The organism is Streptomyces sp. NPDC051214 (genome assembly GCF_040682375.1).
Classification (GTDB): Bacteria; Actinomycetota; Actinomycetes; order Streptomycetales; family Streptomycetaceae; genus Streptomyces.
Map to the genome: position 1 here is coordinate 1 of NZ_JBFBAT010000028.1, position 54,095 is coordinate 54,095.

Sequence of the window (54,095 nt, forward strand, 5' to 3'; positions counted from 1 at the left end):
GGTCACGTCACGACGAGAGCCCGGCCGGGTCACCCCGGCCGGGCTCTCGTCGTGACGTGACCCGTCGCGAGGCTACTGGAATTATTTTGACTACAGCGTCTTGAGCCGGGAGACCGCCTCGGCGAGGACGTCGTCCTTCTTGCAGAACGCGAAGCGCACGAACGGAGCGCCCGCCTCGCGGTGGTCGTAGAAGACCGCGTTCGGGATGGCGACCACGCCGACGCGCTCGGGCAGGGCCCGGCAGAAGGCGAAGCCGTCGGACTCGCCCAGGCGGCGGATGTCGGTCGTGACGAAGTACGTGCCCGCCGGGCGGTAGACGTCGAAGCCCGCGGCCGTCAGGCCCTCGCTCAGCAGGTCCCGTTTGGCGCGCATGCCTTCGGCGAAGGACGTGAAGTACGCGTCGGGCAGGGCGAGGGCCTCCGCGATCGCGTACTGGAAGGGGCCCGCCGACACATAGGTGAGGAACTGCTTCGCCGAGCGGACCGCCGTCACGAGCTCCGGCGATGAAGTGATCCAGCCGACCTTCCAGCCGGTGTACGAGAACGTCTTGCCGGCCGAGCCGATGCTGACCGTCCGCTCGCGCATGCCGGGGAAGGAGGCGAGGGGGATGTGCTCCGTGCCCTCGCCGTCGTCGAAGACCAGGTGTTCGTACACCTCGTCGGTGACCACGAGCAGATCGCGCTCGACCGCGAGCCGTGCGATCTCGGCGAGCTCCGAGCGGGTCAGGACCGTGCCGGTCGGGTTGTGCGGGGTGTTCAGGAGCAGCAGCCGCGTGTGGGGCGTGATCGCATCCCGCAGCTCGTCCAGGTCGAGGCGGAAGCGTCCCTCGGCGGCGTCCGGGCGCAGCGTCACGGGGACCCGCTTGCCGCCGGCCAGGGCGATCGACGCCGCGTACGAGTCGTAGTACGGCTCCAGGGCGATGACCTCGTCGCCGGGCTCGACCAGGGCGAGCAGGGACGCGGCGATCGCCTCGGTGGCGCCCGCCGTGACCAGGACCTCGCGGTCGGGGTCGTACGCGAGGCCATACCTGCGCTGCTGGTGCGCGACGATCGCCGCGCGGAGCTCGGGGACGCCGGGGCCCGGCGGGTACTGGTTGCCGCGGCCGTCGCGCAGGGCGCGGACGGCGGCCTCGCGGATCTCCTCGGGGCCGTCCGTGTCGGGGAAACCCTGGCCGAGGTTGATGGCCCCCGTTTTCACCGCCAGCGCGGACATCTCGGCGAAGATCGTCGTGCCGAACTCGGCGAGGCGGCGGCTGAGCAGCGGGCGCCCGCTTCCGGATGTGGAGGTCATGGCCGCCATCCTGCGCCGAACCTCTGGAGTTCCTCAACTCTGCTTTGGGCCGGGTTACGCGAGGGCATTCCCCTTTCACGCAAGAACAACATGCAGGAGCAGTACAGAAAAGACAGAAAAGGCGGACCCACGGGGGGCCTGCTACGGGGGAACGAAAGGGGCGTGAAGGTCATGGTCTTGGTCTTCGTGGTGGTCGCGGTGGTCCTGGTCATCGCACTCGCGGTGTACGCGAGCCGGGGGAGCGCAAGCGGTTCGCACTCCGGGGCGGCCGGTGCCGGCGGTGCCGGTGGTGGCTGGTGGGCCGGGGGCGGTGACAGTGGCGGCGGTAGTTCCTGTGGCGGCGGTTCGTCCTGCGGCAGCAGCTCTTCGTGCGGCGGCGGTGGCGGCGGTTGCGGCGGTGGCGGAGGCAGCTGACACGGGGCAGCTGGTCCGTCCATCTGTTGAAGTGCCCGGTGGGAGACAACTCCTGCCGGGCACTTCGTCGTTGACCCATTGAACAGTTGAACTGTGCAGCCCCCGCGGGGGTGGAAACCCTCCGAAGTTGGGTAAAAGCGCTGTGGCAGGGCAGCAGTCCATGATTCCCTCTTAACCGTCAGCACCGCCCTCGAACGGACGACTTGGACACCAGGAACGTTCTCGTGGGCACGAGCCGGCATACCGACCACCCGTTCTCCGACCGGGTGCGCCGGCACCCCCTCCATTGCGTGTTAGCGGAGCCGACCCATGCTCACGACCCTGAAGACTGTCTATACCGACACGTGCGCCGCGGACCTCGCCTGGACCCTTGGGCGCGAGCCGCTGCCCGCACTGGCCACACTCGAACTGGAGCTTGCCGACGCGAGAATGGAGCTGAGGCTCCTCGGGGCCTCGCACCAGGTGCTCCTCGAAGAGGAAGAGGGCACCTGCTCCGAGACCGTCGCCTGCATCCCCGGCAGCAGTACGCCGCTTCCGCTCGGTGTCTCCAAGCGCCTCGGCGCGTGGGAGTACGAATTCGCGGCGCGCGTCGAGACCCTCTCGCGCGGCCAGTTCGCGGGCCGCGCACAGGAGTTACTCGCTCTGGTGGCCGAGCATCCGCACGGCCTCGCTGGGGTCTTCCCCGGCAGTCCGCACGCGTTCACGGCCATGCTGGCGCAGCGGCACGAAGGCGCGGTGCAATGGCGCACCTGGCACGCCTACCCGCAGGACGGGCAACTCGTGGCGACCCGCACCCGCGTGGGTGTGCGCATGCCGGCCGTGCTCTGACGGTCGCGCCCCATATACACCTCTGACGCCGAGATGCACCCTTGTGGGTGACCAGGTGTACGAGTCCGGTGACGTAGCGTTCCCAAGATGATCGAGCCGTCAACGGATTTACCGGTGACGCCCAGGACGGGACGGTTCTTCGTTCTGCTGGGCGTCTTCGTCTGCGCGGCCTGCGGTCTGGTGTACGAACTCGAACTCGTCGCCCTCGCCTCGTACTTGATCGGTGACTCGGTCACCCAGGCGTCGGTGGTCCTCTCGGTGATGGTCTTCGCCATGGGCATCGGCTCGCTGCTCGCCAAGCGTCTGCGGTGCCGGGCCGCCGCCGGGTTCGGCCTGGTCGAGGCGGCGCTCGCGCTGGTCGGCGGACTGAGCGCGATGGCGTTGTACGCGGCGTTCGCCTGGACCGGCGATCAGGGCGAGGTCTGGGCGGGCGGCTCGCGCTATCTGCTCGTCGCGTTCTCGCTCGCCATCGGTCTGCTCATCGGCGCCGAAGTGCCGCTGCTCATGGTGCTCATGCAGCGGATCAGGCGGCAGGACCCCAGCGGCGCCGTGTCCGACCTCTTCGCCGCGGACTACGTGGGCGCGCTGGTGGGCGGACTCGCCTTCCCCTTCCTCATGCTCCCCCTGCTCGGCCAGCTGACCGGCGCGCTGATCACCGGCGCGGTCAACGTGATCGCGGGGACCGCGCTCGTGTTCGGCCTGTTCCGGCGCGACCTGAGCTTGCGCGGCCGCTGGGTCCTCCTCGCCGCGAACGTCACCGTCCTCGGCGTGCTCGCCTCCGCCGCCGTCCTCGCCGGCGACTTCGAGGCGGCGGCCCGCCGGGCGGTCTACGGCAAGGACGTCCGGGTCGCGGTGCAGACCGACGTCCAGGAAGTCGTCCTGACCGGCGGCAGGCACGATTCTTTAGACCTTTACCTCGACGGGCGCCTGCGGGTCAGCGGCCGGGACGAGCACCGCTACCACCGGGCGCTCGTCGGCCCCGCGATGACCGGACGCCACGCGCGCGTGCTGGTCCTCGGCGGCGGCGACGGCCTCGCGGCGCGCGAGGTGCTGCGCCATCCCGGGGTGCGGCGGGTGGACGTCGTCGAACTCGATCCGGGGGTCGTGCGGCTGGCGCGCCGCGACCCGGCGCTGGCCGAGCTGAACGAACACGTCTACCGCGACCGCCGGGTGCGGGTGGTGTACGCCGACGCCTTCCGCTGGCTGCGCTCACCCCCTCGTACGTACGACGTGGTGATCTCCGATCTGCCCGACCCCGGCATCACCGCGAGCGCCAAGTTCTACTCCCAGGAGTTCTACGGCCTGGCGTGGCGGGCCCTGGCCGACGGCGGGCGGCTCGCCGTGCACGCGGGGCCGATGGCCGACCGGCCCCACGTCTTCTGGACGGTGGAGGCCACGCTGCGGGCGGCGGGTCTGCGCACCGCGCCGTATCGCGTGGACGGCAGGATCTCCGGGTTCGCGGCAGGCCCCGAACGGGAACCGGCCGGCGCGTCCGCGCCCCGCGACTGGGGCTTCGTCCTCGCGGCCCGGTCCCGCCCGGTCCTCGCGCCGCCCGGGACGGCGGCGCTGCTGCGGGTGAGCGTGGAGTCCGCCGAACGGACGCGGATGCGGGGGTTGACCCCCTCCACATTGGTGCACCCGCGGTACGCGAACTGACGAACTGACGTACATGTTCTCGGCCACGTGGGTAGGCTCGACTGCCATGGAGCATGAGGTGTTCGTTCCGGTTACCGCCGACCGTCTTCAGCAGGTACTGAACGACCCCGAGCAGGTCGCCGGGGCGGTGCCCGGACTGCAGCGCGACGCCGAGGAGTCCGCGTCGCCGCTCTCCGGCCGGCTCAAGGTGCGGGTCGGCGGGCACGCGATCACGTACCGGGGTGCGGCGCGGGTCGCTCCGCGCGGCGACGGTTCCTTCGCGATCGAGGGCGAGGGCGTGGAGGTGCGGGGCGGCGGCACGGTGAAGCTCTCGCTGACGGTGCGGCTCGAATCGGCCGAGGAGGGCGACGCCGGGACCCGGCTGGTCTTCGCCGGGACGGGCGCGGGGGAGGGGCGCGTCACGGAGGCTTCTCCCCAGGCTGTGGAGGGGGCCGTACGAAGGCTCCTGGAGAGGTTCGCGGAAGGGCTCGGGCGGGCGGCCGAGCCGGAGCCCGCGGCGCCTGAACCCGAGCCCGTCGAGGTGGCCTCCGTCTTCGAGACGGATGTGCCGCCGTCGTCGTTCGACGCGGAGGACGAGGACGACGTCGAGGAGATTCTGGTGCCGCCCGCGGAGGCGGCGCATGCGCGGCGGACGATGATCGGGCGCAGTGCGGAGGAGGTCGACCACGCGCCGCCCCGGGGGCGGTACGCCCCCGCTCCGGCGGCCGAGTCGCTGTCGTCCAGCGCCACGTTGCGCTGGGCCGCGCCTGCCGCCGCGGTGGTGCTGGCCTCGGCGATTGTCGCGGGGCGAGTGCTTCGGCGTAGGCGCTGATTCTTTATCCCCAACCCCGCCCCTTCCCAAAAACTCGCTCGGCGCGAGGGCCCTCCTCAATCGCCGGAGGGGCTGAAAGATTCAGCCCCTCCGGCGATTGAGGAGCGGGGTCGGGGAGAGATCTCTGGCCGTAGGGTCGATCCCGTGAGTAGCGAACGAGACGTGACACTGGCCGCGGGTGACGCGGAAGTTATCGTGCAGCCGGGCAACGGCTGCCGAGTGGGGAGCCTCAAGCTCGACGGCAGGGAACTGCTGAGGCAAGGGGCGCGCTACGGGTGCTTCCCCATGGCCCCCTGGGCCGGCCGCATCCGCGAGGGGAAATTCCGCAACGGCGGCACGACCCACCAGATGCCCCTCAACTCCCCGCCCCACGCCATCCACGGTTTCGCGCGGGACGCCGCATGGCGCACGGCCCGCACGGGCAAGAGCGAGGCCGTGTTCACGTACGACCTGACCGACCCCTGGCCCTACGAAGGCCGCGTCACGCAGATCGTCGCCCTCACCGAGGACTCCCTCACCCTCACCCTCGGCATCGAGACGTACGGCGACTCCTTCCCCGCGCAGGTGGGCTGGCATCCGTGGTTCAACCGCAGCCTCGGGGGAGAGGGCGAGGACGTGCAGATCGACTTCGCCCCCTCCTGGCAGGAGGAGCGCGGTGACGACCACCTCCCCACCGGCCACCGCGTCGCCCCCACCTCCGGCCCCTGGGACGACTGCTTCGGGATGCCCGACGGCGTCGACGTCACCCTCACCTGGCCCGAGCAGATCGAGCTCAAGGTGCAGAGCCGCGAGCAGTGGGTCGTCGTCTACGACGAGCAGGAAGCCGCCGTGTGCGTCGAGCCGCAGACCGGCCCGCCCAACGGGCTCAACACCCAGCCCCGCCTCGTCACCCCCATCGAGCCCCTCGAGGCGTCGACGACCTGGACCTGGACGCGGCTTTAAGCTGACAGGCATGACTGACGACGTACGTGGCGCGCTGCTGCAGCAGATCAAGGACAAGGCCGTGGTGCACGGCAAGGTGACCCTCTCCTCGGGTCTCGAGGCCGACTACTACATCGACCTGCGCCGCATCACCCTCGACGGCGAGGCCGCGCCCCTGGTCGGCCAGGTGCTTCTCGACCTCACCGCCGACCTGGACTTCGACGCCGTGGGCGGCCTCACCATGGGCGCCGACCCCGTCGCGGGCGCGATGCTGCACGCCTCCGCGGCACGCGGCAAGCGCCTCGACGCCTTCGTCGTGCGCAAGGCCGCCAAGGCGCACGGCATGCAGAGGAGGGTGGAAGGGCCCGACATCAAGGGCCGCCGCGTGCTCGTCGTCGAGGACACCTCCACCACCGGCGGCTCCCCGCTCACCGCCGTCGAGGCCGTGCGCGAGGCGGGTGCCGAGGTCGTGGGCGTCGCGACCATCGTGGACCGCGCCACCGGCGCCGGCGAGAAGATCACCGACGGCGCCGGGGTGCCGTACCTCTTCGCGTACTCCAAGGACGATCTCGGCCTCAGTGACTGAGGACCCACGTTCGGCCTGAGCCGACCGGCGGATCTGGAAAGATGGGGGCGACGATGACGTCGCCCCCTAGGTCAGGGCCAAGCACACACCCGCACATCACAAGGAGCGGACACATGCCCATCGCAACCCCCGAGGTCTACGCCGAGATGCTGGACCGGGCGAAGGCAGGCAAGTTCGCCTACCCGGCCATCAACGTGACCTCCTCGCAGACGCTGCACGCCGCACTGCGTGGTTTCGCGGAGGCCGAGAGCGACGGCATCATCCAGATCTCCACCGGTGGTGCGGAGTTCCTGGGCGGCCAGCACAACAAGGACATGGTGACGGGCGCCGTGGCCCTCGCCGAGTTCGCGCACATCGTCGCCGCGAAGTACGACATCACCGTCGCGCTGCACACCGACCACTGCCCCAAGGACAAGCTGGACACCTACGTCCGCCCGCTGCTCGACATCTCCGCGGAGCGCGTCAAGGCCGGCCGTAACCCGCTCTTCCAGTCGCACATGTGGGACGGCTCCGCCGAGACCCTCGCCGACAACCTGGCCATCGGCCAGGAGCTGCTCGCGAAGGCCGCCGCCGCGAAGATCATCCTCGAGGTGGAGATCACCCCGACCGGTGGCGAGGAGGACGGCGTCACGCACGAGATCAACGACGAGCTGTACACGACGGTCGACGACGCGCTGCGTACGGCGGAGGCCCTCGGCCTCGGCGAGAAGGGCCGCTACCTGCTCGCCGCGTCCTTCGGCAACGTCCACGGCGTCTACAAGCCGGGCAACGTCGTCCTGCGCCCGGAGCTCCTCAAGGACCTCCAGGAGGGCGTCGCCGCCAAGCACGGCAAGCCGGCCGGTGCGCAGCCGTTCGACTTCGTCTTCCACGGCGGCTCCGGCTCCACCGCCGAGGAGATCGCGACCGCCCTGGAGAACGGCGTCGTGAAGATGAACCTCGACACGGACACGCAGTACGCCTTCACGCGTCCCGTCGTGGACCACATGTTCAAGAACTACGACGGCGTCCTGAAGGTCGACGGCGAGGTCGGCTCGAAGAAGACGTACGACCCCCGCACCTGGGGCAAGGCTGCCGAGGCGGGCATGGCCAAGCGCGTCACCGAGGCGTGCGCGAACCTGCGCTCCACGGGCACGAAGCTGAAGTAGCCGCATCGGCTCCGCTCCGTACGGGCCCGGCACCCTTCCCTGGGTGCCGGGCCCGTCCGTGTATGGAGCAGACTGGAACCCATGGCCATTCACAAGGATCTGCTCGGGGGACCGCCCCCGACCCACCTGCCCGACGACCCGGAGCCGCGCGAGCTGCTCGCGAACGGGGCGGCGCCCGCGGACGTCGCGGCGAAGTACCCCACCTCCTCCCTCGCCTGGGCGCAGCTCGCCGACGAGGCGTTCGAGCGGGGCAGCGTCGTCGAGTCGTACGCGTACGCCCGCACCGGCTACCACCGCGGCCTGGACTCGCTGCGCCGCAGCGGCTGGAAGGGCCACGGCCCGGTGCCGTGGGAGCACGAGCCGAACCGCGGCTTCCTGCGGGCCCTGCACGGCCTCGCGCGCGCCGCGCAGTCGATCGGCGAGCAGGAGGAGTACGAGCGCTGCGCCGGCTTCCTGCGGGACTCCTCGCAGACGGCGGCGGACACCCTGGGCTAGCCCCCGCACGCGCGTGACCTGCCTGGACGCCGCTGTGACCAGGCAGGTCTTGCCGTTTTGTGGGATGTTGCGGAGGATGCCGGTGGGGACCGGGGCCCCCGTGTCGGTAACGGCAGGGGCGGACCGCTACCCGGAGTACGTATCAAGGAGATCGCGATGTCCCAAGACGTGGACACCCCGAACCTCGACTTCGCAGGGACCACCCCGTACGAGGACTACGTCCAGGCGGACGTCCTCACGCACCTCCAGCACCTGCGCTCCGACGACCCCGGAGAGATGGTCTTCCTGGTCACCACCCAGGTCATGGAGCTGTGGTTCACGGTCATCGTGCACGAGTGGGAGACCGCGTCGCACGCCCTGCGCCGCGACGACATCCCCACCGCGGTGGCCGCGCTCAAGCGCAGCCTGCGCGAGCTGGAGGCGCTGAACGCCTCCTGGCGCCCGCTGGCGCAGCTCACCCCCGCCCAGTTCAACTCCTACCGTGGTGCGCTCGGCGAGGGGTCCGGATTCCAGTCCGCGATGTACCGCCGCATGGAGTTCCTGCTCGGCGACAAGTCCGCGTCGATGCTGGTGCCGCACCGGGGCGCGCCGCGCGTCCACGCGGAGCTGGAGAAGGCGCTCCAGGAGCCGAGCCTGTACGACGAGGTGCTCGCCCTGCTCGCCCGCCACGGCCACGCCGTCCCGGCCGCCGTCCTTCAGCGCGACCTGACGAAGAAGTACGAGCCGTCGCCCGAGGTCGAGAAGGTGTGGACCGACCTCTACGCGGGCGACGAGAGCCATGAACTGGCGCGCCTCGGCGAGGTGTTGACGGACGTCGCCGAGCTGGTGTGGCGCTGGCGCAACGACCACCTGGTGGCGACCCGGCGCGCGATGGGCTCCAAGACGGGCACGGGCGGCTCGGCCGGTGTCGCCTGGCTGGAGAAGCGCGCGCAGAAGAACGTGTTCCCCGAGCTGTGGACTGCGAGGAGCCATGTCTGAGGCCCGTCTCAAGGAGCAGGCGGCAAAGCGGGACGCTGACGACGAACTCCGCGCGAAGCGCGAGGAGTTCGTCCTGGACGACACCGTCTACCTGGACGGGAACTCGCTGGGCGCCCTGCCTGGACACGTGCAGGAGCGGGTCGCCGACGTCATCTCCCGGCAGTGGGGGAAGTTGCGCATCCGCTCCTGGGACGAGAGCGGCTGGTGGACCGCCCCCGAGCGCATCGGCGACCGCATAGCCCCGCTCGTGGGCGCGGCCCCCGGCCAGATCGTCGTCGGCGACTCCACGAGCGTGAACGTCTTCAAGGCGCTGGTGGCCGCCGTACGCATGGTGGGTGACCCGGGCGAGGGGCGGGACGAGATCGTCGTTGACGCGACGACCTTCCCCACGGACGGGTACATCGCCGAGTCCGCCGCACGGATGACGGGCTGCCGTCTGGTGCCGGTCGCCCCGGGCGACGTGCGCGACGCCGTCGGGCCGCGTACGGCCGTGGTCCTGCTCAACCACGCCGACTACCGCACGGGACGGCTGCACGATCTGCCGGGCCTGACGGCGGCCGTGCACGACGCGGGCGCGCTCGTGGTCTGGGACCTGTGCCACACCGCGGGCGCGCTGCCCGTCGGGCTCGACGCGCACGGCGTGGACCTCGCGGTCGGGTGCACGTACAAGTACCTGAACGGGGGGCCGGGCTCACCGGCCTACCTCTACGTACGGGCGGATCTGCAGGCCCGCTTCGACTCCCCGCTGCCCGGCTGGAACTCGCACGCCGAGCCCTTCGGGATGCGGCCGGAGTTCGAGGCGGCGGACGGTGCCCTGCGGGGGCGGGTCGGCACGCCGGACATCCTGTCGATGCTGGCGCTCGACGCGGCGCTCGACGTCTGGGACGGGGTCTCCGTCGATGCGGTGCGGGCCAAGTCCCTCGCCCTGACGGACTTCTTCGTCGAGTGCGTGCGGGCCTACGTCCCCGAGGGGCGGGTCGAGGTGCTCACCCCGGCGGTCCATGCCGAGCGGGGCAGTCAGGTCGCGCTGCGGTGTCACGACGCCGGTGACGTGATGCGGCGCCTCGTCGAGCAGGGCGTGGTGGGCGACTTCCGGGCCCCGGACGTGCTCCGGTTCGGCTTCACGCCGCTGTACGTCGGCTTCGCCGACGTGGAGCGGGCGGCGCGGGTGCTCGCGGCGACGCTGGGCGACTCCGTGAGCTGACGGCGGCAGCCGGTACCGGGCAGGGGCGGGGTAGGGGAAGATCACACGGACACCCCGCCGGGACGATCGAACGAACACCCCGCCCCAGCTCCTGGCACCCCACCCCGCAGAGAGGTTCTCGCATGCCGGACGACGCCGCCGTGGCCCGCGATGCCGCCGAGGCCGACGCCGCCTTCTCGCACCCAGCGGTGACTCCCGACACCACCGCCGCGTATGGCGAACACCCCGACCAGGTGATCGACTTCTACGAACCCCGGACCGGCGGCGACGCCCCGGCCCCGCTGGTCGTGGTGCTGCACGGCGGCGCCTGGCGGGCCCCGTACGACCGCCTGCACCTCACGCCCTTCGCGGACTTCCTGGCCCGCCGCGGTTTCGCCGTGGCCAACGTCGAGTACCGCCGCGGCAGTGCGATCCCCGCCCAGGGTGCGGGGCCCGTCGCGGGGCGCTGGCCCGAGACCTTCGACGACGTGGCCGCCGCCTTCGACGCGCTGCCGGGACTCGTACGGGAGCATCTGCCGGTGGCCGACACGCGACGCACCGTCGTCACCGGCCACTCCGCGGGCGGGCACCTCGCCCTGTGGGCCGCCTCCCGCCATGTGCTGCCCGAGGGTTCCCCGTGGCGCATCGGCCGTCCGGCCCCCTTCCGCGGTGTCGTGGCCCTCGCGCCCATCGCCGACCTGCGTGCGGCGCAGGAGCTCGGCGTCTGCTCGGACGCGTCGCTGCAACTGCTCGGCGGCGCGGCCACGTTCGAGGAGCGGCTGCCGCACGCCGACCCGGCGGCCCTGCTGCCGACCGGCATCGCCACGACCGTCGTCCAGGGCCGCATCGACCTCGTCGTGCCGCAGGCCGTCGCCGAGGCGTACGCGGACGCGGCGGCCAAGGCCGGCGAGGTCGTCGGGGTGACGCTCCTCGAAGAGGTCGGGCACTTCCCGCTGATCGACCCGGCGGCCGACGCGTGCGCGGTGGTGGCGGAGGAGATCGCACAGCTGGCGTTCTGAGGGCGCCGGATGGCGTTCTGAGGGTGACGGACTCACACGTCGACGACGAGCTCCCGCAGCCCCCGGATCACGAAGTTCGGCTTGCGTTCCGGCTCCGCGGCGAGCGTCAGGCCGGGCGCCCGGCGCAGCAACGCCCCCAGTGACGCGGCGAGTTCGATGCGGGCCAGGGGTGCGCCGATGCAGTAGTGGATGCCCGCGCTGAAGGAGATGTGCGGGTTCTCGGCGCGGGCCAGGTCCAGTTCGGCGGGGGCGGCGAACACCGCGGGGTCGTGGTTCGCGGAGCCGAAGAGGAGGGCGACCTCGCTGCCGCGCGGGATGACCGTGCCGTCGATCTCGATGTCGTCCAGGACCCACCGTTCGAAGAGCTGGAGCGGGGTGTCGTACCGCATCAGCTCCTCCACGGCGGTGGGGATCAGGCGCCCGGGGTCCGCGCGCAGGGCGGCCAGTTGGGCGGGGTTCCGGAAGAGCGCGTACCAGCCGTTGACGGTGGCGTTGACCGTCGCTTCGTGCCCCGCGTTGAGCAGCAGCACGCAGGTGGAGATCATCTCCTGCTCGCTGAGGGACTCCCCCTCGTCGTGTGCGGCGATGAGCCCCGAGATCAGGTCGTCGCTCGGCTTCTCGCGGCGCGCGGCGATGAGTTCGCGCAGGTACGCGGAGAATGCGAGGGAGGCCCTGACCGCGCGGTCCGCGGTCTCGTCGGACGGGTTCAGCTCGTACATCCCGCAGATGTCCGCCGACCAGGGCCGCAGCGGGCCCCGGTCGCTCTCCGGGATGCCGAGCATCTGCGCGATCACCGCGACGGGCAGGGGCTCGGCGACGCGGGCGGCGAGGTCTCCGCCCCCGTCGTCCACCAGATCCCGTACGAGCCGGTCGGCCAACTCCTCCACATAGGGCCTGAGTTGCTCGACCGTGCGCGGCGTGAACGCCTTCGACACCAGGCGCCGGATGCGGGTGTGGGTCGGGGCCTCCAGGTCCAGCATGCCGTTGTCGTTCAGGACGTGGAACGGCTCGTGCTCGGGCGGCGGGGCCTGCCGCCCGAACTCCTCGTGCGTGAAGCGGTGCAGATAGGTGCGCCCGAGCCGCCGGTCCCGCAGCAGCGCGGACACGTCGGCGTGGTGCGGGACGAGCCACTGGTTCGTGGGTGCGAAGTAGTGCGCGCGTCCGGCGGCCCGCAGCTGCGCGTAGGCGGGGTACGGGTCGGCGACGAACTCCGGGGACCAGGGGGCGAAGGGGTGTGCGGGCGCGTCCATGGAGGGACGGTAGTGGCGCTCAGCCCGGTGTGACCAGCCTTGCCTCGTACGCGAAGACCGCGGCCTGCGTGCGGTCCCGCAGACCCAGTTTCACCAGGATGCGGCTGACGTGCGTCTTGATGGTCGACTCGGCGACGACGAGGCGCGAGGCGATCTCGCCGTTGGACAGGCCCTGCGCGATGAGGACGAGCACCTCCGTCTCGCGCTCGGTGAGCTCGCCGTACTGCTGCGCCTGCACCGTCGCCGAGAGGCGCGGCGTCTCGCCCAGCTTGGAGAACTCCGTGATGAGGCGGCGCGTCACGGAGGGCGCGAGCAGGGCCTCACCGGCGGCCACCACTCGTACGCCGTCCGCCAGTTGGCGTGCCGATGCGTCCTTGAGCAGAAAGCCGGAGGCCCCGGCCCGCAACGCCTGGTAGACGTACTCGTCCAGGTCGAACGTGGTGAGGACGAGGACCTTCGACGTGACGTCGGCCGCGACGATCTCGCGGGTGGCCTCGATGCCGTTCAGTTCGGGCATGCGGATGTCCATCAGGACGACGTCAGGGTTGAGCTCACGGACGCGGTCGACCGCCTCGCGGCCGTTGACGGCCTCGCCCACGACCTCGAAGTCCGGCATCGCGTTGAGCAGGACCGAGAAGCCCTCGCGGACCATCATCTGGTCGTCGGCGATCAGTACGCGGATCGTCATTCCTGGCCTCCGGTGGGTTCCGGCGCGTGCGCGACCGGCAGGAAGACGGTGACCTCGTAGCCCCCGTCGGCTGTCTCCGCTGTCGTCATCTCGCCGTCCAGCATCGTGACACGCTCGCGCATGCCGGTCAGGCCGTGGCCCGCGCCGGGCGAGGGCTTGACCAGGCCGGTCGCGGGCCCGTTGACGACGCGCAGCCCGAGCCCTCCCAGCACATAACCGACCTCGACGCGGGCCGTGGCGCCGGGCGCGTGGCGCAGGGTGTTGCTCAGCGCCTCCTGGACGATGCGGTACGCGGAGAGCTCGACGCCCTGCGGGAGCTCGCGGACGGCTCCGGTGACGATCTTCTCGACGTCGAGGCCGGTCTCGCGGACGTTCGCGATGAGCCGGTCGAGGTCGGCCAGCGTGGGCTGCGGGGCGTCCGGCGCCTCGTAGTCCTCCGCGCGGACGACGCCGAGGACGCGGCGCAGTTCCGTCAGGGCGGCCACGGCGTTCTCGCGGATCGTGACGAACGCCTGCTCCAGCTCCGGGGGCGGGTTCTCGACGCGGTAGGGGGCGGCCTCCGCCTGGATGGCGACCACGGACATGTGGTGCGCGACCACGTCGTGCAGTTCGCGCGCGATGGTCGTCCGCTCCTCGAGGAGCGTGCGCCTGCCGCGCTCCATCTCGGTGACGGTCCGCTGGACGCTGACCTCGTGCTTGGCCTCGCGGCGGATGTGCACGAGGGAGGCGGCGAGGAGGGCGAGCGCGGAGAAGAAGAGCATCTCCGGGGTGTTCGAGCCGTAGCCGTGGCTGAGGAAGACCTCGGCGGCGGTGCCGTACAGCGCCGTGATCACCCACATCCACGCGGCGGTGCGGGGGCGGGTCCGCAGGGCGATGACCGTCATCACGGTGAGGTGCGCGAGGAAGACGCTCGGGGGCCACGGAGAGTCGCCCCACGGGCCGCTCAGGGCGCCGGCGAAGGGCGTGACCGCGATCAGGAGCCACCAGGCGCCGATGGGCCTGAGCAGGGTCATGAGGATGGCGGCGGCCGGGACGAGACCGGTGATCACGTAGTCGATGCCGACGGGGTCGTCCGCGTACGCGAGCATGACGGTGAAGAAGGCCGCCGCGGCGGCCGCGGCGTGCGGGGCCCAGCCCGCGTACGGGCGTATGCGGGCGGGGAGGCGCCGGGTCAGCGGGCCGTCCGTGCGCATCGCCTGCAGCGGGCGGTAGGCGAAGGCGTTCCGGAAGAGGTCCTGCCGAAGCCCTCCGAGCGCCCCCGCGGCCATACGGAACTCCGGGCTGCGGTTGCCGCTGGTGGCGGTCTTGGTCGCATCAGTCACGCTTACGAAGGTACGGGTGCCGACGCGGGGGGTCGTCCCGCCAGGGAGGGGTCCTCGGGGGTCCGTCGCAGGTACTACAACGGGCCCCGGGGCCTTGCACGCGCGTACCTTTCCCCCCACGGTCCCGGCACCCGCCGACCACCGTCACCGAACGGGGTCTCTCCCGCCCGGCACCCCGGGGTAATCGGGTGGGTGGGTGGGAAAGCTTGTTCGGTTGGCGAAGCTTGGGGTCAGGAAAGTAGGTCCCGGCGCCGGAGGGCCGTCAGGCCTGTGGCCGCCAGGGCCGCCGCCACGGCGAGGACTACGGCCACCGGACCCCAAGCCATCGGGGAGCCCGGCAGCTTCGGGAGGTGGGCGAAGGGGGAGACGTTCAGCGCCACCTGCGGAAGGTCCAGCGCGGGGCCGATCCAGCCGACCGCCAGGCACAGCCCCGCCACCCCCCACGCCCCCACCGCGGCCCGAGGGAACGCCCCCACGAGCAGCACGGCGAGTCCCCCCAGCGCCCAGACCGCCGCCACCTGCACCAGGCACGCCCCCAGGATCGGCCCGAGGTCCTTCCCGTACCCGAGGAAGAGCCCGAACCCGCCCACCAGCATCAGCAGCACCGCACCGCCGAAGGCGATCACCAGGTGGCCCCCGGCCCACCGCAGCCGCCCCACCGCGCCCGCGAGAACCGGCTCCGCCCGCTGCGAGGTCTCCTCGCCGTGCAGCCGCAGGACGCAGGCGACGACGTACAGCGAGGCGACCATCCCGAGCAGGCCGACCATCGTGGCGAGGAAGGCGTCCGTGAGGCCGGACTGGCCGCCCATCCGCTCGATGACGTCCCGGGTGTTCCGGTTGTCGCCGACGATGTCCGCCGCCCCCTCGACCATCCCGCCGAAGACGACACCGGCCAGCAGATATCCGAGCGTCCAGCCGAACACGCTGCCCCGCTGCAACCGCCACGCGAGCCCGCCCGCCGTGCCGATGCCGCCCTTCGCGGGCCCCGGCCGGGTCGGCAGGAAGCTCATGCCGACATCACGGCGCCCCGCCAGGCCGTACGCGACCGCGCCCTGCGCCACGATCGCCCCGGCGGTCAGGAGCAGCACCCACCACCGCTCACCGGCGTAGGCCCGCAGGTTCTGCGTCCAGCCGAGCGGCGAGAGCCAGGTCAGCACGGACTCCCCGCGCTCGCTCCCGGCGTCACCGGCGGCCTTCAGCAGGTAAGCGGCCCCGAGGACCCCGGACGTCAGCCCCTTGGTGAGCCGCGCGCTCTCCGTGAGCTGGGCGACGATCGCCGCCATGGTGGCGAAGAGCATGCCGGTGCCCGCGACGGCGAGCCCGAGCGCGAGGGCCCCGGCCGAGCCCTGCCCGGCCATCCCGCCCGCGACGAGCAGCCCCACGGCCGCGTTCGCGGTGAACGCGGCGAGCAGCGCCGCGGTCAACGGCGCACGCCGCCCCACCATCCCGGCGGACAGCATCTCCTGGCGGCCGGTCTCCTCCTCCTCACGCGTATGCCGGATGACGATGATCAGGCTCATCACGGCGGCGAGGATCGCGGCGTAGACCCCGATGCGCCAGGCGGACAGCGCGCCGATGGAGTCCCCGAACACTGGCGAGTACAGCGCCCGCATCGAGGAGTTGGCGTTCATCGACCGCATGGCGTCGGCCCGCTCGGCGGCGGTGGCGTACGTCTTGTCCAGGGACCCCGGCATCGCGAGGACCATCCCGGCGACGACGATGATCCAGACGGGCATCATGACGCGGTCGCGGCGCAGGGCGAGCCTCAACAGGGCCCCGGTACCCGCGAGGTGACGGGAGGCGCGGGGGCCGAACCACACAGCCTCGGTGACGGCGGTCATCGCGCGACCGCCCCCGCGTCGTCCTGGTAGTGCCGCAGGAAGAGTTCCTCCAGCGTCGGCGGCGTGGAGAGGAGCGAGCGGACCCCGGACTCGGTGAGCGAACGCAGCACGGCGTCCAGCTTGTCGGTGTCGACCTGGAGCTTGACGCGATGCCCGCCCGGGTCGCCCTGTCCGGTCACGTCGACGTCGTGGACGCCGGGCAGCCGCGCGAGCCCGTCCGGCGGACCCGAGAGCTCGGCGGTGACGCTGGTCCGGGTCAGATGGCGCAGGTCGGCGAGCGAGCCGGACTCGACGGTCCGCCCCTTCCTGATGATGCTGACGCGGTCGCAGAGCGTCTCCACCTCGCTGAGGATGTGCGAGGACAGGAGGACGGTGCGGCCCCGGTCGCGCTCCTCCTCGACGCACCCCTGGAAGACCTCCTCCATGAGCGGATCGAGCCCGGAGGTGGGCTCGTCGAGGATCAGCAGGTCGACGTCGGACGCGAAGGCGGCGACGAGGGCGACCTTCTGCCGGTTGCCCTTGGAGTACGTACGGCCCTTCTTCGTCGGGTCGAGTTCGAACCGCTCGACGAGATCCGCCCTGCGCCCCCGGTCGAGCCCGCCGCGCAGCTTCCCGTAGAGGTCGATGACCTCGCCGCCGGAGAGGTTGCGCCACAGGGTGACGTCGCCGGGCACGTACGCCACGCGCCGGTGCAGTGCGACCGCGTCGCTCCACGGGTCCTTGCCGAGGAGCTGCGCGGCGCCGGAGTCGGCGCGGAGCAGGCCGAGGAGGACGCGGATGGCCGTGGACTTCCCGGCGCCGTTGGGGCCGAGGAAACCGTGCACCTCACCGGCCTCGACATCGAGGTCGAGACCGTCGAGGGCGTGGGTCCGGCCGAACGACTTGTGCAGCCCGGAGACGGTGATTGCCTTCGTCATGTTTCAGAACGTACGCTTCTTTCACAAATTTGTGAAGTTAAGGAAGCGTATAAACTCGGCCACGGAGGACCGCACGACCGCACAGGGGAGATGATCAGCACATGCCCAAGGAGTCAGCGCCGCTGCCGAGCGACCGTGCCGGCGACAGCGACCGCGACAGCGACCGTGACGGCGAGCTCGTCGGCCGCTTCGTCGAACAGTTCGCCGCGCAGCTGGTCGAGGCGGGAATGCCGAGGATGCCCGCCAGGATCTTCGCGGCGCTCCTCGCCGCGGACTCGGGCGCGCTGACGTCGGCGGAGCTCGGCGAGCGGCTCCAGGTGAGCCCCGCGGCCGTCTCGGGGGCGGTCCGCTACCTCACGCAGCAGCACATGGTGTCCCGGGAGCGCGAGCCCGGATCGCGCCGGGACATCTTCCGGGTGCACAGCAACCAGTGGTACGAGGCGCTGGCCAACCGTGACGGCATCCTCAAGCGCTGGGAGAACGCCCTGAGCGAGGGTGTCGCCAGCCTGGGAGCCGACACCCCGGCGGGCCGCCGCCTGGCCGAGACGCTCGCCTTCTTCGAGTTCGTCGAGCACGAGCTGGCGGAGATGCTGGAACGCTGGCGGGTGCACCGGGAGAGCTTGTTCGGCAAGTAGGCCGGCGCCCGTCGCGCGGCCCTCAGCGAGGCAGCGTCAGGCCCCAGGCACTGGCCCGCACCGACCACGTACGCGTGCGCACCGGACCGCCCACCACCGCGTCCGCCCGGTAGCGGAAATCCGCCCCCGACACCGTCACCGTCCGGGCCCGCACCCGCAGCGGCGACGCCTCGGCGCCCACCGACGAGGGGCGCACCTCCACCTCCGCGAAACCGTCGTCGGCGGGGTTCACCGCGACCCGCTCGACCGGCTGGTCCAGGTCCACCACGACGACCCCGTCGGCCTCCACCCGCAGCCGCGCCGGAGCGGGCCCCGGCGCCGAAGCGACCCGCGAGGGCCGCGCGGCGAGCGTGCGCACGAAGGACTGGCAGGTCCGCAGCCACGGGTGGCCGTCCATCGGTATGCCCCCGGTGGCCGAGGCGGCGACCGGGGGGATGCGCAGCTCCCCGAGGACCACGCCGTCCCGGTCGTCGACGAGCAGATCCAGCCGCCGCTCGGCCCCTTCGAGCACCGCCCGAGCCGCCGCGACCGCTCCGGCGGGCACTCCGAGCGCCCGCGCGAGCGTCTGCGTGGCACCCACGGGAACTACGGAGAGTGCGCATCGCGCGAGCTCCCGCTCCCGGTGCAGAACCTCCACGGCCCACGCCAGAGCACGGTCGTCGCCGATCACCACAGGGCGCCGCGTACCCCGCCTGGCCAGGGCTTTCGCGAAATCCTCGGGGCTTTCGGGCAGGCAGACGCGAACGGAGGCGCCCGCGCCGAGCACGTCCTTCGCGATCCGTACCGACTCACCGTCCGTGCGCCGGGCGACCGGGTCGATGACGACTAGCAGCTGGTCGCGAGCCGACAACGTGCGCCCCTTTTCTGAGACCTCGGGTAGCATCTTTGTGCAAGAGCCCCTTGCGCTATTGCGCCAGGGGCTTCGTCTATTCCGGGGCAGCATCCAAGGCACACCCATATGGCGGCTACGGCCCCTGACCTTGGACATGCCCCGCCCGGAAGGGGTGTACGCCTGTGCCCGCACTTGTGCTGCTCGGTGCTCAGTGGGGTGACGAAGGCAAGGGAAAGGCCACCGACCTGCTCGGTGGCTCCGTGGACTATGTGGTGCGATACCAGGGCGGTAACAATGCCGGCCACACGGTCGTCGTAGGCGACCAGAAGTACGCGCTGCATCTCCTCCCTTCCGGGATTCTCTCCCCGGACTGCGTGCCTGTCATCGGCAACGGAGTCGTCGTCGACCCGTCGGTCCTGCTCTCCGAGCTGAGCGGTCTGAACGAGCGCGGCGTCGACACGTCGAAGCTGCTGATCAGCGGTAACGCGCACATCATCACGCCGTACAACGTGACCGTCGACAAGGTGACGGAACGCTTCCTCGGCAAGCGCAAGATCGGGACGACCGGCCGCGGCATCGGCCCGACGTACGCCGACAAGATCAACCGCACCGGCATCCGCGTCCAGGACCTCTACGACCAGTCGATCCTGGAGCAGAAGGTCGAGGCGGCCCTCGAGGTCAAGAACCAGCTCCTCACCAAGCTCTACAACCGCCGCGCCATCGAGGTCGGCCAGATCGTCGAGCAGCTCCTGGAGCACGGCGAGAACATCAAGCAGTACGTCGCCGACACCACGCTGATCCTCAACGACGCGCTCGACGAGGACAAGGTCGTCCTCTTCGAGGGTGGCCAGGGCACCCTCCTGGACGTGGACCACGGCACGTATCCCTTCGTCACCTCGTCGAACCCGACCGCGGGCGGCGCCTGCACGGGTACGGGCGTCGGCCCGACGAAGATCAGCCGCGTCATCGGCATCCTGAAGGCGTACACCACGCGTGTCGGCGCGGGCCCGTTCCCGACCGAGCTCTTCGACCAGGACGGCGAGGACCTGCGCCGCATCGGTGGCGAGCGCGGTGTCACCACCGGCCGTGACCGCCGCTGCGGCTGGTTCGACGCGCCGATCGCGCGGTACGCGACCCGTGTGAACGGCCTGACGGACTTCTTCCTCACGAAGCTGGACGTCCTGACGGGCTGGGAGCAGATCCCGGTCTGCGTGGCGTACGAGATCGACGGCAAGCGCGTCGAGGAACTCCCGTACAACCAGACGGACTTCCACCACGCGAAGCCCGTCTACGAGTACCTCCCCGGCTGGTCCGAAGACATCACCAAGGCCCAGACCTTCTCCGACCTGCCGAAGAACGCGCAGGGTTACGTGAAGGCCCTGGAGGAGATGTCCGGCGCCCCGATCTCCGCGATCGGCGTGGGTCCGGGCCGCACGGAGACGATCGAGATCAACTCGTTCATCTAGCGGTTCTCACCGGCGGACCGGTTCTCCCCGCACATCCGCAGTCCCACGGGCGTCTGGCACGGCAGATGCCCGTGGGTGCGGACCACGTCCTGTCCGTTCCCGCGGATCGCGTACGCGAGGAAGCTCGACGCCAGCGAGTCGGCGGGCGGGCTGCCGTAGGTGTAGGCGTACTCGATCTCGCGGTACGGGTAGCCGCTGGACTGGATGTGGTCGACGGACGGCGTGTGGCCGTCCAGGCTCACGCGGTGCACGCCCTTGAGGGCGGTCGTGTCGCGCAGCTCGCTGTAGCCGACCGCGCCCGGAGTGGCGGCGACCGTGTCGAGGACCTGTTGCGTGGAGTCGAGTTCGCAGCGGATCACCGGCGCCCGGGGGCCGATGTCCCTCGTCAGGCAGTCGCTGGAGGACTCCTGGATCTCCGGAGCACCCTTGAGGACCCGTTGCTGGAGGGTGACCCGCGTGCCGGAGCTCGACCCCCGGCTGACCAGGACCACCGGCAGGTCGGGGCCGCCCCGCAGCTCCTTCCAGTTGCGGATCTCGCCGGTGAAGAGGCGGCGTACGTCCCTGGTGGAGAGGTTCTTGACCGGCACCCTGTCGTTCAGGACGACCGCGAACAGGGAGACCGCCACCCGCGTCTCGCTCAGCTGCGTGTAGCTGCCGGGGCGCGGCCCGTCGGAGAAGGCGATCACCGGCGGTGAGCCCTCGCCTGGCTCCGTGTCCGTCGAGGCCAGCTCCCTGACGCCGCCCCGGCTCCCGTGCGCGCTCACCTCGATGTCGGAGCCCTCGCAGGCCTCCATGTACTTCGTGGCGAGCTCGGTCGCCACCGGCTCGAACGCGGTCGACCCGGTCAGGGTGAGGCCGCCCGTCTCGCAGTACGACGGCGGCGGCTCGGCGTCGGGGCGCAGGATGAGGCCGGCGAGGCCGAGGATCACCAGGCTCAGCGCGATGGCCACCCGCTGCGACAGCCTGCTGAACACGGGCGGCTTCTCGTCGGGCGCGGCACTGTGGTTCTCGTGCGTCTCGCCGCCCTGGATGCCGCCGATGACCGTGTAGCCGCTGTCCACGGGGCCGCCGGTCAGCAGGACCAGGAGCTTGTAGTACTCGCCCCGGTTGAGCGGCACGCGCGGGATGTGCAGCCTGCCGGACTCGTAGCCGAGGCCCGTGCCGGGCGCGAAGTGCTCCATCAGATGGTCCGCTTCGGGCGGCAGCGTCACCGCCACCGCGCGGATCGTGCGGTCCTCGAAGACGGCCGTCAGGCCGTGCGGCGAGCGGCCCGTGTAGTCGGCCACGTCGATCGGCAGCGAGCCGTCGTTCTCGACGCGCAGCAGCACGAGCGTCGCGTCCGACATCTCGGGGGCCTCGTCGAAGAGACCGAGGCGCGCGTTGGCGTCGCCCGTGCGGACGTTGTCGCCTATCGCCGTGTCCATCTGCTTGCGGTAGCCGATGCGCTTGCGGCGCGGTACGCGGCGTTCGAGCAGCACGGGGACGAACGCGCCGGCGATGCCGACCAGGATGGCGAGCACGGCGATGATGTTCTCGGTGCTCAACCAGTTCATGGGCGGCACGGTAGGCGGCGGTGCCGGCGCCCGGACGGCGCTTGTCCGTCCGGACGTGATCTGTTCGCCGGGGGTTCAACTGGTCACGTGGGGCGGCTGGTTCAGCCCTCCCCGTCAGCCCTCCTGGTCAGCCTTCCTTGTCATACGTGAGCCCCTTGTCCGTGCCCGTGTTCTCCCGGTGCAGCCTGCCGTTCGAGAGCAGCGTCACCGTGCTCGCCTGGCCCGGCTTGCACGAGCTCGCGGGCTGCCCGACGATCACGTCCGTCGGCCCGATGCGCAGGGTGTTGCCGCTCGCCGACTCCAACTTGCCCTGGAACACGCAGTGATACGTGCCGCCCGTGTCGGTCGGGCCGTCCGCCGTGATCGAGATGACGGTGTCGCCGACCTCGCCCTGCTGGAGGACGAGCTGACGGGAGTTGCTGCCCAGGTCGTTCTGGATGGACCCGCTCCAGGTGCCGAGGAACTTGTCCGGGATCGTGCCCTCGTCCTTGTTCTTGTCCTCGGACGCCGGGGACGTGGCCGGGTCGTCGGGCTCCGAGGAACCCTCGTCGGAGGGCGTGCCCGGCGTCGAGGGCGCGCTGTTGGACGGGGAGTCGGAGTTCGCGCCGCCCGCTTTCGTGCTGCCCTCGCCCTTCATCACCGCGTACACCGTGCCGCCCGCTCCTATGGCCACTATGACGGCGACCGCGATGAGCGCGGCGGTGGACCGGCTGCTGCGGCGCGGGGGCTCGCCCTGGGGGTGGACGAGGGGGCCGTACGGAGGTGTGGGTCCGTAGGGAGGCGTGGGGCCGTACGGGCCCTGCTGGGGGTAGCCGTAGCCGGGCGGCGGCGGTTGCTGGGGGTGCTGCTGGGGCTGAGGGTGCTGCTGCGGGTGCTGTTGGGGGTAGCCGTACGCCTGTCCCGGCGGGGGAGTGGGCGGCGGTGTCTGCCCCGTGATCATCGTGGGGAGGTGGTCCAAGGGGGTCGCCTCGCCGGGCCTGCCCGGCGGCGGCGGGGTGTCACCGGCGACGGGCCCCGGCTTGGCGCCGTTCCCTTCAGGGGAGGCGGAGGCAGCGGCCCCGGCAGCAGCCCCGGCCCCGGCTGCCGCGGCGCCCGCGCTTCCCGCGGCCAGTTCCTTCGGCGGCGCGAGCGACACCGGCGCACCGGGGCCCTTCGCCGCAGGGTCCTTCGGTGCGGAGTCCTTCGCCTCGGGGTCCTTCGCGGACGGCGTCTCCGCGCCGCCCTCGTCCGGATTCTCCGTGTCCAGCAACTGCACGGCGTGCCTGCCCAGTTGGGCCACCAGCGCGCCCGGCAGCCAGGGGTCCCGCGTCCGGCCGCCGTCGCCGAGCGTGTCCTCGGCACCCGTCCGCTCGAGGAGCTGCTGCAGGGTCGGCCGGTCTGCGGGGTTCTTGCGCAGGCAGTCGCCGACCAGCTCGGCCAGTTCCTCCGGCAGCCCCTGGAGGTCCGGTTCCTCCTGCGCGATACGGAACATCATCGCGTGTACGCCGCTGTTGGCCGTGCCGAACGGCAGCGCGCCCGAAGCCGCGTACGCGAGGACCGAGCCCAGGCAGAACACGTCGCAGGCCGGGGTGATCCGGTCGCCCCGCACCTGCTCGGGAGCCATGAAGCCGGGCGAACCGACGAGCGCGCCGGTGCGGGTCAGGCCGCCGTCGGTCACCGTCTCGAGGGCGCGGGCGATGCCGAAGTCGATGACGCGCGGTCCGTCGATGGTGACGAGCACGTTCGACGGCTTGAGGTCGCGGTGGATGAGGCCCGCCGCGTGGATGTCCTTGAGCGCGTTGGCGAGCCCGGCCGCCAGGATCTTCACGGACCGCTCGGGCAGCGGCCCGTGGTCCTGCGAGATGACGCTCTGCAGGGAGGGGCCCGCGACATATCCCGTGGCCAGCCAGGGGATCGTCGCCTCGGTGTCCGCGTCGAGCACCGGCGCCGTCCACGCGCCGCCGACCCGCCGCGCCGCAAGCACCTCCTGCCGGAAGCGGTTCCTGAACTCCTCCTGCTCGGCGAGCTCTTCGCGCACGAGCTTCACCGCGACCGTCCGCCCTCGGTCGGACCGTGCGAGATAGACGTGCCCCATGCCGCCCGCGCCGAGTCGCGCGAGCAGTCGATAGGCGCCTATTCGCTGTGGATCCCCGGACCCCAGTTTCTCCATCGCCGCGCCGACCTCCCCCGTTGGTGTGCAACAGATCGAGGATAGTGGGGCGGCAGGACATCGGGTGCGGACTGCCCGCTACGGCTCCGTAACGGGTTGTTCCGTATCCGCCGCCGTGCCCTGTGCCGTATCCGCCGCCGTATCCGCCGCATTTCCTTCCATGGCGGGAAGGACTTTCTCGCCCAGCACTTCGGAAAGCCGCTCCAATACCCGTACGGTCTCCGCGAATTCCTCCTCGCCGAGAGCCTCGGCGAGCCGCGCGGCCACGTCCGCGTGGCCGGGGCTGATCCTGCGGACGGCGGCCAGGCCCTCGTCCGTGGGGCGCAGGAGCTTGGCGCGGCGGTGGGCGGGGTTCGGCACGTACTCGGCGAGGCCGCGCCGCACGAGGAGATCGGCGATGCGCTGCACGCTCTGCCGGGTGATGCCCATCGAGCGGGCGATCCCGGCGACGGGCAGGGGCTCGCGCAGGACGGCGCCGAGCACCTGCCACCAGGCGGCGGTCAGCCCGCCCGGTCTCGCCAACTCGTCGGCCACGGAGAGGAACTGTCCGTTGAGCCTGAAGACCCCGAGGGCGGTGCGGGAGAACAGTTCCTGCTGCTCCCGCACCGCGCGGTCCGCGTCGGCGCTCACGATTCGAGCACCTCGTAGGCCGACGCGTCCGAGTCGTGGAACAGGCGGTACCAGGCGTCGAGCTTCTCGCCCTCGAAGGCCTTGAGCCGCCCGAGGATCTCGCGCGCGAAGGCCACCGGCTCGGTCGGCCCCGCCGTGGTCAGCTCGCCGTCGGTGACGGCGTCCACGTCCACGTACCGCTCGCCGCCCTTGTATCCGGTGGCCGCGAGGTAGAACGACACCGCGCTGGTGTGCGCGCGGTCGTCGAGCAGCCCCTCCCGCGCGAGACCCGCGGTGGCCCCGCAGATCGCGGCGACCGGGACGTCCGCGTCGAGGAAGGCGCGGGCCGCGCGGCCGAACGGGGCGAGGTCGTCGCCCGCGTCCCACAGGTCGGCACCCGGCAGTATCAGCAGCGCGCTGTCCTCGGGCCGCAGGTCGGCGAGGGCCACGTCGGGCTGGATGCGGACGCCGCCCGCCGTGGTGACGAGGGCCGACGCGTCAGCGGCGACGGTGCGGATCTCGTATCCGGCGCGGGCGAGGAACGCCGTGGCGAATCCGGTCTCCCAGTCGGCGAGCGTGTCGTAGACGGCGAGGTGCACGGGCTTGCGGGACATAGCTGCCTCCGTTGGCTTGGCTCCGTCGTGCTGTGATGTAAGTATGCTGTCAGCACGACAGCATACTGTCAATGGCTTGGGAAGGCGGCTTCGATCCCGGCCCCGGCTTCGGCCCCGGCTCGGCTCGTTAACCCGCGCCGGGGGCGCCCTTAACCCGCCGGTCCCTAGCGTCCTGGTCATGGACAGCGCAGAGAACCTCGGACAGATGGCCGCCCACCTCGGCCTCGACCTGGTGGCCGTGACCCTCCTGACCTTCGGGGTCTTCTATCCGCGGCACCGCAGAAGGGAGTTGGTCCCCGCCTACCTCGCCCTGAACGTCGCGCTCTTCGCCGTCGTCTCCGCCCTCGCGAGCGCCGGCGGCAACGGCGGGCTCGCGCTCGGGTTCGGGCTCTTCGGGGTGCTTTCGATCGTGCGGCTCCGCTCGGACGCGCTGCAGCACCAGGAAGTGGCGTACTACTTCATCACCCTCGTCCTGGGTCTCCTCTGCGGGCTCCCGGGCCTGGATCTCCCGGTCGCCGCCGGGCTCGCGGCCGTGCTGCTCCTGGTGATGTACGGCGCCGACCACCCCCGCCTCTTCGCCGCCGACCGGCGCGCGGTCGTCACCCTGGACGCCGTGTACCGCGAGGAGACGGCACTCCGCGCCGAGCTGGCCCGGCGCCTCGGGCAGCCGCTCGGCTGGAACGTCCGGGAGGTCGACTACGTACGGGACTTGATGGTTCTGGAAGTCCGTTTCCGGCAACCGGAACCTTCCGAGCGGGCCGGGGAGTTCGTACGTACAGCACCACGACGCCGCACGACCCGGTCCCGCACGCCTGCCGTCCCCTACCAGAAGGAGACCGTGTGAACCCCGCCGTACGCGCCATCGGACGGGCCGCGCTCGCCGCGCACCCCATCTCGCTCGACGAGGTGAACGCGCGGGCCGAACTGCTCGCCCGCTACGACCACAGCTACCTGGTGCCGGTCGAGATCTTCGACGACCTGGCGGCGCTGCTCACGGACCCGCGCCGCGCGTCGGGCCCGTTCCGGGCCCTGAGCATCGGCGGAAAGCGCTGGTTCAGCTACCACTCGACGTACTACGACACCCCCGAGCTCCTCACCTACCACCACCACCGGCAGGGCAGACGGCTGCGCTACCGCATCCGGGAGCGGGTCTACCAGGACAGCGGCGAGCGGCAGTTCGAGATCAAGCTGAAGAGCGGCCGCGGCGAGACGGTCAAGCACCGCCAGCGCCTTGAGGGCGAGGACCGCGTGCTCGACGCCGAGCGGCAGGGGTTCCTCGCGGGGGTGCTGAGCGGGTCGTACGGGATCGAGGCGCCCGGCGGGCTGACCACGGCGCTGGTCACCGAGTACCAGCGGGCGACCTTCGTGGCCGACGGCCAGCGGATCACGTGCGACGCGGGGCTCGTCGTGCGGGACGTGGCCACCGGGCGGTCGGTGGCGGCGGACTCCGGGCTCGTCCTGGTGGAGACCAAGACCCAGGGCCATCTGACGGAGGCGGACCGGGTCCTGCACCGGTACGGGGTGCGGGCGGCGGACTTCACGAAGTACTGCGGCGGGTTCGCGGCGCTGCGGCCCGAGTTGGGGGTCAACCGGTGGGCGCGGGCGGTCCGGGTCGCGTTTCCGCGGGCCGCGGGGGCGCAGCCGGGAAGGTGAGGGTCACGCGGGTGCCGCGGGTGGCGTCCGACGTGATGGCGAAGGTGCCGCCCGCGTCCTCGGCCGTGCGGCGCGCGATGTCCAGGCCGAGGCCGGTGGAGCCGCCGCCGCTGGTGCCGCGTTCGGCCGCGTACGTGGGCGGGAGGCCGGGGCCCTCGTCGGCGACGGTGAGCTCGGTGCCGCCCGCCGGGTCGGTGCGGACGGTGACGCGGAACGGGGTGCCCTGGGGGGTGTGGTCCAGGACGTTGCCGATGAGCGCGTCGATGGCGGCGGCCAGATCGTCCTCGGAAACGGGCACGGGCGCGGGCAGGGGGTGCGCGTCCTCCCCTGCCGCGATCTCGGTCGTGCGCCCCTGGTCCTCGGCCAACGGCAGCCAGAACGTGGCACGTTCGCGGGCGACGGCGGCCAGGTCCGCGTACGGGGCGTCCCGGAAGGTCCTGCGGGCCTTGCGGATCACGTCGTCGACACTGCGTTCCAGGGCGGCGACGTCCGCGGCGACGCGGTGCGCCTCCTCGGAGTCGCTCCGGGCGAGGAGGGTCTCGGCGTCCAGGCGCAGGGCGGCGACGGGGGTGCGCAGGCGGTGGGCGAGGTCGGCGGCGTTCTCGCGCTCGGCGGCGAGGAGTTCGTCGATGCGGGTGGCGAGGCGGTTCAGCTCACCCGCGACCAGGCGCAGCTCGGGCGGGCCCTCGGGAGTGGCGCGTGCGGTGAGGTCGCCCGCGGCGAGCCGGTCCGCGGTGCCGGCCAGGCGGCGGGTGGCGCCGACCAGACGGGCACCGAGCCGGTCGGCGAGGAGCAGCCCGATGAGCACGAGGCCGACCCCGATCCCGGCGAGCACGAGCCAGGACGTCATGGTGCCGGCGTACAACTGCCGCTCGGTCACCGTGACCTGCACGACGGCGGTGCCGCCGGTCGCGCCCTGGACGGGGACGAGGACCTGACGGCCGCCGGTGGAGGGCTCGTAGGTGAAGGCGCGACCGGTGCGGGCCAGGCGTACGGCGTCCGAGACGCGCCCCCGGGGGCCCGGCCCGATGACGGTCCCATCCCCAAGAACGATCGAAGTGGTCGGCAAATCCTGGGTGTTGACGCTCTCCACGGTCTGCTCGGCGGTCTCGCGCTCGTCGGGCCCCGCGAGTGCCGGCCCGAGCGCGTGCGCCACCCACTGGGCCCGAGCGGTGGCCTCGGCGGTGGTGCGGTCGGCCGCGTGGGTGCGGGTGAGGAGGGTGAGGGGCACCAGGAGAGCGGTGAGCACGAGGGCGGTGGTGGCGGCGGTGAGGAGGAGCAGGCTGCGCCGCATCAGCGGGCCCCGGGACCTTGGGCAGGGGCTCCCGCGCCGTCCGGTGGCTCCGGCGGGGTCAGCTTCACGCCGACCGTGCGGACCGTATGGAGGTAACGAGGGGCCTGAGCCGTCTCTCCAAGTTTCCTGCGGAGCCAGGAGAGGTGGACGTCGACCGTCTTGTCGGCACCGCCCAGGGGCTGTTGCCACACCTCGGCGAGGAGTTCGCGGCGGGATATCACCTGGCCGGGGCGGTGCGCGAGGTAGGCGAGGAGGTCGAACTCACGCGGGGTGAGGTCCAAGGGGCGCGCGTCCAGGGTGACTTCGCGGGCAGCCGGGTCTACGGACAACCCTCCCACCCGCAGGGGCTCCTCCGCCACGTCGGCCGCGCCGAGCCGCCGCAGGACGGCCTTGACGCGGGCGTCCAACTGGGCGGCGCCGAACGGCTTGACGATGTAGTCGTCGGCCCCGTCCTCCAGGATCGCCACCATCTCCGGTTCGTCGTCGCGCGCGGTCGCGACGATGACGGGTACGTCGCTGACGGCGCGGAGCATGCGCAGCACCTGCCCGCCGTCCACGTCCGGCAGCCCCAGGTCGAGCACGACGAGGTCGGGGCGGTGGGTGACCGCCGCGTCCAGGCCCGCCATGCCGCTGGGCGCGGTGGCGACGGCGTGCCCTTTGTCGCGCAGGGCCCGCACCAGGGCACCGCGCAGTTGGGGATCGTCCTCCACGACAAGAAGATGCGCCATACATCCACCGTAGTCAGGTGCTTTGGGTAGCCCTTAACCGGGCGTTAGGAAACTGTGCGGCACAGTGGCCGGATGAGGAAGTGGCGCAGCGCGGTGGTGACCGCGGCATGGGTGGGCGTGGGCACGGCCGCAGGGGCGCTCGGCGCCTGGCAGTTGGCCACCGCGGACGGCGGGGGCGCGGCACACAGCCGTCCCCTGGACGAGGCCGCGGTGGAAAGGGCGCTGGCGGCGACCTCGGCGTCCCCCCGGCCGACCCCGACCTCGGCCACCCCGAGCGCCCCCACGAAAACGGCCTCCGACCGGTCGACCCTGCGTTTCACGGGCGGCACGGCAACGGTCGAGTGCCGCCCCGACGGCACGGTGTACCTCGTCTCATGGAGCCCGGCGGACGGCTTCCACATCGACGACGACGTGGAACGGGGCCCGGCCGCGGTGACCCGCCTGGAGGCAGAACCGAGCGACGACGACGAAAGGGACGACTTGCCGTACGAGATCCGCTGCGGGGAGGGGGGCGAGCCGCGGGCGAGGGTGGTGGCGGATGCGGACGACTGATCCAGCCTGTTCCAGCCCGTCCGGCGTTTGAGGACGAACTCGGCGAAGCCGGTGATGGGGGTACGCAAGGCCCCCGCGCCAGAGCGGGTTTTCGGGAAGGGGCGGGGTTGGGGAGAAAGCAGTTCGACCCACCCCAGGGCCCAGGGGCCAGACACACTGTCCAGTCCCCCCGACCCCCACAAAACACACCGCCCATGTCCCATCCGCATCGTGGACATTTACCCTCGCCCCCATGACCCCTCAGCCGAACCCGAACCCCCAGGTCGGCGCCGCCGTCAAGGCAGCAGACCGCGCGCACGTGTTCCACTCCTGGTCCGCACAGGAGCTGATCGACCCCCTCGCCGTAGCCGGCGCCGAGGGCTCGTACTTCTGGGACTACGACGGCAACCGCTACCTCGACTTCACCAGCGGCCTCGTCTTCACCAACATCGGATACCAGCACCCCAAGGTCGTCGCCGCCATCCAGAAGCAGGCGGCGGAGATGACGACCTTCGCCCCCGCCTTCGCCGTGGAGGCCCGCTCCGAGGCCGCACGCCTCATCGCCGAGCGGACCCCCGGCGACCTCGACAAGATCTTCTTCACCAACGGCGGCGCCGAGGCCGTGGAGAACGCGACCCGCATGGCGCGCCTGCACACCGGCCGCCCCAAGGTCCTCTCCGCCTACCGCTCGTACCACGGCGGCACCTCCACCGCGATCAACCTCACCGGCGACCCCCGCCGCTGGGCCTCGGACAACGGCACGTCGGGCGTCGTCCACTTCTGGGCGCCGTTCCTCTACCGCAGCCCCTTCTACGCCGAGAACGAGCAGCAGGAGTGCGAGCGCGCCCTCCAGCACCTCGAGGACACCATCGCCTTCGAGGGCCCGCAGACGATCGCGGCGATCATCCTGGAGTCCGTCCCCGGGACCGCCGGCATCATGACCCCGCCGCCGGGCTACCTCAAGGGCGTACGCGAGATCTGCGATCGTCACGGCATCGTCTTCGTCCTCGACGAGGTGATGGCGGGTTTCGGCCGCACCGGCAAGTGGTTCGCCGCCGAGCACTTCGACGGCGGGATCGTGCCCGACCTGCTGACCTTCGCCAAGGGCGTGAACTCCGGTTACGTCCCGCTCGGCGGCGTCGCGATCTCCTCGGCCATCGCCGAGACGTTCGCCCGCAGGCCCTACCCGGGCGGTCTCACGTACTCCGGGCACCCCCTGGCCTGCGCCGCCGCCGTCGCGACGATCAACGTCATGGAGGACGAGGGAGTCGTCGAGAACGCGGCCCGCGTCGGGACGGAGATCATCGCGCCCGCCCTCGCGGAGCTCGCCGAGCGGCACCCGAGCGTCGGTGAGGTCCGTGGCCTCGGCATGTTCTGGGCCCTTGAGCTGGTGAAGGACAAGGAGACCCGCGAGCCGCTGGTCCCGTACAACGCCACGGGCGAGGCGAACGCCCCGATGGCCGCGTTCGGCGCCGCCGCGAAGAAGCAGGGCCTGTGGCCCTTCATCAACATGAACCGCACCCACGTGGTCCCCCCGTGCAACATCACGGACACGGAGGCCAAGGAGGGCCTCGCAGCGCTGGACGTAGCGCTGACGGAGGCGGACAAGCACACCGTGTAACCGCCTTCACGGTGAACCCTGTGTGGGGACCCGGCCGCCGGGCGACGGGAAACCGCACGCCCGGCCCCGGGAACCCCGACCGCGTAGTCTGACGTGCTCGTAAGCGAACGACGACCGCCAAGACGACTCCGCGAGGGAACCCAGATGCCCGGCACCGACGGCTCCGCCGTCATCCGCAGCACTCTGCGCCAGCAGATCGCCGACGCGCTGCGCGACGAGATCCTCGGCGGCCGTCTGGAGCCGGGGCAGGAGTTCACCGTCAAGGAGATCGCCGAGCAGTACGGCGTCTCCGCGACCCCGGTCCGCGAGGCCCTGGTGAACCTCGCCGCGCAGGGCCTCCTGGACGCCGACCAGCACCGCGGTTACCGCGTCCACGAGCACACCCTCGCCGACTACCGCGGCATGCTCGAGGCCCGCGGCCTCGTCGCCGACGGAATCTTCCGCGACCTCGCGAAGAACGGCACCCCGCTGGGCCCCAAGAGCCACAAGGAGACCACCGCCGCGCTGATCTCCGTACGCCGCCGCGGCGAGGAAGCGGCACGCGCCGCCTGCGCGGGCGACCTGAACGTCCTCATCGGCTACGACCTGCGCTTCTGGCGCGAGCTCAGCGCCCTCTTCGGCAACCCCTACCTCTCGGACTTCCTGCACCGCATCCGCGTCCAGTCCTGGGTCTGCGCCGTCACCTACCTGCGCCGCGCCGTCGAACGCGGCGACGGCGACCTGCGCGGCACCCTGTGGGCCCGGCACACCGAGCTCGTCGACGCCCTCGCGCACCGCGACCCCACGTCCGCGCACGCGATCATCGACGAGTACAACGCCCACTCACTCGCCCTCATCGAGCGGCTGGCCGCTGCATGAGCGTGGATCTGACCGTCGTCGTCCCCGCCTACAACGAGGAGCGGCGCCTGGCCCCCACGCTCGCCGCGATCCGGGCGTATCTCGACCAGGGGTACGCGGACGGCGACCGCACCCGGTGGGAGCTGATCGTCGTGGACGACGGCTCCACCGACGGCACCCTCGACATCGCGGCCGACGCCGAGGCCGCCGACCCCCGCGTCCGGCTCATCCACTCCGGCCGCAACCGCGGCAAGGGCCACGCCCTGCGCCTCGGCGTCCTCGCCTCGCGCGGCGACCGCGTCCTGATCACCGACGCCGACCTGGCCACGCCCATCGAGGAGCTGGAGTGCCTCGACAAGGCGCTCACCGACGGCCAGGCGGCCGCGATCGGCTCCCGCGCGGGAGCGGGCGCCACGATCGAGGCCCACCAGCACCGCCTGCGCGAACTCCTCGGCCGTACCGGCAACTTCCTGATACGAACGGTCGCCGTCCCCGGAGTCCGCGACACCCAGTGCGGCTTCAAGCTCTTCGACGGCGACCGTGCCCGCGAGGCCTTCGCCGCGTCCCGGCTGCGCGGCTGGGGCATAGACGTCGAGATACTGCAGTACTTCCGCCGCTCCGGATGGCCGGTCGCCGAGGTGCCGGTGCGCTGGGCGCACCAGGAGGGCTCGAAGGTCCGCCCGTTCGACTACGTGAAGGTCCTCGCCGAGCTGACCTCGCTCAAGGCCCGTACGGTCCGCCCGAAGGACCTGCTCGTGGTGGCGCTCTTCCTGGCCATGGCGGTCACCCTCTACTCGGGCCGCCTGATCGCACCCGGCTCCCGCTACCTTCCCGACTCCCTCCAGGACCAGAATCAGTGGGAGTGGTTCTTCGCGGTGACGGCGGACAACGTCCGCCACCTCCACAACCCCCTCTTCACGCACCTGCAGAACTTCCCCGACGGCGTGAACCTGATGGCCAACACGGTCATGCTCGGCCTCTCCGTCCCCTTCGCCCCCGTGACCTGGCTCTTCGGCCCGGCCGTCGCCCTCAACGCGGCGATGACGCTGGGCCTGGCCGCGACCGGCGTCGCCTGGTACTGGCTGATCCGCAAGCGTCTCGTGTGCCACCGGGGCGCGGCAGCCGTCGGCGCGGCCCTCGCGGCCTTCGCGCCACCGATGATCAGCCACGCGCACGCGCACCCGAACTTCATGGTCCTGTTCATGATCCCGCCGATCATCGACAGGGCGCTGCGGCTCTGCGAGGGCACCCGGGTCGTACGCGACGGGGTCGTCCTCGGGCTCTTCACGACGTACCAGATCTTCCTCGGCGAGGAGCCGCTGCTGCTCGCGGCGGTGGGCATGCTGCTGTTCGCCGCGGCGTACGGCGTGGTGCGCCGTGAGGTGGCGAGGGAAACGTTCCGCCCCTTGGCGCGCGGCCTCTCGGTGGCGGTGGCGGTGACCCTGCCGCTGGTCGCGTTCCCGCTCTACTGGCAGTTCTTCGGGCCGCAGAGCTACACGAGCGTGCTGCACGGCGACAACGCGGGCAACAGCCCGCTGGCGCTCATCTCCTTCGCGGAACGCTCGCTGGCGGGCAACGAGGAGACGGCGTCCGCCCTCTCGCAGAACCCGACCGAGCAGAACGCGTTCTACGGCTGGCCCCTGGCCGCGCTGGCCTTCGCGATCGTCGTACGTCTCTGGGAGCGGGCGGTGGTGAAGGCGCTGGCCTGCACGGTCCTCGCGGCGGCCTTCCTCTCCCTCGGCCCGAAGTTCCGCATCCCGCTCACGGACATCGTGCTGCCGGGCCCCTGGGCGCCCCTCGCTCACGCACCCCTCTTCGAGTCGGTCATCGAGTCGCGGGTGGCCATGGTGTGCGCCCCGGCGCTCGGCATGCTGGTGGCGCTCGCGCTGGCCGGCCTCCTCACCTCCGCGCGCCCCATGACGGCCGCGCGGTACGCGGGCGTGGCCGCGGTCGCCCTCGCGCTCCTGCCGATCGTGCCGGCGCCGCTGAAGGCGGTGGAGCGGTCGCGGCCCCCGGAGTTCATCGCCGACGGGACGTGGCGGAAGTACGTGGGCGAGGGCGAGACCCTCGTACCGATACCGCTGCCGGACCCGGCGGGCGCGGAGGCGCTGCACTGGCAGACCACCGCGGGCCTGGGCTTCAGCCTGCCCGGCGGCTACTTCAACGGGCCCTGGGGCCCGGACCGCATCGGGATCTACGGCGCCTCGCCCCGCAACACCTCCAACCTCCTGCGGGACGTCCGCTCATCGGGCCGCGCCCCGCAGATCACGGACGCGTGGCGCGGGGCGGCGCGCGAGGATCTGGCGTACTGGAAGGCGGGCGTCCTGGTCCTGGCCCCACAACCGCACGACGCCGAACTGCGGGAGACGGTGGAGGGACTCCTTGACCGACCCGGAAAGTGGGTAGACGGGGTGTGGATCTGGGATCTGCACAAGGGGAGCTAGGGGCGTCCGCCCGGACTACGCTGCCTGCACGCGAGGAACATCCGACGTCCGATATGCCGCCCGAGTATGAGCCTTTGAGCCTGACCTGAGGAGCACCCTTGGCCTGTGACCTGTGGCTGGTCCCGCTCGTCGACGTGCTGTGCCACAGCCCCGACAACCCCTTCGCGGAGGAGATCGCGACGTACGACAAGGCGCTGCACGAGGCGGGCCTGCCGCCCGTTCCCGTCTTCGCCTACATGCCGGGCCTCTCCGGGGACGTGGCCCCGGTCGCGGGCTTCGACTACGACGCGCTGCATTTCCTGCGCCGGGCCTACCTGCTCCAGGTCTGCGGCCTCGAGGTCACGCCGGTGGACGAACTGGGCGGGGACTACGAGCAGTTGCTGGAGATGTTCGACGCGACGGCCCAGCAGTCGCATCTGGTCTGGCACTACGACCACGCGGGTGCGTACGTCCCCGTCGACTTCCCCGCGCCGCTCTCGAACGACGAACTTCTCTCGGGCGGAGGTCCGTTGGGCTCGTCCCAGGCGCTGCTCCGGGAGCTGGAGTTCGTGGCCCCGTCCATCGGCATCGACGCGGCCAACCCCCCACGCCCGCCGACCCCGCCCGAGGCCCCCACGTCCCTGGAGGAACCGGCGGCCCCGGCCCCCCCGGACGCCAGCCCCTTCGCCAGGGAACGCCACGTATGGCTGGGCCTCCACGCAGCAACAACCCGAAGCCTGGCCCAGGGCTCAATGATCATCTACAGCTGACCACCACTTTTCAGCCCGTCCGGTACCTTTCAGCCCGGCCGGCGTTTGAGGCCATCTTGTACAGGGTCCAGGGAGCGCCTTGGACCCCGTACAAGCCCCCTCACCGAGGCTCCGGCGGCCGCTGCCTAGGCATGTTCGGCCGAGCCCCCGGCGGCAGGGCGGCCCGGACGGGAGGGGAGCCCGCCTCCCCCCGGGAGGCGGGAACCACCGCCTGCATGGCCAACGGCGCAGGACCCGACCGAAACTCCACCATCCAGTCCGCGGTCTCGGCCCGCACAAGCTCCGTCACATCCTCCGAGAACCGCCGAAGCACCCCGAGACACCGCTCGGCAGCCTCACTGGCGGTCCCCTCCGTGGGCCCGAGAACCTCCCGCACACTCTCCGACGCCCAGTCGAACTGCAGCACCTGAAGCCGCCGCTGCACGGCCTGCGCGGTCGCCACGTCCCGCATCCACCCGGACGTGAGCCCGAAGAACCGGTCGCACGCCACGCACGCCGCCCCCGCGAGCAACGAGACGAACCCCCAGGTGGCGACACCCTCCACCGCCCCCGCGAGATCGAGCAGCGGAAGAACCCCCGCGCCCACGGCCCCCACCGCCGCCCCCACCCGCGCGAGCCGCGCCCCGCGCCGCTTCCAGGCCCGGTCGGACAGGTACCACTCGGCGGTGTTCAGCGCCCCCCGCTCCACCCACCGGTACAGCTCGTCGAGCCGCTGGGCAGGCTCGCCCCAGTCGCCGCCAGGAAAGGCCCGCCCCGTCAGATCCCCGGTCCGCGAGCCGTCGCCACCCCCGGACACCCCACCGGAAGCACCCCCGGGAACACCTCCAGGGCCGCCTTGGTGCGCACCCGCCCCGGCACCCTGCCCCTCCTGGGGCACCCCCTCGGGCTGCATCTCCGGCTGGCTCACCCGGCACTCCCTCTTACCTCTACGAGATCCCTGACCGTCCCCTGCGGCAGTTCCGTACGGTGTTCGCACGGTGACGGTTGGTGCGCATGCGCAGCCCCAGTCCTACCGCCCAATGGGTGGCCGTGAGCCCGTTTTCACGGTATTTCCGCCCGGAAGAGGTGCTTGATCAGGTATAGGAGGACGGCCGGTCTCACTCGAAAGAGTGCTGGGGCGAGGGCACCCTCGACCACGTAGGCTCATTCCAGGTGGAAAAAGCACTGCCAGACCCACCAACAGACCTGCCGACAGACCAACCAAAACAGGAGCTGATCGTGATCCCCGGTGGTGGCCAGCCCAACATGCAGCAGCTGCTCCAGCAGGCCCAGAAGATGCAGCAGGACCTCGCGACCGCGCAGGAGGAGCTCGCGCGCACGGAGGTCGAAGGCCAGGCGGGCGGCGGCCTCGTCAAGGCGACGGTCACCGGTTCCGGTGAGCTGCGCGGCCTGGTGATCGACCCCAAGGCGGTCGACCCGGAGGACACCGAGACCCTCGCGGACCTGGTCGTCGCGGCGGTCCAGGCGGCGAACGAGAACGCGCAGACGCTCCAGCAGCAGAAGCTGGGCCCGCTGGCACAGGGCCTGGGCGGCGGAGGCATCCCGGGCCTTCCCTTCTAAGAGGGCCACGGGCCAACTACCGTACGTATCAAAGCTCCATACTCGGCAAGAGCAGGAACAGGAAAGGGAAAGGCACCCCGTGTACGAAGGCGTGGTTCAGGACCTCATCGACGAGTTGGGCAGGCTGCCCGGCGTCGGTCCCAAGAGCGCGCAGCGGATCGCCTTCCACATCCTGCAGACGGAGCCGACGGACGTACGCCGCCTCGCCCACGCCCTCCTCGAGGTGAAGGACAAGGTCCGCTTCTGTGCGACCTGCGGGAACGTCGCGCAGGAAGAGCTCTGCAACATCTGCCGCGACCCGCGCCGCGACCTCAGCGTCATCTGCGTGGTCGAGGAGCCCAAGGACGTCGTGGCGATCGAGCGTACGCGCGAGTTCCGGGGGAAGTACCACGTACTGGGCGGAGCGATCAGCCCGATCGAAGGGGTCGGCCCGGACGACCTGCGCATACGAGAACTCCTCGCGCGCCTGGCGGACGGCACGGTCACCGAGCTGATTCTGGCCACGGACCCGAACCTGGAGGGCGAGGCGACGGCGACGTACCTCGCACGGATGATCAAGCCCATGGGCCTGAAGGTCACCCGCCTGGCCAGCGGGCTCCCTGTCGGGGGAGATCTGGAATACGCGGACGAGGTCACCCTGGGCCGCGCCTTCGAGGGGAGACGACTCCTAGATGTCTAAGAAGCAGCAAGAAGAGTCCACGCATCCGGCGGAAACCCCGGCTCGGGCCGCGGTCCCGGCGCACGAGCCAGCCGTCCTGCTGCACGCCTCCGCCCAGGACCCGGACTCCTTCGCGGTGCAGATCTCGGACCAGATCGAGAGCTTCATCGTGGCGGTGACCGAGGTCGCCAAGGGCGACGAGCCGGACTCGGCCGTGCCCTTCCTCCTTCTGGAGGTCTCCCAGCTCCTCCTGGCCGGCGGCCGCCTGGGCGCGCACGAGGACATCGTCCCCGACGAGCGCTACGAACCGGACCTCGGCCCGGAGCGCGACGTGGACGACCTGCGCGAACGCCTGGCCGCCATGCTGGAGCCGGTGGACGTCTACTCCGAGGTCTTCGACCCGTACGAACCGCGCAAGGCCCCGGTGCCGGCCCGCATCTCCGACGACCTCGCGGACGTCGTCGCGGACCTCTCCCACGGCCTGGCCCACTACCGCGCGGGCCGCACGACCGAGGCCCTGTGGTGGTGGCAGTTCTCGTACTTCTCCAACTGGGGCTCCACGGCCTCGGCCACCCTCCGCGCCCTCCAGTCCCTGGTGGCCCACGTCCGCCTGAACCAGCCCCTGGAAGACCTCGACGGCCTGGACACGGACGAGGACCTGGCGGAAGAGGCCCTCGCGGAGGCGGCGGGCAAGGTCATGGCGGAGGAGATCGCCGGGCCCCTGGGCCTCAGGACGGTCAAGTAGTCCCCGGGAGGGGCCGGGCCGAGGTCATGGCCCCGCCCGCTCCCCGTGGCTCGCTGTGACCCGCCCCACTTTCCGGAGTGTCCGACTCCCCGCTGGGCATGTGCCAAGCCGAGCGGTCGAAACGTACGTCCCGAGCAGCGGGAACGTATGCCGAGGGGTGATCACCTGGTGGGCGGGACATCTCACCATGTGATATCCGCGCGGCGAATTTCGGCCGCTCGTTAGACTGAGCCGACCGCAGCAGTGCGGTGAAGACGGACTGAGCGAGGAGCGCACGTGAGCCTTGTCGTGCAGAAGTACGGAGGCTCCTCCGTAGCCGATGCCGAGGGCATCAAGCGGGTCGCCAAGAGGATTGTCGACGCCAAGAAGAACGGCCATCAGGTCGTTGTCGTGGTGTCCGCCATGGGTGACACGACGGATGAGTTGATCGATCTTGCCGGGCAGGTTTCCCCGATCCCTGCCGGGCGTGAATTCGACATGCTGCTGACCGCCGGGGAGCGGATCTCCATGGCCTTGCTGGCCATGGCGATCAAAAACCTGGGTCACGCGGCCCAGTCGTTCACGGGCAGCCAGGCCGGTGTCATCACCGACTCCGTCCACAACAAAGCGCGGATCATCGATGTCACGCCGGGCCGCATCCGGGCCTCCATCGACGAGGGCAACATCGCCATCGTCGCGGGGTTCCAGGGTGTCAGCCAGGAGGGCAAGAACATCACCACGCTGGGCCGCGGCGGGTCGGACACGACCGCTGTCGCCCTCGCCGCCGCGCTCGACGCCGAGGTCTGCGAGATCTACACGGACGTGGACGGCGTTTTCACCGCCGACCCCCGTGTGGTGAAGAAGGCCCAGAAGATCGACTGGATCTCGTTCGAGGACATGCTGGAGCTCGCGAGCTCCGGGTCCAAGGTGCTCCTCCACCGCTGCGTGGAGTACGCCCGCCGTTACAACATCCCGATTCACGTGCGCTCGTCCTTCAGCGGACTGCAGGGCACGTGGGTCAGCAACGAACCGCAAGGGGACCGCAAGGTGGAGCAGGCCATCATCTCCGGTGTCGCGCACGACACCTCGGAGGCCAAGATCACGGTCGTCGGCGTGCCGGACAAGCCGGGTGAGGCCGCCTCGATCTTCCGCGCCATCGCGGACTCCGGGGTCAACATCGACATGATCGTCCAGAACGTGTCGGCCGCTTCGACCGGACTCACGGACATCTCGTTCACCCTGCCCAAGGCAGAGGGCCGCAAGGCGATCGACGCCCTGGAGAAGACGCGGTCGGCCATCGGCTTCGACTCGCTCCGCTACGACGACCAGATCGCCAAGATCTCGCTGGTCGGCGCGGGCATGAAGACGAACCCCGGCGTCACCGCCGCCTTCTTCGAGGCGCTCAGCGACGCGGGCGTGAACATCGAGCTGATCTCGACCTCCGAGATCCGCATCTCGGTCGTGACCCGCGCCGATGACGCGAACGAGTCCGTGCGTGCCGTGCACACCGCCTTCGGCCTCGACTCCGACACGGACGAGGCCGTGGTCTATGGAGGCACCGGGCGATGACCGGAAAGCCGACGCTCGCGGTCGTCGGAGCGACCGGGGCCGTCGGCGCGGTCATGCTCCAGATCCTGTCGCAGCACGCCGACATCTGGGGCGAGATCCGACTCGTGGCCTCACCGCGCTCGGCCGGCAAGAAGCTGGCCGTGCGCGGTGAGGAGATCGAGGTCCACGCGCTCGCCGAGGAAGTCTTCGACGGTGTCGACGTGGCGATGTTCGACGTCCCCGACGAGGTCAGCGCGCAGTGGGCGCCCATCGCGGCGTCAAAGGGCGTCGTCGTCGTGGACAACTCCGCCGCCTTCCGGATGGACCCGGACGTGCCCCTTGTCGTCCCGGAGGTCAATCCGCACGCCGCGCGCGTACGCCCGCGCGGCATCGTGGCGAACCCCAACTGCACGACGCTCTCGATGATCGTGGCCATCGGCGCGCTGCACGCCGAGTTCGGCCTGCGCGAGCTGATCGTCTCCTCGTACCAGGCCGTGAGCGGCGCCGGGCGGGACGGCGTGGACACCTTGCGCCGCCAGATGAAGCTGGTGGCCGGTTCGGATCTCGGCACGAGCCCCGGTGACGTACGCCGTGCCGTCGGCGACGACACCGGGCCCTTCCCGGAGCCGGTGGCGCTGAACGTGGTGCCGTGGGCCGGGACGCTGCGGGAGGACGGCTGGTCGTCCGAGGAGATGAAGGTGCGGGACGAGTCCCGCAAGATCCTCGGCCTGCCCGACCTGAAGGTCGCCGCGACCTGCGTACGCGTGCCGGTCGTGACCACGCACTCCCTGACCGTGCACGCACGCTTCGAGGACGAGGTCACGGTGGACCGCGCGCGCGAGATCCTGGCCACCGCCCCGGGCGTCGTGCTGTTCGACGACCCGGCCGCCGGGGAGTTCCCGACGCCCGCCGACGTGGTCGGCACCGACCCGACCTGGGTGGGCCGGGTGCGGCGCGCACTCGACGATCCGACGGCCCTCGAGCTCTTCGTGTGCGGGGACAACCTGCGCAAGGGGGCCGCGCTGAACACGGCCCAGATCGCGGAGCTGGTGGCGGCGGAGCTCACCGGGCGCCAGCACTGACCGGTCCCGATCTCATCCCTTGACCGGTCCCCGGCGCGGGAGTCCCTGTGGGATCTGTGTAAATTCTGTGTCCAACTTGGTGGCCGGGATCGCTTGATCTGGACCATTGCCACGTTCGAAGATTCGCCATAAGCGTTCGAAGATATTCGTCCCCGTCCTCTGCAACCAGCAGCAGGGCGGGGCGCGTCTTTGCGAGCGCCCTCCCGGGGGCGTGACCTGAGCGCTGCGAAAATTGGGCATAGGGGAAGAGCTGGTACGCATGGGGGCAATTGATGCAGCGTCACCGACGGCGACGCTGCCTGCCGCAAACGCGCCGCGCGATGCGTACAACCCTCCAGGGGGTAGGCGTGTCCAACTGGCGTGGCAGAGGTTCTCGATTTCACAGCGGTTCAGGCGAGGGGTGCGACCCTGCGCCCGCCCCGCCGTCCCCGTGCGCCCGCCGGCATGCCGGTGATCGCCCCCATGCCCACCACGAGATCGGCCCGCATCCCGACGCAGCGCGAGGGCGCTGAAGAGGCGATGAGCGCGGGCACCACAGTCGACCACCTGACCGAGACCTACCGCGCCCACTACCGGTCGCTCCTCGGCCTGGCGGCGCTGCTTCTCGATGACACGGCCTCGTGCGAGGACGTGGTGCAGGAGGCGTTCATCCGGGTGCACTCGGCGCGCAAACGCGTCCGGGACCCGGAGAAGACGCTCGCCTATCTGCGCCAGACCGTCGTGAACCTCTCGCGGTCCGCGCTGCGCCGCCGCATCCTCGGGCTGAAGCTGCTCTCGAAGCCGATGCCCGACATGGCGAGCGCCGAGGAGGGTGCGTACGACCTCCTTGAGCGCGACGAGCTGATCAAGGCGATGCGCGGCCTCCAGCGCCGTCAGCGCGAGGTCCTGGTCCTGCGGTACTTCGCGGACATGACCGAGGCGCAGGTCGCCGAGACCCTGGGCATATCGCTGGGGTCGGTGAAGGCGTACGGCTCGCGCGGGATCGCGGCTCTGCGGGTCGCCATGGAGGCACCGGCATGAGCGAGCATGAGTACGGGCGCGAGCAGGACGAGAGCGCCGAGTTTGAGCAGCGTGCTGGGGACGGAACTGTGGAACACGGCCAGGGCGACGAGCCCACCGCCTCCGAGAACGAGACAGGCGCCGCAGAGGGCGGGGCGAGGTCCGAGGGGTCCGGGGCCGAAGAGCCCGTGACCGAGGACCCCGGGGGCGACGAGGGCGGCGAGGCTGCTGAGGCTCCTGAGGCCACCGAGGCTGTGGAGACCGCCGAGAGCAAGGGATCCGGGGCGGGTTCCCCGTTGGACTCCCTCTTCGGTGGAGACGAAGGCTCCGGCGCCGACGAGCTGGCGCTGCGCAGGATGATGCGCTCGGCGGTCCAGGAGATCGAGCCCGGTGACCGCGCCCTGGAGCGCCTGCGGCATGCGGTGCCGGCGCGGCGACAGCGCAAGCGGCAGGCCGTGGTCGGCATGGCGGCCGCCGCACTCTTCATCGGCACCGCCATCCCCGCTCTCGTACACGTCACGAACTCCGGCGGCGGCTCGGACGACCGGCCGTCGATCGCGGGCAACAGTGAGCAGACGCAGGGCGGTTCGAGCCAGGGCAAGGGTCCCGGCGGCGGGGAGAAGGGCGAGAGCAGCGGCTCCGGGCCCTCCAAGTCCAAGGACAAGAAGGACAAGAAGGGCAAGAAGGACGGCAAGGGGAAGGGCGAGGCCAGCGGCGGCGCGACCGGCGGCCCCGACCCGGCGGGCACGGAGTCCGCGGGCTCGCCCGCCTGCGCGGTGGACCAGCTTGGCAACGCCTCGGGCAGCGCGGGCGTGGCCGAGGCCGACGGCAAGGTGTACGGCACGTTCCGCGTCGCCAACGTCTCCGGCAGCAGCTGTACGGTCAGCGCCCCGGGCAGCGTGAGCACGGCGACCACGGGGGCGGCCGATCCCGCGAAGATCCTCGTCACCGACCACGTGGCGGGCGACGCGGCGACGGGCCTCCCGGACCCGTCGCAGGCGGTCAGCTCCCTGGTCCTCCAGCCGGGCGCCGCGTACGAGGTGAAGTTCGCCTGGGTGCCTTCGGAGGCGTGTCCGACGGACAGCGGCGAGCCTTCGCCCGACCCGACCCCCACCGAGAACGGCGGCACGGACGGCGGCACGCCGGGTGGCGCCGAGCCCCAGATGGTGCGCGAGGACGGCGGCGTACTGGACGGCGGCGTGACGGTGTCGCTCACCGCCCCCCAGGGTTCGCCCGCCGCAGGCGCGACGATCGTCAACGCGTGCGCGGGGACGGTGTACCGGACGGGGATGCTGTCGGCGTCGTAAGCACAGAAGTGGCCGGGCCGGAACCTTTGAAAGGTTCCGGCCCGGCCGCCGTATGGGCGGGAGTCAGCCCGCGCGAACCCCGGCAGCTGATTCGGTCGTTCCGTCACCCGTGGCCGTGTCCTCCGGCAGGAGCCCCAGCTCGGCGTCCCGCGCGAACTCCCGCTCCCGCCGGAACAGCCGGAACCACATGAAGACGACGAACCCCGCGAACACGAACCACTCGCCGGTGTAGCCGAGGTTCTGGAATGCCTTGAGGTCGAGCCCGGAGTTCTCCGGCGCGGCCGCGGGCACCGCCTTCATCCCGGAGTCACCCTTCGCCAGGGTGACCCAGGCGTCGTACACGTCGTCCTTGACCACGTTCACCAGCGAGGCCGCGCTGATGGCGCCCAGCTGTCCGTCCGGCAGTCCTCCGGCCGCGCTGACCCCGTTCGAACCGGGGCTCTCGGAAGCCTGGAGCGCGCCCGTCACGGTGACCTCGCCGGAGGGCGCCTCGGGAGCCTTCGCCGCGCTCGCCTTGCCGGGGAGCCAGCCGCGTACGACGGGCAGGTCCTTGCCGCTCTCGGTACGCAGCAGCGTCAGGACGTAGAACCCCGACTTGTCGTCCAACTCCCGGCCCGGCACAAGCAGTTGCCTGCCGTACCGTCCCGTGGCCGACACCTGTTCCCCGGACGTCTCCTTGTCCACGGGGAGCATCGAGTCCAGCGGCCGTGCCTTCTCCTCGGTCCGGGTGGGCGAGGCCTGCCGGTCCGCCTGCTGCTGAGCGGCGTCATGCGCCTCGACGCGGTCCTCGAACCGCCCCAACTGCCATGACCCCATGAAGACGCAGACGGGGATGGCCAGCAGTACGAAGACGTTGATCCCCCACCAGCGGGGCGTCAGCAGGAACCGGTACACACCCCCACGGTACGGGGGCGCCCGTGGGGGAGAGGCCGCGGGGTTGCCGAATCCGTCGCTCCCCGAACCCGCCGCCCCCCGCCCCCGCGGCCCCCCGACCCCGCGGTCGGGCTAGCGGAGGTGCCGCTCGGCGAAGTCCAGTTCCAACCGCACCTGCTTGATCCGCTCGTCCACGACGAGCGAGCCGTGCCCGGCGTCATAGCGGTACACCTCGTGCACCGCGTCCCGCGCCTTGAGCCGGTCCACGTAGTTCTCGACCTGGCGGATCGGGCAGCGCGGGTCGTTCACGCCCGCGGAGATGTAGACCGGGGCCTTCACCGCGTCCACGTACGTCAGCGGGGACGAGGCCTCGAAGCGCTCCGGGACCTCCTCCGGCGTACCGCCGAGGAGCGTGCGGTCCATGGCCTTCAGGGCCTCCATCTCGTCGTGGTACGCCGTCACGTAGTCCGCGACGGGGACCGCGGCCAGGCCCACCGCCCAGGCGTCGGGCTGCGTGCCGACGCCGAGGAGCGTGAGATACCCGCCCCAGGAGCCGCCGGCCAGGACGATGCGGTCCGGGTCGGCGAGGCCCGACGTCACGGCCCACTCCCGCACCGCGGCGATGTCCTCGAGCTCGATCAGGCCGACCCGGTGCTTGAGGGCGTCTGTCCACTCCCTGCCGTAACCGGTCGAGCCGCGGTAGTTCACGCGCACCACCGCGTACCCGTGGTCCACCCAGGCCGCGGGGCCCGCCGCGAACGCGTCGCTGTCGTGCCACGTGGGACCGCCGTGGATCTCGAAGACCGTGGGGAGGGGGCCGGCCGCACCGGCGGGCTTCTGTACGAGGGCGTGCACCCGGCCGCCGGGGCCCTCCACCCACACGTCCTCCACCGGCACGGACGCCGGGGCCTTCATGCCGGGCGGGTCGAGCACGACGCCGCCCGACGTCGAGCGCACCACCGGCGGCTCGGCGGCCGACGACCACAGGTACTCCACGCTGCCGTCCGGCCGTGCCGTCGCCCCCGACACCGACCCCGCGGGCGTCTCCACCCTGACGAGGTCACCCGAGGCGAAGCCGTACCGGAACAGCTCGCTGCGGGCCTCGAAGCTGTGCGCGATGAGCAGGGCGGAGCCGTCCGGATACCACTCCGCGCTCACGTCACCCGGCAGGTCGAGCGCCAGGTCCGTCTCCTCGCCCGTCGCGACGTCCCACACCATCGGCTCCCAGCGGCCGCGCCGCTGATGCCCGACGAGGAGCCGCGTGTCCCCGTCGACCGGCGCGAAGCCCAGGACCTCAAGGCCCAGCTCGACCGTGCCGCCCTCGGTGTCGTCGAGCTCGGCGACCGTGGAGCCGTCCGGCCTGATCACCCGGAGGGTGGAGTGCATCGCGTCGCCGTGCTCCGTGTGCTCCACGGCGATCAGCGAACCGTCGTGGGAGAGGTCGCCGACGCCCGCGGACTCGCGATGGCGGTAGATCTCGACGGGGTCCGCGCCGGGCGCCCGTACGACATGGATCGTCGAGCCCTCGTCGTCCGTCGAGCGGCCGACCACGGACATCCGTCCGTCACGCGCGAGGACGAGGCCCGCCGGATACGACGGGTCGAGTCCCGGCACCGCGGGCTCGTCGGTGCCGCCGCCCGTGAACGGCTGGCGCATCCACACGCCGAATTCGTCGCCGTCCGTGTCGTTGAACCACCAGATCCACTCGCCGTCCGGCGTGAGCACCCCGTCCGTCGTGCCGTTCGGCCGGTCCGTCACCTGGCGCTGCTCGCCGGTCGCGCGGTCCCACGCGTACAGCTCGTACGTCCCTGTCGCGTTCGACACGAACAAGGAGCGGTCGGGGGCGTCCTCGGCCCAGTCCGGCAGGGAGACCCGCGGCGCACGGAACCGCTTCTCCCAGTCCGGCATCGGCGCACCCGCGTCCCCGCCCGCAGCCGTGTCCCCGCCCGCAGCCGTCGGCGTCGTCTTCCCTGCACCCGCACCCAAGTCGCTCATGGACCCCATAGTGCACGTACGCGCCGACAATCCGCTGGCGAGGGTCCCCAGCCTGTGGATAACTTTCTGGAATGTACTCACCGACCCCGTCCGACTGGCGCGAGGCCAACCGAAAACGCTGGGACGAGCGGGTGCCTCTCCACCTGGCCAGCGACTACTACGACCTCGAGGCCTTCCGCGCGGGCAAGGACCCGCTGCGCGCCTTCGAACTCGCCGAGGTCGGTGACGTCACCGGGCGCTCCCTGCTCCACCTCCAGTGCCACCTCGGCCTCGACACCCTCTCGTGGGCCCGGCACGGGGCCTCCCGCGTGGTCGGCCTCGACTTCTCCGAGCCCGCCGTGGACGCGGCCCGCGACCTCGCCGCCGAGCTGGGTCTCAGCGCCGACCAGGCGTCCTTCGTCGCCGCGGACGTGTACGACGCGGCGGATGCGGTGCCGGACTCCTCGTACGACATCGTCTACACCGGAGTGGGCGCCCTGTGCTGGCTCCCCGACATCCAGCGGTGGGCCGAGACCGCGGCCGCGCTCGTCGCGCCCGGCGGCTTCCTCTACCTCTCGGAGTTCCATCCGCTCACGGACATTTTGGACGACGCCACGGGCTCACGGATCGAGTACGACTACTTCGCCCGCGACGCCTGGATCGAGGAGACCCCCGGCGGCTACGCGGACAACACCACCCCCACGGTCCACAACCGCACCGTGGAATGGCAGCACCCCGTGGGCGAGGTCGTCTCGGCCCTCGCGTCGGCAGGCCTGCGGATCGAGTTCCTCCACGAACACGACACGACCCTCTTCGAGCGCTTCGGCACCCTCGAACTCCGCGACGGCGCCTACCGGTTCCCGGCATCGCGCCCCCGCATCCCCCTCATGTACTCCCTGCGGGCGAGCAAGGCCCGCGAGACGAGGACCTGAGGTTTCCGTCGGGGCGAGCAGCTCAGGGACGCGCGCCCGTCGGCCGCACCCACCCCTCCCACACGAGCCCGTCGGGCTGCGCCGCCTCGCTCTCCCCCCGGCGAGGCGGGGCCGTCGAACCCGGGCCCGCCGGATCGAACTCCCCGAGCTTCGTCCAGCCCCACGAGCGCAGGACCTCGCGCCCCAGGTCGTCGTCCCGCTTGATGACCGCGACGACGAGATCCGTGGTGTGCCGTATGAGCAACAGGGTGCGCAGGCGCTCCGAGATGCCCAGGCGCCGGTAGGCGGGCACCACCATCAGCTCGGTCAGGAGGAAGACCCGGCCCGAGGCCGTGCTCTCCTCCACCTCTGAGGGCAGAACACCCCGGAACCCCTTCCACCAGTCGCCGGTACGGTCCGCGCGGTAGCCGTAGAGACAGCCGACCAGGCCCGCCGCGTCGGCGACGACCATGTCGAAGTCGGGCCGCTGCACGGTGTTCTCGAAGACCCGCAGGAATCCCTGCCGGTCGCGGTACTCGGCGCCCGCGTCCCCTTCGTAGGCCTCGACATAGACGTCGGCGACCGCTTCCCGCTGCTGCTCCGCCTGCCACCGGGTCAGCCGCCGCAAGAAGACCTCAGCCATTCGTTCCTCCGCCCGCCCCCGTCGAGGGTCCCCTCGACACCCCTCGACACCCCTGGACTCCGCATGGTGGCACCACGGAACGGCTAGCGGAACGGGGCGTGTGGGGGCCATTTCGACGGCGACGTCACGAGGGGGACTCGGCGGCAGGGCGATTGCCGAGGGCGGCGGCGAGAAGGGCACGGAGGTGATCGGCCTCCGGGAGCAGCGTGGCCTCGATCTCGTCGTCGGTACGGCCGGCCAGGGTGAGTTCCTGGATGCGCCGGAACAGGAGCCGGTCGGCGGCGGCGATCAGGGCTGCGTGGGCCCGGTGGGCGAGGGCTGGGGCGGTGTTGGGGGTGGCGTCCGCACTGGTCTGAGAGGCGGCGTCGGCCAGCGCGACGGCGAGTGAGTCCTCACGCAGGTCGTGCAGTTCGCGCAGGCGGGCGGTGAGGGTGGGGCTGTCGGCGACCATGCGGGCGAACGGGAGGCCGGTGAAGCCGACGACGGGGCTGTGCGCGAGGAGGGCGGCGCGGAACGTCCGCCCCAGGGCGACGAGCGGCTCTTCACCGGGCTCACGCTCGACGACGGTCCGGGCAAGCCCCCCGGTGAACGCCTCGTGGTGGTCGAGGGCCAGATCTTCCTTGCGGGGGAAGTAGTTGGTCACCGTCTTCTTGGCCACGCGGGCGGCGGCGGCGATCTCGGTGATGGTCGTCTGCTCGAAGCCCTGATCGATGAAAAGCCTGGTGGCGCAGTCGGAGATCAGCTGCCTGGTCTCTTGCTTCTTGGACTCGCGGAGCCCCATCTCGGTGGCGGTCATGAGGGGATCTTACACTCGGGGCAAAATTATGCTTGACCGACTGGGTGGGCATGGCTAAAGTTACGTCCGTAGCAAAGTTACCCCGAGGGGACGGGCGCAAATTCGCCCCAGACCCGAACCCACACCCAGACCCGAGCCCGAACACCCCGAGACCTGCCAGGAGTTGCCCTGAACGTCACCGCTTCCACCCTCTCCCTCACCGTCGCCGACGTGGACGCCTCGCGTGAGTTCTTCCGCACGCACCTCGGCTACGAGGTCGCCATGGCCGCCGACGGCTTCGCTTCCTTGACCCGCGGTGACGGAGCCGCCGACATCGTGCTGCTCCGTACCGGCAACGAGGTGCTCCCGCCCGAGCAGCGGGACCAGCGGGCCACGGGCCTGATCTTCGCGCTCACCGTCACCGGCATCGAGGCCGAGGAACGCCGCCTGCGCGAGGCCGGGGCCCCGATCACGATGCCGCTGCGCGAAGAGCCCTGGGGTGAGCGCCTGTTCCAGCTGACCGACCCGAACGGCGTCGTGGTCCAGCTCGTCGAGTGGGCAACGCAGGAAGAGCCCACGCAGGCCGAGTAATCCGACCCTGGACGGGCTGTGGCCATCAAAGGTTCCACCAGCAAGTGACCTGAGATTGAAAGGCAATAGAGGTCTACTGCCTACAATCTGAGGAAATTCGAGGCGGAATTATGGCTTCCACCACAGCGCGTCCGTTCTGGGCGTGATGGAGTTGATCTTGACCACAAGGCCCGACTAGCACCCCTCGCCCCTACAGGGCCGGGTTGCGAGCATTGCCTGCAAAAGCACGTTCAAAGGAGTACGGCGCGTGCAGAACAGCACACACCGTCACCAGTTCAGCAAGCTGTCCCTGGCTGCTGTGTCCGCCACGGTCGGGGCAGCCCTGTTCGCCTCGGCGATCCCGGCCAACGCGGCCACCACCGCCCCGCGTTCGGACGGAGCGGCCAGGGCCGCCGCTGTCGTGGAATCCGCCACGGGGACAGCTGACATCGCCACGTCGACGGCGGCCCCGGGCACGCCGGCCAAGGCGGTCACCGCCGCGGCCGGAGCCGCCCTCACGGTCACCGCACCGGAGAAGGCGAACGGCGCCCTGCACGCCGCCGACGACAGCGGCTCTACGTTCGGCCTGACGCTGCCGGGCGCCAAGGACGTCGCCGGAGTCAAGGCCGGCGCGGGCACGGTGATCTACCCCGACGCCGCCCCCGCCACGGACATCGCCGTGCAGCCGACCAAGGAGGGCGGTGCCCGCACGCTGGTCACGCTCAAGGACGACAAGGCTTCCGAGACCCACCGTTTCCGCCTCGACATCCCACAGGACGCGAGCATCACCGAAGACGGCCAGGGCGGCTACGAGATCACGCGTGAGGCCGGCGAGGGCGTCCACGTCCCGGTCGCCACGATCGACGCGCCGTGGGCCAAGGACGCGAACGGCAAGAGCGTGCCCACCAGTTACGAGCTGGACGGCAACGACCTCATCCAGACGGTCGAGACCACTGAAAACACCGCGTTCCCGGTGGTCGCCGACCCGAAGATGACGTGGGGCATCGTCACGGGCACCGCGTACTTCAACAAGAAGGAGACCAGGGCGATCGCCGACAACGGCGCTCTGTCCGGCGTGGTCTTGGGTTTCCTCCCGCCGGGCCTGAACATCTACTGGGGCGCACACGCCGCGGTCATCACCACGACGGCGCTGAAGGCGAAGAACGCCAAGAAGTGCATCAAGGTCAAGTTCGCCGCAGGCATCTTCATCCCGGGCCAGTACTCCGGTGGAAACTGCAAGTAAAAGCACCAGCAACACCCACAAGCAAGACGGCTACACCAGCAACACCAGCAACACGAGCGGAGATCGGCTTTGAGCAGCACGTGGCTCATCTACAGCGGAGCCCTGATGGTGCTCCTGTCCATCGGGATCTTGTTCATCGCAGGCAGACCGACCACACCCGCCTGGCGTGACACGACATCGATAGCCTGCGGCGTCGTCGTCTTCGCCGTGGTGTGCGTCCTGGCACTACTCCTCGACGCACCGGCCGGGATCGCGGTGTCCGGCGCCTGCTTCTGGCTGGCCGCCACCATCACCGCCGTACACGCGGTACGGGGCCGCACCAGCACGCAGAACTGACCGCAACGTACGAGAGCCCCCTGACCAGCAATATGGGTCAGGGGGCTCACGCAGGACTACACGCACACAGAAACAGGTGAGGCGCCCACCGAATCCGATAGGCGCCTCACCTGCTGTTTCAGCTGTCGGGGTGGCGGGATTTGAACCCACGACCTCTTCGTCCCGAAGCAACTTGGGACGGTTGTTGTCCTTGGGCTGCTGTGCCTGTCACCTGCGCTGACGGTCCGCTGACGTCCACGGTTGTTCGCGGTTGTGCGTCGTGGTGGTCACGCAGTTAGACACTCACCTGATGCGGCCCGCCATGGGTGTAGAGGGCACACTTTGGCCGATGGCCTGAAGCGATCTCGTCTAGGCTCCCATGATGAACCAGTGTCTGCTGAAACTGCGTTCACTGTGGCCAGCATTGTTTGTCAGTCCCTCGGCCTAGCCGCTGCTGCTGACGGCTTCCGCCGAACCTTCAAGAGCTCTGCCGCGCCCGGTGAACGGTTCTTCAAGCGGGTGCTAGCGACCGAAGCCGCGATGCTGAACCGGTGGTGGACTGCGCTTGTTCGTGGGGTGCGTCGCTTACTAAGGCGTCCTTCCTCTCCCGTGACGGGGACTCTCGGCGCGGCCCTGGAAGTGTCGGCCGCAATGAACGCCCGGGGCCTCCTCCAGTTCGGCCCGCTGCCGGACGCGACACAAGAACCAGCGGCCTTCGCGACCGAGATCGAGCGCCGCCTGAATCAGGTCTACCGACTCACGCAGGATGTCGAGCACAACCTCAAAGAGGAACAGGACTCTCGCCGCGAGGCAGATCAACGAGTCGCTTCGGAACTGGAGACCCGCATCTCGTCCTTGGACGAAGAGGCCAAACACGGCGAGATCCGCGGCTTGCACGAGCAGGTGCTCGGTTGGTTCTTCGTCGTACTTGGTCTTGTCGCTCAGGCCTTGGCCGACCTGGTGCTCTGACTAGATGTTCTTGTGGCGCCCGAAGTCCCGAGCGTAGGACGGGTGAACATTGATGGCCCCTACTTCAGGAGCCGTTAGGGGTTTGCAGCCGTTCGGACGTGCGGTTGATCCAATTCGCGCTGCGAGCCATCCGAGCGAACGGCATCCATGGCGGCCATGCGGAAGTTACGTCGACACTGCTTGGCTGTGTCGGTGGCTCGACTCAGCTCCGCTGCATAGTCTCGCTGAAGAGGTGCTGATCCTGACTCAAGGTCCATGATCCAGGTGAGCGAAATGTGCGCCGCGTCCTCGATTGCGGCTGCTAGATCGGCTGCAGGCAAGGCGACTTCTTCAGGGCCCTCGAGTAGGACTCGCTCGTAGGCAGTGCTGCTGAACGGCTCAAAACTGGCCCTAATCCGCTCTTCGGCTGCTTCATGCTGCGGCGGGCTTTGAGACAACGCATCGCGTACCCACCACAGAGTATCCAGCCTTGCCGTGGCCTCTGCTGCGTAACTGGCGTACGCCTGCCGTCGCGGCTCTCGCAGCTGTGTTGCCAGTTCAGCACGTATCTGCCGCTCGGTCTGTTGTTGTTGAGCCGCTAGCTGATGCAACGTCTGCGTTCGTGAAAAGAACCCCGCGACCCCTGCTGCGAGGGCTGTGCCGCATGCGCCTACTACTGCACCAAGAACCGCTGCGAGACCTGCATCCATAGGTACAGTCTGCGGCACCCACGGGCCAAAAACTTCGAGTGTGACGATCGGTCAGTGAAGAGCAACTCTTCCCTCGCCGCTCTCACCATGTCCCATCCCGTCTGCCGTCGGCCCACACACCGTGAAGCCGGCGTGGTTCGTGGCGTCCAGGTACCAGCTGGGCAATCGCTCTGCCCGAGCTGTGACGCGTGGGAGAAGCCCCGATGGTGCGGCTTAAGGCCACTGGCGGCTGGCCGCACGGGCGTAACTACACAGGCGCGGCGATACCGTCGTGCACGCCCAACTTCCCTCCGGTAACGCCGCCTTACCCAAGCATGCCTTTGACCTCGGAGGCGACGCCAGGGTCACTTTGACCATCTGCCTGGTTCGTTCTCGGACTCTAAGTCTGGCCACTGCGCCTGCGCGGGCCGTTGGCGGCCGTGTCCCTTCGATCAATTGTTCGCGAGTTCGCCTGTTCCGGATGCCTGTCTGCTCGCCTCCGATACTCGGTAACAGAGGTGTCGTCATCCCGTAGAGCAAATGTCTCCGAAGATGTAGCGATGGGGGACACGCTTCTACTACCCTTACGCTCCTAGCGATCTTCATCCCTAAATCAAACAAGGGAGATCGATGACCGAGCTGCCATTTACGTATGAAGAGTTCAGTGAATGGTTTGACACCTACGCTAAGAAGTATCTTGAGGTAGCGAAAAACTCAGCTTCGCGCGCCTTGGGTGAGCATTTGGACGCCGAATTACCCGAGATTGAGCGCGTGAGGGTAAAGGTGTCACCCGGGCGAGTCAAGGGGAAGGAGAGAACCTGGAAAAAGCTGGAGCTCAGAAGATATAGGGAGAGGCTGACTTCTCTCAGTGAAATCCCTGCCGTGGTTGACGACCTGGTCGGGCTCAGGGTTACGTGTAACAACAAATCTGACGTTCAGCGGGTAGTTGATATTGTTAGGTCCCTGAGGGTTTTCCAGACGGGTCAAGAGCCCGTGCTGGAGCAACAAGAAAGCTCCTTTCGAGACTACTTGGAAGAGCCTAAGCCGAGTGGTTATCGCGCCATCCATATCAACTTGTGCACTTCTGTTCCCGCTGGATTGCGCTGGAAGGTTATTACGTGTGAGCTCCAGATTCGCACTCTCCTCCAGGATGGCTGGGGTGAACTGACCCATGAAGATACTTACAAGCCTGGTAGTACGCCTCCAGTGCTTGTTGGCACCCTGAGCCGCCGTATGGCCGACCTGCTAGCTACCGTGGACGATATTGCGCAAGATCTGCGGCAGGAGCTTGACCGGCTTTCCACTAAAGATGTCGAGACTTTCTCGGTAAACTTGCCAGCTGTGTCTATTTCGGCAGCGGGGACCGTAGGTGAGGCGCCGTTTCAGCCTGCGATCCGTGATGCTGCATCGGAGTATCTGCGTAACCGCGTAGCTCAACTCAAGAGACCAATGGACCTAGCTAGCTTGGCATGGGAGTTGCGTACAAAGTTTGGCCAAGAGGTGAGTCAGGGATGGTTTGGCCTCGGAAACTTCAAAAGTTTCATGAAGGAGGCGATTCCAAACGTCAGGGTGACGGATGAGCCTCCTTCCTATGTTTTGCCGGGGGATTACCAAGGTGGTGCTGTTGCCAAGGCGTCAACTCCCCCAGGGGTCCCGGCCGCTGCAATGAACCTAAGAGACTTGGACCGCTCCTTCCCATTGCTCGATTCGGCCCGCTTGAATGCGGCCTATAGGCAGCTTGCTGAAGCATCGCAAACCATCAATTGGGATGACGAAACCACAAACGACATTGGGCGTCTCAATGAGATGACTCGCAAGGCAAGGCAGTTGAACTCGGAGGATCTAGCGATTTCGCGCACGCATTTTGATTACATTGCGAAATCGCTTCTCTTCTCCGGTAGTCTAGGGCATCCCTTGACGGAGGTTGAGGTTAAATCTATTTATTCGACTTGGACGCTCAAAAGGCTACGCAGTGTGTCGAATCTAAGTAATCGACAGGTCGCTGCCGTCAAGAAATGGCTCTCATAGCTGGCGGCGTGGTGCTTGGAAAGTAGAAGGTCGGTGGAGCGGCTTTGGGCTGGAGCTGCTTTGGGGCGAGTGATCATGGCCCCGTAAGCTCATGGCGAGTCGGGCAGTCTGTGGACCTAACGTCGCGTCGCTAAGGGCCAGTTGGGGCGCGTGTGGGTGCGTGGGGGTTGACGGCCATCGAGACCCCTG

51 protein-coding genes are annotated in these 54,095 nt (G+C 70.3%); 33 read left to right on the forward strand and 18 right to left on the reverse strand.

Annotated elements, in window-relative coordinates; all coding sequences use genetic code 11:
- Positions 1-90: 90 nt before the first annotated feature.
- On the reverse strand, positions 91-1,290 hold the full coding sequence (locus AB0M70_RS41570; protein ID WP_365828974.1) for a pyridoxal phosphate-dependent aminotransferase: 1,200 nt from the start codon (positions 1,288-1,290) through the stop codon (positions 91-93).
- Between the two features lie 171 nt (positions 1,291-1,461).
- On the opposite strand from AB0M70_RS41570, the gene AB0M70_RS41575 reads away from it, so the two are divergent.
- The 11 genes from AB0M70_RS41575 to AB0M70_RS41625 all read left to right on the forward strand — a co-directional run bounded on the left by AB0M70_RS41575 (position 1,462) and on the right by AB0M70_RS41625 (position 11,326).
- Positions 1,462-1,704, forward strand: a complete 243-nt coding sequence (locus AB0M70_RS41575) for a hypothetical protein (protein ID WP_365828976.1) — start codon at positions 1,462-1,464, stop codon at positions 1,702-1,704.
- A 309-nt stretch (positions 1,705-2,013) separates the two neighbouring features.
- Positions 2,014-2,532 carry a DUF2617 family protein gene (locus AB0M70_RS41580; protein WP_365828978.1) on the forward strand — a complete coding sequence of 173 codons (519 nt, stop codon included), beginning with the start codon at positions 2,014-2,016 and terminating at the stop codon, positions 2,530-2,532.
- A gap of 87 nt (positions 2,533-2,619) precedes the next feature.
- Positions 2,620-4,188 (forward strand): polyamine aminopropyltransferase, encoded by a 1,569-nt coding sequence (locus AB0M70_RS41585; protein WP_365828980.1) that lies wholly within the window; start codon positions 2,620-2,622, stop codon positions 4,186-4,188.
- Between the two features lie 46 nt (positions 4,189-4,234).
- Positions 4,235-4,999: an SRPBCC domain-containing protein gene (locus tag AB0M70_RS41590; RefSeq protein WP_365828982.1), complete on the forward strand. Its 765-nt coding sequence runs from the start codon at positions 4,235-4,237 to the stop codon at positions 4,997-4,999.
- 144 nt (positions 5,000-5,143) lie between these two features.
- Positions 5,144-5,941, forward strand: coding sequence for an aldose 1-epimerase (locus AB0M70_RS41595; RefSeq protein WP_365828984.1), 798 nt, complete (start codon positions 5,144-5,146; stop codon positions 5,939-5,941).
- A gap of 10 nt (positions 5,942-5,951) precedes the next feature.
- Positions 5,952-6,506, forward strand: coding sequence for an orotate phosphoribosyltransferase (gene pyrE, locus AB0M70_RS41600; protein WP_361466389.1), 555 nt, complete (start codon positions 5,952-5,954; stop codon positions 6,504-6,506).
- Positions 6,507-6,619: 113 nt separating this feature from the next.
- Positions 6,620-7,651, forward strand: a complete 1,032-nt coding sequence (fbaA, locus tag AB0M70_RS41605) for a class II fructose-bisphosphate aldolase (RefSeq protein ID WP_365828986.1) — start codon at positions 6,620-6,622, stop codon at positions 7,649-7,651.
- Positions 7,652-7,732: 81 nt separating this feature from the next.
- Entirely contained in the window at positions 7,733-8,146 is a 414-nt protein-coding gene (locus tag AB0M70_RS41610) for a DUF3151 domain-containing protein (RefSeq protein WP_361829148.1), read from the forward strand.
- Positions 8,147-8,302: 156 nt separating this feature from the next.
- Positions 8,303-9,124 (forward strand): tryptophan 2,3-dioxygenase family protein, encoded by an 822-nt coding sequence (locus AB0M70_RS41615; RefSeq protein WP_365828988.1) that lies wholly within the window; start codon positions 8,303-8,305, stop codon positions 9,122-9,124.
- Entirely contained in the window at positions 9,117-10,328 is a 1,212-nt protein-coding gene (gene kynU, locus AB0M70_RS41620; RefSeq protein WP_365828990.1) for a kynureninase, read from the forward strand. Before AB0M70_RS41615 ends, kynU begins: the two co-directional genes overlap by 8 nt.
- 122 nt (positions 10,329-10,450) lie before the next feature.
- Positions 10,451-11,326, forward strand: a complete 876-nt coding sequence (locus AB0M70_RS41625) for an alpha/beta hydrolase (protein ID WP_365828992.1) — start codon at positions 10,451-10,453, stop codon at positions 11,324-11,326.
- A 32-nt stretch (positions 11,327-11,358) separates the two neighbouring features.
- On the opposite strand, the gene AB0M70_RS41630 is transcribed toward AB0M70_RS41625, so the two are convergent.
- From AB0M70_RS41630 to AB0M70_RS41650, 5 genes are all read right to left on the reverse strand, one after another.
- Positions 11,359-12,576, reverse strand: coding sequence for a cytochrome P450 (locus tag AB0M70_RS41630; RefSeq protein WP_365828994.1), 1,218 nt, complete (start codon positions 12,574-12,576; stop codon positions 11,359-11,361).
- A 19-nt stretch (positions 12,577-12,595) separates the two neighbouring features.
- Positions 12,596-13,264: a response regulator transcription factor gene (locus AB0M70_RS41635; protein WP_365828995.1), complete on the reverse strand. Its 669-nt coding sequence runs from the start codon at positions 13,262-13,264 to the stop codon at positions 12,596-12,598.
- Positions 13,261-14,532: a histidine kinase gene (locus AB0M70_RS41640; RefSeq protein ID WP_365829053.1), complete on the reverse strand. Its 1,272-nt coding sequence runs from the start codon at positions 14,530-14,532 to the stop codon at positions 13,261-13,263. The genes AB0M70_RS41635 and AB0M70_RS41640 overlap by 4 nt, the downstream gene beginning before the upstream one ends.
- Before the next feature lie 284 nt (positions 14,533-14,816).
- A complete protein-coding gene (locus tag AB0M70_RS41645) occupies positions 14,817-16,427 on the reverse strand; it encodes an ABC transporter permease (RefSeq protein WP_365828997.1) in 1,611 nt (536 codons plus the stop codon).
- The gene (locus AB0M70_RS41650) at positions 16,424-17,344 is read right to left on the reverse strand and encodes an ABC transporter ATP-binding protein (RefSeq protein ID WP_365828999.1); all 921 of its coding nucleotides are present in this window, start codon (positions 17,342-17,344) and stop codon (positions 16,424-16,426) included. The genes AB0M70_RS41645 and AB0M70_RS41650 overlap by 4 nt, the downstream gene beginning before the upstream one ends.
- A gap of 101 nt (positions 17,345-17,445) precedes the next feature.
- Between AB0M70_RS41650 and AB0M70_RS41655 the strand changes: the two genes are divergently transcribed.
- Positions 17,446-17,979, forward strand: coding sequence for a MarR family transcriptional regulator (locus tag AB0M70_RS41655; protein WP_365829001.1), 534 nt, complete (start codon positions 17,446-17,448; stop codon positions 17,977-17,979).
- Between the two features lie 22 nt (positions 17,980-18,001).
- Here the strand turns inward: AB0M70_RS41655 and AB0M70_RS41660 are convergent, their stop codons facing one another.
- Positions 18,002-18,829 carry a diacylglycerol kinase family protein gene (locus AB0M70_RS41660; protein ID WP_365829003.1) on the reverse strand — a complete coding sequence of 276 codons (828 nt, stop codon included), beginning with the start codon at positions 18,827-18,829 and terminating at the stop codon, positions 18,002-18,004.
- Positions 18,830-18,993: 164 nt separating this feature from the next.
- On the opposite strand from AB0M70_RS41660, the gene AB0M70_RS41665 reads away from it, so the two are divergent.
- Positions 18,994-20,277 (forward strand): adenylosuccinate synthase, encoded by a 1,284-nt coding sequence (locus AB0M70_RS41665; protein WP_363210469.1) that lies wholly within the window; start codon positions 18,994-18,996, stop codon positions 20,275-20,277.
- Here the strand turns inward: AB0M70_RS41665 and AB0M70_RS41670 are convergent.
- The 4 genes from AB0M70_RS41670 to AB0M70_RS41685 form a co-directional block, all read right to left on the reverse strand.
- Positions 20,274-21,830, reverse strand: a complete 1,557-nt coding sequence (locus AB0M70_RS41670; protein ID WP_365829005.1) for a substrate-binding domain-containing protein — start codon at positions 21,828-21,830, stop codon at positions 20,274-20,276. The genes AB0M70_RS41665 and AB0M70_RS41670 overlap by 4 nt on opposite strands.
- Positions 21,831-21,957: 127 nt before the next feature.
- The gene (locus AB0M70_RS41675) at positions 21,958-23,979 is read right to left on the reverse strand and encodes a serine/threonine-protein kinase (RefSeq protein ID WP_365829007.1); all 2,022 of its coding nucleotides are present in this window, start codon (positions 23,977-23,979) and stop codon (positions 21,958-21,960) included.
- A gap of 78 nt (positions 23,980-24,057) precedes the next feature.
- On the reverse strand, positions 24,058-24,585 hold the full coding sequence (locus AB0M70_RS41680) for a helix-turn-helix domain-containing protein (RefSeq protein ID WP_365829055.1): 528 nt from the start codon (positions 24,583-24,585) through the stop codon (positions 24,058-24,060).
- A 20-nt stretch (positions 24,586-24,605) separates the two neighbouring features.
- Complete coding sequence (locus AB0M70_RS41685) at positions 24,606-25,202, reverse strand: DJ-1/PfpI family protein (RefSeq protein WP_365829009.1); 597 nt, start codon at positions 25,200-25,202, stop codon at positions 24,606-24,608.
- Between the two features lie 178 nt (positions 25,203-25,380).
- Here AB0M70_RS41685 and AB0M70_RS41690 point away from each other — a divergent pair, with 178 nt between their 5' ends.
- Both AB0M70_RS41690 and AB0M70_RS41695 read left to right on the forward strand, forming a co-directional pair.
- Positions 25,381-26,046, forward strand: a complete 666-nt coding sequence (locus tag AB0M70_RS41690) for a DUF4956 domain-containing protein (protein ID WP_365829011.1) — start codon at positions 25,381-25,383, stop codon at positions 26,044-26,046.
- The gene (locus tag AB0M70_RS41695; protein ID WP_365829013.1) at positions 26,043-26,855 is read left to right on the forward strand and encodes a VTC domain-containing protein; all 813 of its coding nucleotides are present in this window, start codon (positions 26,043-26,045) and stop codon (positions 26,853-26,855) included. Before AB0M70_RS41690 ends, AB0M70_RS41695 begins: the two co-directional genes overlap by 4 nt.
- On the opposite strand, the gene AB0M70_RS41700 is transcribed toward AB0M70_RS41695, so the two are convergent.
- Both AB0M70_RS41700 and AB0M70_RS41705 read right to left on the reverse strand, forming a co-directional pair.
- Positions 26,788-28,149, reverse strand: coding sequence for a HAMP domain-containing sensor histidine kinase (locus tag AB0M70_RS41700; RefSeq protein WP_365829015.1), 1,362 nt, complete (start codon positions 28,147-28,149; stop codon positions 26,788-26,790). The two genes, AB0M70_RS41695 and AB0M70_RS41700, sit on opposite strands and share 68 nt — an antisense overlap.
- Positions 28,149-28,877, reverse strand: coding sequence for a response regulator transcription factor (locus AB0M70_RS41705; RefSeq protein ID WP_365829017.1), 729 nt, complete (start codon positions 28,875-28,877; stop codon positions 28,149-28,151). Before AB0M70_RS41705 ends, AB0M70_RS41700 begins: the two co-directional genes overlap by 1 nt.
- Before the next feature lie 72 nt (positions 28,878-28,949).
- Here AB0M70_RS41705 and AB0M70_RS41710 point away from each other — a divergent pair, with 72 nt between their 5' ends.
- The 5 genes from AB0M70_RS41710 to AB0M70_RS41730 all read left to right on the forward strand — a co-directional run bounded on the left by AB0M70_RS41710 (position 28,950) and on the right by AB0M70_RS41730 (position 35,059).
- Entirely contained in the window at positions 28,950-29,429 is a 480-nt protein-coding gene (locus AB0M70_RS41710) for a hypothetical protein (protein ID WP_365829019.1), read from the forward strand.
- A gap of 232 nt (positions 29,430-29,661) precedes the next feature.
- Positions 29,662-31,029 carry an aspartate aminotransferase family protein gene (locus tag AB0M70_RS41715; protein ID WP_365829021.1) on the forward strand — a complete coding sequence of 456 codons (1,368 nt, stop codon included), beginning with the start codon at positions 29,662-29,664 and terminating at the stop codon, positions 31,027-31,029.
- Between the two features lie 144 nt (positions 31,030-31,173).
- The gene (locus tag AB0M70_RS41720; RefSeq protein WP_365829023.1) at positions 31,174-31,887 is read left to right on the forward strand and encodes a GntR family transcriptional regulator; all 714 of its coding nucleotides are present in this window, start codon (positions 31,174-31,176) and stop codon (positions 31,885-31,887) included.
- On the forward strand, positions 31,884-34,310 hold the full coding sequence (locus AB0M70_RS41725) for a dolichyl-phosphate beta-glucosyltransferase (RefSeq protein ID WP_365829025.1): 2,427 nt from the start codon (positions 31,884-31,886) through the stop codon (positions 34,308-34,310). Before AB0M70_RS41720 ends, AB0M70_RS41725 begins: the two co-directional genes overlap by 4 nt.
- Before the next feature lie 98 nt (positions 34,311-34,408).
- Positions 34,409-35,059 (forward strand): hypothetical protein, encoded by a 651-nt coding sequence (locus AB0M70_RS41730; protein ID WP_365829027.1) that lies wholly within the window; start codon positions 34,409-34,411, stop codon positions 35,057-35,059.
- A gap of 100 nt (positions 35,060-35,159) precedes the next feature.
- On the opposite strand, the gene AB0M70_RS41735 is transcribed toward AB0M70_RS41730, so the two are convergent.
- Positions 35,160-35,966 carry an SLATT domain-containing protein gene (locus AB0M70_RS41735; RefSeq protein WP_365829029.1) on the reverse strand — a complete coding sequence of 269 codons (807 nt, stop codon included), beginning with the start codon at positions 35,964-35,966 and terminating at the stop codon, positions 35,160-35,162.
- 311 nt (positions 35,967-36,277) lie between these two features.
- Here AB0M70_RS41735 and AB0M70_RS41740 point away from each other — a divergent pair, with 311 nt between their 5' ends.
- The 7 genes from AB0M70_RS41740 to AB0M70_RS41770 all read left to right on the forward strand — a co-directional run bounded on the left by AB0M70_RS41740 (position 36,278) and on the right by AB0M70_RS41770 (position 42,937).
- Positions 36,278-36,619 (forward strand): YbaB/EbfC family nucleoid-associated protein, encoded by a 342-nt coding sequence (locus AB0M70_RS41740; RefSeq protein WP_125514106.1) that lies wholly within the window; start codon positions 36,278-36,280, stop codon positions 36,617-36,619.
- A 79-nt stretch (positions 36,620-36,698) separates the two neighbouring features.
- Positions 36,699-37,298 carry a recombination mediator RecR gene (gene recR / locus AB0M70_RS41745; protein ID WP_125514107.1) on the forward strand — a complete coding sequence of 200 codons (600 nt, stop codon included), beginning with the start codon at positions 36,699-36,701 and terminating at the stop codon, positions 37,296-37,298.
- Positions 37,291-38,022 carry a DUF5063 domain-containing protein gene (locus AB0M70_RS41750; RefSeq protein WP_365829032.1) on the forward strand — a complete coding sequence of 244 codons (732 nt, stop codon included), beginning with the start codon at positions 37,291-37,293 and terminating at the stop codon, positions 38,020-38,022. The genes recR and AB0M70_RS41750 overlap by 8 nt, the downstream gene beginning before the upstream one ends.
- A gap of 276 nt (positions 38,023-38,298) precedes the next feature.
- Positions 38,299-39,570, forward strand: coding sequence for an aspartate kinase (locus tag AB0M70_RS41755; RefSeq protein ID WP_249588720.1), 1,272 nt, complete (start codon positions 38,299-38,301; stop codon positions 39,568-39,570).
- Complete coding sequence (locus AB0M70_RS41760; protein WP_365829034.1) at positions 39,567-40,631, forward strand: aspartate-semialdehyde dehydrogenase; 1,065 nt, start codon at positions 39,567-39,569, stop codon at positions 40,629-40,631. Before AB0M70_RS41755 ends, AB0M70_RS41760 begins: the two co-directional genes overlap by 4 nt.
- A 360-nt stretch (positions 40,632-40,991) precedes the next feature.
- Complete coding sequence (locus tag AB0M70_RS41765; RefSeq protein WP_363210486.1) at positions 40,992-41,651, forward strand: SigE family RNA polymerase sigma factor; 660 nt, start codon at positions 40,992-40,994, stop codon at positions 41,649-41,651.
- Positions 41,648-42,937: a hypothetical protein gene (locus tag AB0M70_RS41770; protein WP_365829037.1), complete on the forward strand. Its 1,290-nt coding sequence runs from the start codon at positions 41,648-41,650 to the stop codon at positions 42,935-42,937. The genes AB0M70_RS41765 and AB0M70_RS41770 overlap by 4 nt, the downstream gene beginning before the upstream one ends.
- A gap of 63 nt (positions 42,938-43,000) precedes the next feature.
- Here AB0M70_RS41770 and AB0M70_RS41775 read toward each other — a convergent pair whose 3' ends face one another.
- Together AB0M70_RS41775 and AB0M70_RS41780 are read right to left on the reverse strand one after the other, a co-directional pair.
- Positions 43,001-43,831 (reverse strand): SURF1 family protein, encoded by an 831-nt coding sequence (locus tag AB0M70_RS41775; RefSeq protein ID WP_365829039.1) that lies wholly within the window; start codon positions 43,829-43,831, stop codon positions 43,001-43,003.
- Positions 43,832-43,942: 111 nt separating this feature from the next.
- Entirely contained in the window at positions 43,943-45,718 is a 1,776-nt protein-coding gene (locus tag AB0M70_RS41780; RefSeq protein ID WP_365829057.1) for a prolyl oligopeptidase family serine peptidase, read from the reverse strand.
- 158 nt (positions 45,719-45,876) lie between these two features.
- On the opposite strand from AB0M70_RS41780, the gene AB0M70_RS41785 reads away from it, so the two are divergent.
- The gene (locus AB0M70_RS41785; RefSeq protein ID WP_365829041.1) at positions 45,877-46,716 is read left to right on the forward strand and encodes a class I SAM-dependent methyltransferase; all 840 of its coding nucleotides are present in this window, start codon (positions 45,877-45,879) and stop codon (positions 46,714-46,716) included.
- 22 nt (positions 46,717-46,738) lie between these two features.
- On the opposite strand, the gene AB0M70_RS41790 is transcribed toward AB0M70_RS41785, so the two are convergent.
- Both AB0M70_RS41790 and AB0M70_RS41795 read right to left on the reverse strand, forming a co-directional pair.
- A complete protein-coding gene (locus AB0M70_RS41790; protein ID WP_365829043.1) occupies positions 46,739-47,338 on the reverse strand; it encodes a hypothetical protein in 600 nt (199 codons plus the stop codon).
- Between the two features lie 124 nt (positions 47,339-47,462).
- Positions 47,463-48,119, reverse strand: a complete 657-nt coding sequence (locus AB0M70_RS41795; protein WP_365829059.1) for a helix-turn-helix domain-containing protein — start codon at positions 48,117-48,119, stop codon at positions 47,463-47,465.
- Between the two features lie 183 nt (positions 48,120-48,302).
- On the opposite strand from AB0M70_RS41795, the gene AB0M70_RS41800 reads away from it, so the two are divergent.
- From AB0M70_RS41800 to AB0M70_RS41820, 5 genes are all read left to right on the forward strand, one after another.
- Complete coding sequence (locus AB0M70_RS41800; RefSeq protein WP_365829061.1) at positions 48,303-48,704, forward strand: VOC family protein; 402 nt, start codon at positions 48,303-48,305, stop codon at positions 48,702-48,704.
- A gap of 247 nt (positions 48,705-48,951) precedes the next feature.
- Positions 48,952-49,926: a hypothetical protein gene (locus AB0M70_RS41805; RefSeq protein WP_365829045.1), complete on the forward strand. Its 975-nt coding sequence runs from the start codon at positions 48,952-48,954 to the stop codon at positions 49,924-49,926.
- A 69-nt stretch (positions 49,927-49,995) separates the two neighbouring features.
- Positions 49,996-50,262 (forward strand): hypothetical protein, encoded by a 267-nt coding sequence (locus AB0M70_RS41810; protein ID WP_365829047.1) that lies wholly within the window; start codon positions 49,996-49,998, stop codon positions 50,260-50,262.
- Between the two features lie 369 nt (positions 50,263-50,631).
- Positions 50,632-51,210, forward strand: coding sequence for a hypothetical protein (locus AB0M70_RS41815; RefSeq protein WP_365829049.1), 579 nt, complete (start codon positions 50,632-50,634; stop codon positions 51,208-51,210).
- 1,298 nt (positions 51,211-52,508) lie between these two features.
- Complete coding sequence (locus AB0M70_RS41820; protein ID WP_365829051.1) at positions 52,509-53,906, forward strand: RelA/SpoT domain-containing protein; 1,398 nt, start codon at positions 52,509-52,511, stop codon at positions 53,904-53,906.
- Positions 53,907-54,095 lie beyond the last annotated feature (189 nt).

Bases quoted from the DNA above. Each gene is read 5' to 3' on its own strand.
- AB0M70_RS41570 (WP_365828974.1), bottom strand. From the start codon at position 1,290: ATGACCTCCACATCCGGAAGCGGGCGCCCGCTGCTCAGCCGCCGCCTC.
- AB0M70_RS41575 (WP_365828976.1), top strand. From the start codon at position 1,462: ATGGTCTTGGTCTTCGTGGTGGTCGCGGTGGTCCTGGTCATCGCACTC.
- AB0M70_RS41580 (WP_365828978.1), top strand. From the start codon at position 2,014: ATGCTCACGACCCTGAAGACTGTCTATACCGACACGTGCGCCGCGGAC.
- AB0M70_RS41585 (WP_365828980.1), top strand. From the start codon at position 2,620: ATGATCGAGCCGTCAACGGATTTACCGGTGACGCCCAGGACGGGACGG.
- AB0M70_RS41590 (WP_365828982.1), top strand. From the start codon at position 4,235: ATGGAGCATGAGGTGTTCGTTCCGGTTACCGCCGACCGTCTTCAGCAG.
- pyrE (WP_361466389.1), top strand. From the start codon at position 5,952: ATGACTGACGACGTACGTGGCGCGCTGCTGCAGCAGATCAAGGACAAG.
- fbaA (WP_365828986.1), top strand. From the start codon at position 6,620: ATGCCCATCGCAACCCCCGAGGTCTACGCCGAGATGCTGGACCGGGCG.
- AB0M70_RS41610 (WP_361829148.1), top strand. From the start codon at position 7,733: ATGGCCATTCACAAGGATCTGCTCGGGGGACCGCCCCCGACCCACCTG.
- AB0M70_RS41615 (WP_365828988.1), top strand. From the start codon at position 8,303: ATGTCCCAAGACGTGGACACCCCGAACCTCGACTTCGCAGGGACCACC.
- kynU (WP_365828990.1), top strand. From the start codon at position 9,117: ATGTCTGAGGCCCGTCTCAAGGAGCAGGCGGCAAAGCGGGACGCTGAC.
- AB0M70_RS41625 (WP_365828992.1), top strand. From the start codon at position 10,451: ATGCCGGACGACGCCGCCGTGGCCCGCGATGCCGCCGAGGCCGACGCC.
- AB0M70_RS41630 (WP_365828994.1), bottom strand. From the start codon at position 12,576: ATGGACGCGCCCGCACACCCCTTCGCCCCCTGGTCCCCGGAGTTCGTC.
- AB0M70_RS41635 (WP_365828995.1), bottom strand. From the start codon at position 13,264: ATGACGATCCGCGTACTGATCGCCGACGACCAGATGATGGTCCGCGAG.
- AB0M70_RS41640 (WP_365829053.1), bottom strand. From the start codon at position 14,532: ATGGCCGCGGGGGCGCTCGGAGGGCTTCGGCAGGACCTCTTCCGGAAC.
- AB0M70_RS41645 (WP_365828997.1), bottom strand. From the start codon at position 16,427: ATGACCGCCGTCACCGAGGCTGTGTGGTTCGGCCCCCGCGCCTCCCGT.
- AB0M70_RS41650 (WP_365828999.1), bottom strand. From the start codon at position 17,344: ATGACGAAGGCAATCACCGTCTCCGGGCTGCACAAGTCGTTCGGCCGG.
- AB0M70_RS41655 (WP_365829001.1), top strand. From the start codon at position 17,446: ATGCCCAAGGAGTCAGCGCCGCTGCCGAGCGACCGTGCCGGCGACAGC.
- AB0M70_RS41670 (WP_365829005.1), bottom strand. From the start codon at position 21,830: ATGAACTGGTTGAGCACCGAGAACATCATCGCCGTGCTCGCCATCCTG.
- AB0M70_RS41675 (WP_365829007.1), bottom strand. From the start codon at position 23,979: ATGGAGAAACTGGGGTCCGGGGATCCACAGCGAATAGGCGCCTATCGA.
- AB0M70_RS41685 (WP_365829009.1), bottom strand. From the start codon at position 25,202: ATGTCCCGCAAGCCCGTGCACCTCGCCGTCTACGACACGCTCGCCGAC.
- AB0M70_RS41690 (WP_365829011.1), top strand. From the start codon at position 25,381: ATGGACAGCGCAGAGAACCTCGGACAGATGGCCGCCCACCTCGGCCTC.
- AB0M70_RS41700 (WP_365829015.1), bottom strand. From the start codon at position 28,149: ATGCGGCGCAGCCTGCTCCTCCTCACCGCCGCCACCACCGCCCTCGTG.
- AB0M70_RS41705 (WP_365829017.1), bottom strand. From the start codon at position 28,877: ATGGCGCATCTTCTTGTCGTGGAGGACGATCCCCAACTGCGCGGTGCC.
- AB0M70_RS41710 (WP_365829019.1), top strand. From the start codon at position 28,950: ATGAGGAAGTGGCGCAGCGCGGTGGTGACCGCGGCATGGGTGGGCGTG.
- AB0M70_RS41715 (WP_365829021.1), top strand. From the start codon at position 29,662: ATGACCCCTCAGCCGAACCCGAACCCCCAGGTCGGCGCCGCCGTCAAG.
- AB0M70_RS41720 (WP_365829023.1), top strand. From the start codon at position 31,174: ATGCCCGGCACCGACGGCTCCGCCGTCATCCGCAGCACTCTGCGCCAG.
- AB0M70_RS41725 (WP_365829025.1), top strand. From the start codon at position 31,884: ATGAGCGTGGATCTGACCGTCGTCGTCCCCGCCTACAACGAGGAGCGG.
- AB0M70_RS41750 (WP_365829032.1), top strand. From the start codon at position 37,291: ATGTCTAAGAAGCAGCAAGAAGAGTCCACGCATCCGGCGGAAACCCCG.
- AB0M70_RS41760 (WP_365829034.1), top strand. From the start codon at position 39,567: ATGACCGGAAAGCCGACGCTCGCGGTCGTCGGAGCGACCGGGGCCGTC.
- AB0M70_RS41770 (WP_365829037.1), top strand. From the start codon at position 41,648: ATGAGCGAGCATGAGTACGGGCGCGAGCAGGACGAGAGCGCCGAGTTT.
- AB0M70_RS41780 (WP_365829057.1), bottom strand. From the start codon at position 45,718: ATGCCGGACTGGGAGAAGCGGTTCCGTGCGCCGCGGGTCTCCCTGCCG.
- AB0M70_RS41785 (WP_365829041.1), top strand. From the start codon at position 45,877: ATGTACTCACCGACCCCGTCCGACTGGCGCGAGGCCAACCGAAAACGC.
- AB0M70_RS41790 (WP_365829043.1), bottom strand. From the start codon at position 47,338: ATGGCTGAGGTCTTCTTGCGGCGGCTGACCCGGTGGCAGGCGGAGCAG.
- AB0M70_RS41795 (WP_365829059.1), bottom strand. From the start codon at position 48,119: ATGGGGCTCCGCGAGTCCAAGAAGCAAGAGACCAGGCAGCTGATCTCC.
- AB0M70_RS41820 (WP_365829051.1), top strand. From the start codon at position 52,509: ATGACCGAGCTGCCATTTACGTATGAAGAGTTCAGTGAATGGTTTGAC.